The sequence below is a fragment of the Streptomyces sp. NPDC004609 genome (assembly GCF_042873655.1).
Lineage (GTDB): Bacteria > Actinomycetota > Actinomycetes > Streptomycetales > Streptomycetaceae > Streptomyces.
Genome location: NZ_JBIALS010000031.1, coordinates 1 through 57,208 on the forward strand (window position 1 = coordinate 1; position 57,208 = coordinate 57,208).

The 57,208-nt window shown below is 70.1% G+C and carries 45 protein-coding genes and 9 pseudogenes (1 of these 54 cut by a window edge); 27 read left to right on the forward strand and 27 right to left on the reverse strand.

Going from position 1 to position 57,208, the window contains the following annotated elements; genetic code table 11:
• A pseudogene (locus ACFYT4_RS26595) lies at window positions 1-193 on the forward strand (hypothetical protein); the annotation flags it as partial.
• 463 nt (window positions 194-656) lie between these two features.
• Window positions 657-1,217 (forward strand): hypothetical protein, encoded by a 561-nt coding sequence (locus ACFYT4_RS26600; protein WP_389274035.1) that lies wholly within the window; start codon window positions 657-659, stop codon window positions 1,215-1,217.
• Between the two features lie 79 nt (window positions 1,218-1,296).
• Here the strand turns inward: ACFYT4_RS26600 and ACFYT4_RS26605 are convergent, their stop codons facing one another.
• Both ACFYT4_RS26605 and ACFYT4_RS26610 read right to left on the reverse strand, forming a co-directional pair.
• Window positions 1,297-1,905: a Ku protein gene (locus ACFYT4_RS26605; protein WP_389274265.1), complete on the reverse strand. Its 609-nt coding sequence runs from the start codon at window positions 1,903-1,905 to the stop codon at window positions 1,297-1,299.
• A gap of 396 nt (window positions 1,906-2,301) precedes the next feature.
• The gene (locus ACFYT4_RS26610) at window positions 2,302-2,868 is read right to left on the reverse strand and encodes a dihydrofolate reductase family protein (protein ID WP_389274037.1); all 567 of its coding nucleotides are present in this window, start codon (window positions 2,866-2,868) and stop codon (window positions 2,302-2,304) included.
• Window positions 2,869-3,298: 430 nt separating this feature from the next.
• Between ACFYT4_RS26610 and ACFYT4_RS26615 the strand changes: the two are divergent.
• From ACFYT4_RS26615 to ACFYT4_RS26640, 6 genes and pseudogenes are all read left to right on the forward strand, one after another.
• Window positions 3,299-4,618 (forward strand): annotated as a pseudogene (locus ACFYT4_RS26615) (IS701 family transposase).
• Between the two features lie 256 nt (window positions 4,619-4,874).
• Window positions 4,875-6,092 carry a serine hydrolase domain-containing protein gene (locus tag ACFYT4_RS26620; protein ID WP_389274040.1) on the forward strand — a complete coding sequence of 406 codons (1,218 nt, stop codon included), beginning with the start codon at window positions 4,875-4,877 and terminating at the stop codon, window positions 6,090-6,092.
• Window positions 6,093-6,454: 362 nt separating this feature from the next.
• Window positions 6,455-6,724, forward strand: a complete 270-nt coding sequence (locus ACFYT4_RS26625; protein WP_389274043.1) for a winged helix-turn-helix domain-containing protein — start codon at window positions 6,455-6,457, stop codon at window positions 6,722-6,724.
• Window positions 6,721-7,269: a transposase gene (locus ACFYT4_RS26630; RefSeq protein ID WP_389274046.1), complete on the forward strand. Its 549-nt coding sequence runs from the start codon at window positions 6,721-6,723 to the stop codon at window positions 7,267-7,269. Before ACFYT4_RS26625 ends, ACFYT4_RS26630 begins: the two co-directional genes overlap by 4 nt.
• 226 nt (window positions 7,270-7,495) lie before the next feature.
• Complete coding sequence (locus ACFYT4_RS26635) at window positions 7,496-8,323, forward strand: polyphosphate polymerase domain-containing protein (protein WP_389274049.1); 828 nt, start codon at window positions 7,496-7,498, stop codon at window positions 8,321-8,323.
• Window positions 8,320-8,874 (forward strand): annotated as a pseudogene (locus ACFYT4_RS26640) (DUF4956 domain-containing protein); the annotation flags it as partial. The gene ACFYT4_RS26635 and the pseudogene ACFYT4_RS26640, both read left to right, overlap by 4 nt.
• Window positions 8,875-9,103: 229 nt before the next feature.
• Here ACFYT4_RS26640 and ACFYT4_RS26645 read toward each other — a convergent pair.
• The gene (locus tag ACFYT4_RS26645; protein WP_389274052.1) at window positions 9,104-9,667 is read right to left on the reverse strand and encodes a hypothetical protein; all 564 of its coding nucleotides are present in this window, start codon (window positions 9,665-9,667) and stop codon (window positions 9,104-9,106) included.
• A 265-nt stretch (window positions 9,668-9,932) separates the two neighbouring features.
• Between ACFYT4_RS26645 and ACFYT4_RS26650 the strand changes: the two genes are divergently transcribed.
• The 6 genes and pseudogenes from ACFYT4_RS26650 (at window position 9,933) to ACFYT4_RS26675 (ending at window position 15,767) form a co-directional block, all read left to right on the forward strand.
• The gene (locus ACFYT4_RS26650; protein ID WP_389274055.1) at window positions 9,933-10,910 is read left to right on the forward strand and encodes a zinc-binding dehydrogenase; all 978 of its coding nucleotides are present in this window, start codon (window positions 9,933-9,935) and stop codon (window positions 10,908-10,910) included.
• Between the two features lie 405 nt (window positions 10,911-11,315).
• Window positions 11,316-11,480, forward strand: a pseudogene (locus ACFYT4_RS26655) (IS701 family transposase); the annotation flags it as partial.
• A gap of 24 nt (window positions 11,481-11,504) precedes the next feature.
• On the forward strand, window positions 11,505-11,660 hold the full coding sequence (locus ACFYT4_RS26660) for a hypothetical protein (protein WP_389274277.1): 156 nt from the start codon (window positions 11,505-11,507) through the stop codon (window positions 11,658-11,660).
• A 549-nt stretch (window positions 11,661-12,209) separates the two neighbouring features.
• Window positions 12,210-13,049 (forward strand): SDR family oxidoreductase, encoded by an 840-nt coding sequence (locus tag ACFYT4_RS26665; protein WP_389274268.1) that lies wholly within the window; start codon window positions 12,210-12,212, stop codon window positions 13,047-13,049.
• A gap of 6 nt (window positions 13,050-13,055) precedes the next feature.
• A complete protein-coding gene (locus tag ACFYT4_RS26670) occupies window positions 13,056-14,396 on the forward strand; it encodes an NAD(P)/FAD-dependent oxidoreductase (protein ID WP_389274058.1) in 1,341 nt (446 codons plus the stop codon).
• A gap of 160 nt (window positions 14,397-14,556) precedes the next feature.
• Window positions 14,557-15,767, forward strand: a pseudogene (locus ACFYT4_RS26675) (cytochrome ubiquinol oxidase subunit I).
• On the opposite strand, the pseudogene ACFYT4_RS26680 reads toward ACFYT4_RS26675, so the two are convergent.
• Both ACFYT4_RS26680 and ACFYT4_RS26685 read right to left on the reverse strand, forming a co-directional pair.
• Window positions 15,659-16,285, reverse strand: a pseudogene (locus tag ACFYT4_RS26680) (cyclase family protein); the annotation flags it as partial. The pseudogenes ACFYT4_RS26675 and ACFYT4_RS26680 sit on opposite strands and share 109 nt — an antisense overlap.
• A 3-nt stretch (window positions 16,286-16,288) precedes the next feature.
• Window positions 16,289-18,109, reverse strand: a complete 1,821-nt coding sequence (locus tag ACFYT4_RS26685) for a glycoside hydrolase family 15 protein (protein ID WP_389274061.1) — start codon at window positions 18,107-18,109, stop codon at window positions 16,289-16,291.
• 350 nt (window positions 18,110-18,459) lie between these two features.
• Between ACFYT4_RS26685 and ACFYT4_RS26690 the strand changes: the two genes are divergently transcribed.
• From ACFYT4_RS26690 to ACFYT4_RS26705, 4 genes are all read left to right on the forward strand, one after another.
• Complete coding sequence (locus tag ACFYT4_RS26690) at window positions 18,460-19,545, forward strand: DUF389 domain-containing protein (RefSeq protein WP_389274064.1); 1,086 nt, start codon at window positions 18,460-18,462, stop codon at window positions 19,543-19,545.
• Between the two features lie 113 nt (window positions 19,546-19,658).
• Window positions 19,659-20,573, forward strand: coding sequence for an aldose 1-epimerase family protein (locus tag ACFYT4_RS26695; RefSeq protein ID WP_389274067.1), 915 nt, complete (start codon window positions 19,659-19,661; stop codon window positions 20,571-20,573).
• A gap of 212 nt (window positions 20,574-20,785) precedes the next feature.
• Window positions 20,786-21,127, forward strand: coding sequence for a hypothetical protein (locus tag ACFYT4_RS26700; RefSeq protein ID WP_389274069.1), 342 nt, complete (start codon window positions 20,786-20,788; stop codon window positions 21,125-21,127).
• A gap of 52 nt (window positions 21,128-21,179) precedes the next feature.
• Complete coding sequence (locus tag ACFYT4_RS26705) at window positions 21,180-21,557, forward strand: hypothetical protein (RefSeq protein WP_389274072.1); 378 nt, start codon at window positions 21,180-21,182, stop codon at window positions 21,555-21,557.
• A gap of 227 nt (window positions 21,558-21,784) precedes the next feature.
• Here the strand turns inward: ACFYT4_RS26705 and ACFYT4_RS26710 are convergent, their stop codons facing one another.
• From ACFYT4_RS26710 to ACFYT4_RS26725, 4 genes are all read right to left on the reverse strand, one after another.
• The gene (locus ACFYT4_RS26710) at window positions 21,785-22,234 is read right to left on the reverse strand and encodes a hypothetical protein (protein ID WP_389274076.1); all 450 of its coding nucleotides are present in this window, start codon (window positions 22,232-22,234) and stop codon (window positions 21,785-21,787) included.
• Between the two features lie 1,223 nt (window positions 22,235-23,457).
• Entirely contained in the window at window positions 23,458-24,669 is a 1,212-nt protein-coding gene (locus ACFYT4_RS26715; protein ID WP_389274079.1) for a cytochrome P450, read from the reverse strand.
• Between the two features lie 13 nt (window positions 24,670-24,682).
• Window positions 24,683-26,074: an NAD(P)/FAD-dependent oxidoreductase gene (locus tag ACFYT4_RS26720; RefSeq protein WP_389274082.1), complete on the reverse strand. Its 1,392-nt coding sequence runs from the start codon at window positions 26,072-26,074 to the stop codon at window positions 24,683-24,685.
• Window positions 26,071-26,298, reverse strand: coding sequence for a ferredoxin (locus ACFYT4_RS26725; RefSeq protein WP_389274085.1), 228 nt, complete (start codon window positions 26,296-26,298; stop codon window positions 26,071-26,073). The genes ACFYT4_RS26720 and ACFYT4_RS26725 overlap by 4 nt, the downstream gene beginning before the upstream one ends.
• A gap of 630 nt (window positions 26,299-26,928) precedes the next feature.
• On the opposite strand from ACFYT4_RS26725, the gene ACFYT4_RS26730 reads away from it, so the two are divergent.
• The gene (locus tag ACFYT4_RS26730) at window positions 26,929-27,267 is read left to right on the forward strand and encodes a hypothetical protein (RefSeq protein WP_389274089.1); all 339 of its coding nucleotides are present in this window, start codon (window positions 26,929-26,931) and stop codon (window positions 27,265-27,267) included.
• On the opposite strand, the pseudogene ACFYT4_RS26735 reads toward ACFYT4_RS26730, so the two are convergent.
• The 4 genes and pseudogenes from ACFYT4_RS26735 to ACFYT4_RS26750 all read right to left on the reverse strand — a co-directional run.
• Window positions 27,231-27,663, reverse strand: a pseudogene (locus ACFYT4_RS26735) (IS110 family transposase); the annotation flags it as partial. The gene ACFYT4_RS26730 and the pseudogene ACFYT4_RS26735 sit on opposite strands and share 37 nt — an antisense overlap.
• A 362-nt stretch (window positions 27,664-28,025) precedes the next feature.
• Window positions 28,026-28,925 carry a hypothetical protein gene (locus ACFYT4_RS26740; RefSeq protein ID WP_389274093.1) on the reverse strand — a complete coding sequence of 300 codons (900 nt, stop codon included), beginning with the start codon at window positions 28,923-28,925 and terminating at the stop codon, window positions 28,026-28,028.
• 101 nt (window positions 28,926-29,026) lie between these two features.
• On the reverse strand, window positions 29,027-30,139 hold the full coding sequence (locus ACFYT4_RS26745) for a S1 family peptidase (protein ID WP_389274095.1): 1,113 nt from the start codon (window positions 30,137-30,139) through the stop codon (window positions 29,027-29,029).
• Window positions 30,140-30,910: 771 nt separating this feature from the next.
• Entirely contained in the window at window positions 30,911-31,573 is a 663-nt protein-coding gene (locus ACFYT4_RS26750) for a hypothetical protein (RefSeq protein WP_389274098.1), read from the reverse strand.
• A gap of 593 nt (window positions 31,574-32,166) precedes the next feature.
• Here ACFYT4_RS26750 and ACFYT4_RS26755 point away from each other — a divergent pair.
• The 3 genes from ACFYT4_RS26755 (at window position 32,167) to ACFYT4_RS26765 (ending at window position 38,203) form a co-directional block, all read left to right on the forward strand.
• A complete protein-coding gene (locus ACFYT4_RS26755; protein ID WP_389274101.1) occupies window positions 32,167-35,010 on the forward strand; it encodes a BTAD domain-containing putative transcriptional regulator in 2,844 nt (947 codons plus the stop codon).
• 281 nt (window positions 35,011-35,291) lie between these two features.
• Complete coding sequence (locus ACFYT4_RS26760; protein ID WP_389274104.1) at window positions 35,292-37,094, forward strand: BTAD domain-containing putative transcriptional regulator; 1,803 nt, start codon at window positions 35,292-35,294, stop codon at window positions 37,092-37,094.
• Between the two features lie 233 nt (window positions 37,095-37,327).
• A complete protein-coding gene (locus ACFYT4_RS26765) occupies window positions 37,328-38,203 on the forward strand; it encodes a helix-turn-helix domain-containing protein (protein WP_389274107.1) in 876 nt (291 codons plus the stop codon).
• A gap of 147 nt (window positions 38,204-38,350) precedes the next feature.
• Here ACFYT4_RS26765 and ACFYT4_RS26770 read toward each other — a convergent pair whose 3' ends face one another.
• From ACFYT4_RS26770 to ACFYT4_RS26785, 4 genes are all read right to left on the reverse strand, one after another.
• Window positions 38,351-39,088 (reverse strand): YoaK family protein, encoded by a 738-nt coding sequence (locus tag ACFYT4_RS26770; protein WP_389274110.1) that lies wholly within the window; start codon window positions 39,086-39,088, stop codon window positions 38,351-38,353.
• On the reverse strand, window positions 39,069-39,593 hold the full coding sequence (locus tag ACFYT4_RS26775; RefSeq protein WP_389274113.1) for a DoxX family protein: 525 nt from the start codon (window positions 39,591-39,593) through the stop codon (window positions 39,069-39,071). The genes ACFYT4_RS26770 and ACFYT4_RS26775 overlap by 20 nt, the downstream gene beginning before the upstream one ends.
• Window positions 39,594-39,657: 64 nt before the next feature.
• Window positions 39,658-40,320 (reverse strand): hydrolase, encoded by a 663-nt coding sequence (locus ACFYT4_RS26780; protein ID WP_389274116.1) that lies wholly within the window; start codon window positions 40,318-40,320, stop codon window positions 39,658-39,660.
• A gap of 124 nt (window positions 40,321-40,444) precedes the next feature.
• On the reverse strand, window positions 40,445-42,319 hold the full coding sequence (locus ACFYT4_RS26785; protein WP_389274119.1) for an amidohydrolase: 1,875 nt from the start codon (window positions 42,317-42,319) through the stop codon (window positions 40,445-40,447).
• A gap of 368 nt (window positions 42,320-42,687) precedes the next feature.
• Between ACFYT4_RS26785 and ACFYT4_RS26790 the strand changes: the two genes are divergently transcribed.
• Window positions 42,688-43,404, forward strand: coding sequence for an alpha/beta fold hydrolase (locus ACFYT4_RS26790; protein ID WP_389274122.1), 717 nt, complete (start codon window positions 42,688-42,690; stop codon window positions 43,402-43,404).
• 90 nt (window positions 43,405-43,494) lie between these two features.
• Here the strand turns inward: ACFYT4_RS26790 and ACFYT4_RS26795 are convergent, their stop codons facing one another.
• Window positions 43,495-44,685, reverse strand: coding sequence for a low temperature requirement protein A (locus ACFYT4_RS26795; RefSeq protein WP_389274125.1), 1,191 nt, complete (start codon window positions 44,683-44,685; stop codon window positions 43,495-43,497).
• Between the two features lie 187 nt (window positions 44,686-44,872).
• Between ACFYT4_RS26795 and ACFYT4_RS26800 the strand changes: the two are divergent.
• Window positions 44,873-45,103 (forward strand): annotated as a pseudogene (locus ACFYT4_RS26800) (hypothetical protein); the annotation flags it as partial.
• Between the two features lie 11 nt (window positions 45,104-45,114).
• On the opposite strand, the gene ACFYT4_RS26805 reads toward ACFYT4_RS26800, so the two are convergent.
• The 5 genes from ACFYT4_RS26805 to ACFYT4_RS26825 all read right to left on the reverse strand — a co-directional run bounded on the left by ACFYT4_RS26805 (window position 45,115) and on the right by ACFYT4_RS26825 (window position 49,644).
• On the reverse strand, window positions 45,115-45,243 hold the full coding sequence (locus ACFYT4_RS26805) for a hypothetical protein (RefSeq protein ID WP_389274128.1): 129 nt from the start codon (window positions 45,241-45,243) through the stop codon (window positions 45,115-45,117).
• Between the two features lie 58 nt (window positions 45,244-45,301).
• Window positions 45,302-46,594 (reverse strand): metallophosphoesterase, encoded by a 1,293-nt coding sequence (locus ACFYT4_RS26810; protein ID WP_389274131.1) that lies wholly within the window; start codon window positions 46,592-46,594, stop codon window positions 45,302-45,304.
• Window positions 46,595-48,832: an MMPL family transporter gene (locus ACFYT4_RS26815; protein ID WP_389274134.1), complete on the reverse strand. Its 2,238-nt coding sequence runs from the start codon at window positions 48,830-48,832 to the stop codon at window positions 46,595-46,597.
• 210 nt (window positions 48,833-49,042) lie between these two features.
• On the reverse strand, window positions 49,043-49,342 hold the full coding sequence (locus tag ACFYT4_RS26820; protein ID WP_389274137.1) for a hypothetical protein: 300 nt from the start codon (window positions 49,340-49,342) through the stop codon (window positions 49,043-49,045).
• Window positions 49,273-49,644 (reverse strand): hypothetical protein, encoded by a 372-nt coding sequence (locus ACFYT4_RS26825; RefSeq protein WP_389274140.1) that lies wholly within the window; start codon window positions 49,642-49,644, stop codon window positions 49,273-49,275. The genes ACFYT4_RS26820 and ACFYT4_RS26825 overlap by 70 nt, the downstream gene beginning before the upstream one ends.
• 335 nt (window positions 49,645-49,979) lie before the next feature.
• Between ACFYT4_RS26825 and ACFYT4_RS26830 the strand changes: the two genes are divergently transcribed.
• From ACFYT4_RS26830 to ACFYT4_RS26840, 3 genes and pseudogenes are all read left to right on the forward strand, one after another.
• Entirely contained in the window at window positions 49,980-52,865 is a 2,886-nt protein-coding gene (locus tag ACFYT4_RS26830; protein ID WP_389274143.1) for a BTAD domain-containing putative transcriptional regulator, read from the forward strand.
• A gap of 81 nt (window positions 52,866-52,946) precedes the next feature.
• Window positions 52,947-53,156: a hypothetical protein gene (locus ACFYT4_RS26835; RefSeq protein WP_389274279.1), complete on the forward strand. Its 210-nt coding sequence runs from the start codon at window positions 52,947-52,949 to the stop codon at window positions 53,154-53,156.
• A gap of 80 nt (window positions 53,157-53,236) precedes the next feature.
• Window positions 53,237-53,440: pseudogene (locus ACFYT4_RS26840) on the forward strand (hypothetical protein); the annotation flags it as partial.
• A 350-nt stretch (window positions 53,441-53,790) separates the two neighbouring features.
• Here the strand turns inward: ACFYT4_RS26840 and ACFYT4_RS26845 are convergent.
• The 4 genes in view from ACFYT4_RS26845 to ACFYT4_RS26860 are tightly spaced (each overlapping or abutting the next) and all read right to left on the reverse strand, a layout consistent with a single transcriptional unit that may run on beyond the window.
• A complete protein-coding gene (locus tag ACFYT4_RS26845; RefSeq protein WP_389274146.1) occupies window positions 53,791-55,002 on the reverse strand; it encodes an ABC transporter permease in 1,212 nt (403 codons plus the stop codon).
• Window positions 54,999-55,802, reverse strand: a complete 804-nt coding sequence (locus tag ACFYT4_RS26850; protein WP_389274149.1) for an ABC transporter ATP-binding protein — start codon at window positions 55,800-55,802, stop codon at window positions 54,999-55,001. The genes ACFYT4_RS26845 and ACFYT4_RS26850 overlap by 4 nt, the downstream gene beginning before the upstream one ends.
• Window positions 55,799-56,872: a peptidoglycan-binding protein gene (locus ACFYT4_RS26855; protein ID WP_389274151.1), complete on the reverse strand. Its 1,074-nt coding sequence runs from the start codon at window positions 56,870-56,872 to the stop codon at window positions 55,799-55,801. The genes ACFYT4_RS26850 and ACFYT4_RS26855 overlap by 4 nt, the downstream gene beginning before the upstream one ends.
• Window positions 56,869-57,208 carry the 3' portion of a hypothetical protein gene (locus ACFYT4_RS26860; protein WP_389274153.1) on the reverse strand. Its footprint extends 188 nt past the window's final position, so 340 of the gene's 528 nt are visible here — the last part of the coding sequence; the start codon falls outside the window, past its right edge — the gene reads right to left on this strand; it ends in the stop codon at window positions 56,869-56,871. Before ACFYT4_RS26860 ends, ACFYT4_RS26855 begins: the two co-directional genes overlap by 4 nt.

Consider the following 57,208-nt stretch of genomic DNA (forward strand, 5'->3'; position numbering starts at 1 on the left):
CCTGGTCACCGTGCTTCACCTGAGAAAACTCGCGACCATGGACCTCCTGGGCCAGCTCTTCAACACCACCGCCATGACCATCAGCCGCGCAGCGAAAGACGTCCGCCCGCTCCTGGAAGCCCATGGTGTCTACCTCCCCGCCTCAACGGCCCGTTTCCGCGAACCCCAGCCGAGCCTCCAGTCGGTGTGCTGAACGACCATGATCGTTCTCAGCGCCAACGGCTGTACCGATGTTCCCCGAGGCCGGTCGGGTCGTCGGCGTGCGTCGCGCGAGCCGGTCCCGCAGTTGGGCCGCGACGAGCCCCTCATCGCTCCCCGCCTCGGCCAGGAGCCCGAGGAGCACCGCGATCGCGCGCCTCGCCCGCGGTGATCAGCGGGAGCCGCTCCCCGGGGGCGTCGATGAGGTCGGCGAGGGTGTCAGTGAGATGGCTCATGCCCAGGGCGACGCGGGGCCGTCCCGCCGGATCACGCGCGCGGCCGACCGCCGTCGGCATGTGCACGCATGTCCCAAGGCTGTGTACGGATGTTCATGGAGTCCGGTACGGAACCGCTCGCATCCTGATGCCCTGACCCAGCCCTTGCATTCAGGAGGACAGATGCTCGGACGATTACGGACCCGGACCATAATGCGACCGCACACACGTGAACGGACCAACATGAAGCGCGTCCTGGCCGCTTTGGCGGGCGCCTTGATGATGATGCTCGCCCTGGGGGCACCTCAGGTGAGCGCGGCCCCGCAGGGCTTCACCGCACAGGCCAGGGCGGCGGGCCTGACCTCCGCCGAGGCCACCGCCCTCCAGGCCGAGGTCGACCGCTACCTCACGGAACTGGGCGGAACCCAGACCTCGCCCAACACGGTCGACCTGGGCAACCAGGCCACGCTGAGGGTGGCGATCCCCGGCGAGAAACACCCCCGCGACCTGAGCGGCGGCAAAGCCGCCGCCAGCCCGAACTGCCACCCAGGGGGAGCGGACTTCTACTTCTTCTGTGCTTACTCCGGCCAGGATTACACGGGCTCCGAGATCGCCATGGGCGCCTGCGGCCTCTACAACATCCCGGCGGCGTGGGGCTGGGGCTCCTGGGACAACAACCAGACCGACGGCACCGAGGCGATCATGTACAACAGCTCCAGCCACATCATCTTCATTACTCAACCGGCGCACAGCTGGGACTTCTCCGGCGACTGGGGACCGGTGGGCAAGGTCCGCAACTGCTGACCGCCGACACCACGCACCACAGCAAGACCGCTGACCGGTGAACACGGCGGGGACGCATGAACAATCCGTGCGCCCCCGCTCAAGCCGACCTCGGCTTCCGCCCCGACGTCTTCTTCGCGGCGGCCTTCTTGGCCCGCTTCTTCGGCATGTCCTGCACCGTCCCCGGCTCCCCGCCCTGGCTGCGGGCTTCCTTGGCTGCCTGCACGCTGCTCTCCAGCGCGGCCATCAGGTCCACCACCGTTGCCCGACCGCCCGGTTCGCGACCGGCCTCCGGCAGGTCCCGGCCCTCAGCCTTGGCCGCGATGACCTCCTCCAGGGCCTCCCGGTAGCGGTCGGTGTAGCCGGTGGCGTCGTCCTCGGCCAGCGTGTCCATCAGTGCGAGTGCCCGGTCGATCCCGTCCTCGTCGAGGTCCACCTGCTCCGATGCCAGTGTCTCGGAGGGGCGGATCTCGTCCGGCCAGCGCATCGCGTGGAGGACGATCGCGTCCTCCAGGGCCTGCAGCATCCCCAGCAGCGCCCGCCCGTGCCACGCGAACTTGGCGATGGCGGCCTTCTCACTGCGCTCCAGGGCCTTCCACAGCAGGATGTAGGGCTTGGCGGCGACCTGGCCATCCGCGGTGAGGCAGTAGCCGGCCGCGATCCGGATCGGGTCGATCGTCTCGGCGGGGACGAAGGCGACGACCTCGATCGCCTTGCCGTCGGCAGCGGCAGCGCCGCCAGGTCGGAGTCCGCGACCTCCACCAGCTGGTCCCTGGACACCTCGTACCCCTTGCCGATCTCGTCATCCCGCAGCTGCCGGCCGTCGGCTCGCAGATCTTGCGGTAGCGGGTCCGGCCCCCTTCCTCGGTGTGGATCACGCGGAAATTGATGAACCGGCCCTCGGCCGCGGACACCACCTTGATCGGGATGTGACCAGGCCGAAGCTGATGGCGCCGGACCAGATGGGACGGGGCATCACTCACCTCCGGAGAACACGCCCCCGGCGCCGTTGTAGGGTCTCGCGGCTGATGTCGTCATCTCACGGCCGTGTCGTACCGATGTCGTATACGACATCACCGTGAGACCAGCGCGTGGGTGCTGCTGCTCAGCGCCTCGTCTCGTACCTGGTCAGGACCACGCCGCCGGGAAACGTCCGCGTCTCCACCAGGTTCAGGTTCACCCAGCTGTCCAGCGCGGTGAAGAACGGCGTGCCGCTGCCCACCAGGACCGGATGGGCGGCGATCGCGTACTCGTCGATCAGCCCGGCGCGCATGGCCGCCCCGGCGAGCGTTGCGCCGCCGATGTTCATTGCGCCGCCGTCCTCGGCCTTGAGCCGGGTGATCTCGGCGATCGCGTCGCCGGTGACCAGGCGGGTGTTCCAGTCGACCTTGTCGATCGTCGAGGAGAACACCACCTTCGGCGTGTCCCGCCAGTTCCGCGCGAACTCGATCTCCGCCGGGGTGGCGTTGGGCTGCTGGTCGCCGGTCGGCCAGTAGGAGCTCATCGTCTCCCATAGCTTGCGCCCGTACAGCGACAGGCCACTCGCCTGCTCGTAGTCGAGCCACCACTGGAACAGCTCGTGGTTCGGCGGTCCGCTCCAGCCGATGTCGTCGCCGGCCGCGGCGATGTAGCCGTCCAGACTCAGGTTCATGCCGTAGATCAGTTTCCGCATGGCTCAGCCTTCCGTTCGTGGGTGTCCGGCGTATAGACCAGCGCGGCGCGGGAAACTCATCGGTGCGCGATCTGGGCTCGCCGGTAGTCCTCGTGCTCGGGGCTCAGCGTGGTGTACTCGGCCGACACGGGCAAGCCGCCTGATCTCGACCTCGCCCTCGCGAGGAAATGCCACGGATTTGAGACTGATCATGGGTGACAAGGCCGTGAGACAGCCAACAACGCCCAGGTCACGCAAGATCGACATGTCACGAGCGGCGAGACCCTAACCGTGTAGGGGCTCAAAATTCGTTGCACAGTCTCAGGGCCGGTTGCACTCTGACTGCACTTGTGCAGTCGACGTGAGACCCGCTGTTCAGCACCGACACCCATTCGCGTGACAGTGGTCGAGAGACGCACGCCCTTGGCGCCCCAGGCGCCATCGTGGCTTCGTGGGCCGTTCCTCGGCCCGGATCGCGGGCCGGTTCGGCCGGGTTGAGCCGCGGGCGACCGCCCGTGCCTGTCTGCTCGGGCTGCTGTCGAGGGCCGAGCAGAAGAACTGCCGAAGCTGGCCGAGCAGGCCGGTCACGTCCGGCCCGGGCCGATGCAGCGCCTGCTGCGCTACGCACGCTGGGACGCCGATGCCGTCCGCGACGACCTGCGCGCCTACGCCGCCGACCACCTCGGCACCGACAGCGCGGTGCTCATCGTGGACGAGACCGGCTTCCTGAAGAAGGGCCACGCTTCGGCGGGCGTGCAACGGCAGCACACCGGCACCGCGGGACGTATCGAGAACTCCCAGGCCGGCGTGTTCCTCGCCTTGGCTACCAGCCGGGGACGGGCGCTGATCGACCGCTGGCTCTGCCTGCCTGAGCACTCCTGGTGCTCCGATCCCGGACGCAGACACACGGCCGGGATACCCGAGACGGCGCAGTTCGCGGCCAAGCCCCGCCTGGCCCGGGAGATGATCGCCGCCGCGCTGGACGCCGGGGTGGAGGCACCGTGGGTGACCGGCGACGAAGCCTACGGGCAGGACCCGCACCTGCGGACCGCCCTGGAGGCACGCGGCACCGGCTACGTGATGGCCGTCGCCCGCTCCGCCCGGGTGCGCATCAACCACGGCCGCACCCCCGTCCGCGCGGACACCGTCGCAGAACGCCTGCCCGCCACCACCCGGCAGCGGCAGAGCGCAGGCCCCGATGCGAAAGGCCTGCGCCACTACGACGGGGCCCGGGTTCAGATCGGCACCGACGGACCACGCCACCTGCTGGTCCGCCGCAACCGCACCACCGGAGAACCGGCCTGCTACCTCTGCCGGTCACCCACTGCGGTGACTCTTCCGGAACTGGTCCGCGTCGCCGGTGTCCGCTGGAGCGTCGAGGAGTGCTTCCAGGCCGCCGAAGGCCAGGTCAGAATTCGACCACTGCCAGGTCCGCAACTGGACCTCATGGCACCGGCACAACACGCTCGCCATGCCCGCCCCGGCCTTCCCGGCCGCCGTCGCCGCCGGCCAGACCACCAACCGGCCCAACGATCCCTGCCATCCCGCCCGCAGCCTCGATCCGATCCCGTTGACCGTCCCGGAGATCCGCCGTCCACTCGCCCTCGTCTTCGGCCCACCGGCCCAGTCAGCAGCCAGGACGCTGCACTGGTCCCACTGGCGCAGACACCACCAGGCAACAGCCCGACACCGCCACTACCGACGACAAACCTGCTGGACAGATCACAAAACCGTACTGGACTGCCAGGTCAACTTCTCTTGGAACCCCTGACGAGATCATCTTCGAGGGGACCACCGGGCCGCTCGCCGCAACCTTGACCGGCGCCGACCGCACCGATGTCACCCCGGCTGATTCCACTCCTTCAGGCCGTACCGGCCATGCGTGGCCAGTAGGGGACCGCCCCCGGCGCCGCCCGGAGGCAGTGCCGGGCGACCACGGCCACGACAAGGGTGGGTGCTTCTCACCCGGTGCCTGTCGGCAATCGCGGAAACCGCCGGGAAACACATCGCCCTGTTGTATCAGCGTCATGAATCGAGACCAACCTGCGACGACTCGGCGAACTGTCCTTCGGTCGCTGAGCGTTGCCGCCCCTGTCGGCGTTCTCGCGGTCACCGGCAGCGCCCTGGCCGACACCGCCGACCGGGTCCCGGCCGGACGGATACCCGAGGACCTGATTCCCGGCGGCGCGTACGACCGGTTCGTCGCACAGCTGGCCGCGCAGGACCGATTCTCCGGAACCGTGCTGCTGAGCCACCGCGGAAGACCCGTGCTGTCCAGGGCCTACGGGATGGCCGACAAAGAGCGGTCCGTACCGAACCGGACGGACACCATCTTCGCGCTCGCCTCCGCCTCCAAGCCGTTCACCGCCTTGGCCGTCCTCCAACTCGCACAACAAGGAAAGATCGACTGCTACGGGACGCTGGGTGCCTATCTACCCGGCTTCCCGGCCGCGATTGCCGACACCGTCACCGTCCATCACTTGCTCACCCACACCTCCGGCATGGGCGACCTCCTCAACAACAGCGAGTTCCTCGAAAAGGTCGGCACATGGACCGGAGCCGACGAGGTCACCACCGAGCTCGTGAAGATCATCCAGAAGCAACCGCTGGAGTTCGCACCCGGCACGAGCAACCGGTACAGCAACAACGGCTACGACACACTCGGCGCGATCGTGGCCGCAGTCTCCGGGCAGTCGTTCTACGAATACGTACGCCAACACATCTTCGCCCCTGCCGGTATGACACGCAGCGACTTCTACACCAGACCGCAGTGGCTGACGGACGAGCGCATCGCGCACCCCTACACGCTCAACCCGTCCGGACAGCGGATCGACGCGGTCCGCGCCGGAGAAGGCGCGGCGCGCATGTTCATCGGCACCGGCGGCGGCAACGCCTTTTCCACCGGCTCGGACCTGGTCAGGTTCGCGCAGGCGCTACAAGGCGGCCAACTACTCAATCCCGCCTACACCGAACTCTTCATGAACGCGAAGCTGCCCATGCGCCCACGCGGTGCCGCGGTTCCCGGTGTCCGGAGCTTCATGGCCTACGGCGCGACTGCCCCCATAGTCAACAACCACCAGCTCCTCACGCACGGCGGCGGAGCGGCAGGCGAATCGACCAACTGGACCATCTACCGTGATCTGAACTGGTGCGGAGTCATCCTCAGCAACTATGACCAGATCGACCTCACAGCGATCATCGACAAGGAGAGAACACCCCTCTGTGGTCCACGAAAGGGCATCTGATCCAAGGTGGGTGCCGACAAGCGGAGCTACTGAGCTTTCCGCTGAGTTGTCTGGGGTGACACCGTTGGATCCCTGCGGTACGCCGTGGTCATGAGATGTTCGCAGGGAGGTGGTCTCACTCCGCGGGGCCAGGCTGCGCGGGAGCGCGTACGCATACCGGCCGCCGATGGCTATGCCCGGGGCGAGAAGAACACGGTGATCGCAAAAAAGGATTGCGGGTCAGCGCCCGGTCGGTGGAGCGGTGGCGGCGGCCCTGGCGCAAGGGAGGACGACAGCCACTGCGCCCTTCAGGCCCGGCCAAGCGGCCCAAGGCCGACGACCATGACTTCGCCGTACTCGAGCCACCGCTGCTGGAAGGCGCGATGGCTCACGCCTGGGCGGATCAGCGGTGGACGCTCGGGCGTGTGCGGCTGCCGGTCGCAGTCCGACTGGGTGTGTCGCTGTCGATGCACGGTGTGGGGGAGTTGCTCCGGCGGCACGGCTGGTCCTGTCAGCAGCCTGCGCGGCGGGCGGTCGAGCGGGACGACGCTGCGGTGGCCGGCTGGGTGAAGGAGACCTGGCCGCGGGCAAAGCCACCGCGGCGGCGCTCGGGGCATGGCTCATCGTTGAGGACCAAGCCGTCGTCTCGATGACGTCGCACCGCGCACGCACCTGTGCACCAAGAGGCGGCACACCTGTCGTGCGGTTCAACGGTGCCTCCCGAGGCCGCATCTCGATGGCCGCCCTGGCCTGCTTCACGTCCGGCGAACGCAGCAGGCTGATCAACCGTCCCCGTATCCAGGGCCATCACCGGGGCGCACACCAAGGGTTCACCCGGCAGGACTACCGAGACCTTCTTGTCCGGGGTCACCTGCAGCTCGGCGGCCCCATCGTGGTCGTCTGGGGCAATCTCAACGTTCATCGCTGCAGTCGGCTACGGCGGTACGCAGCTGATCACGACTGGCTCACCATCGTCCAGCTGCCCTCCTACGCGCCCGAACTCAACCCGGTCGAAGGTATCTGGTCGTTACTCCGGCGCTCTGCCACCGCCAACATGCTATTCGCCGACCGAGACCGCCTCGTCAGAGCCGTCCGAAGCGGCATGCGCCGCATCCAACGCCGGCCACACCTCATCGACGGATGCCTCGCCGAGACCGGACTGTCAGCCACCCCGACAACTCGACGGAAAGCTCAGTAGCTCCTCTCAACCCGTTCGCGGCATCGAAGACTCCTGGAATCGACCCGTGATTTTCATGGGCTCTTCATGCGTCGTTGGTTGCCTGTGCGAGACCGGTTGGTCCGGAAAGCACGAGCAATGGAGGCACATGGTGTTCCCAGCGAGGTCAGCCGCGGTCGGTGAAGGCCGAGGGGAAACCGTCCGGGCCCCCGCCGGTGAGGCAGGGGTGAGTGAGGATCCGTTGCATGTGGCCAGCCGGTTGCACGCGTTCAACCGGTTCGAGCTGAAGTACCTGGTCCCCGTCGAGCAGGCGGCCGAGATCCGGGACGAACTGGCCGAGCGGATGGACCGGGACCTGCACAGCCCGGTAGGCGGGTACGGCGTGTGGAGCCTGTACTACGACACCCCCCAGCTGCGGTTCTACTGGGAGAAGATCGAGGGACTGAAGTTCCGCCGGAAACTGCGCATCCGCCAGTACGGCGACCCCCACGGCACAACGGAGGACTCGCCAGTCTGCGTGGAGATCAAACAGCGTGTCAACCGGGTCACCCAGAAGCGCCGCATCACCCTGCCCTACGGGGTCGCGCGACGGTGGTGCGACGAGCGGGAGATGGTGGACCACTCGCCGAAGGAGAGCGCTTTTGTCCAGGAGGTCCTCGAACTGGTGGTGCGGCTGAATCTGCGGCCCACCGCGATCACCGGCTACCAGCGCGAGGCCCTGGTCGGACGGGACGCCGACACCGGGCTGCGGGTCACCCTCGACCGGCGGGTCCGGGGCCGGGACCGGGACTTCCACTTCGGCACCCGTACGCCTGACAACCGGTTCACGATCCCGCCGCACCTGTCGGTCATGGAGATCAAGGTCAACGAGCGCACCCCGCACTGGATCACCGACCTGACCGCGCGCCGCAACCTCAACCTCGTACGGATCTCGAAGTACGTGCAGTCCATCGAGGCGTTCGGGCTGGCCCCCCGCTCGGTCTTCCACGTCAACGAGGCGGACTACCCGCCTCCGGCCCCCACTCACGAGAAGCCGGCACAGCACGATACGCCGCCGAAGGTAGGAGCCCAGTGAACTTCGATCTCGATCTACAGGAACTCAGCGGCACGTTCAGCGTTGCCGATGTCGTGGCGGCGATGGCGCTGTCGTTCGTCCTGTCCACGCTGATCGGCTACGTTTACCGGTACACGCACCGCAACATCTCCTACAGCCAGTCCTACGTGCAGACTCTGGTCATCGTCGGCATGATCGTCGCCCTGATCATGCTGGTGGTCGGCTCGAACCTGGCGCGCGCGTTCTCGCTGGTTGGCGCCCTGTCCGTGGTCCGGTTCCGCAACGCGGTCAAGGAAACCCGGGACGTCGGCTTCATCTTCCTGGTCATGGCCATCGGTATGGCGTGCGGCGCCCGCTTCTACACTCTGGCCGCGGTCGGGGCCGTCGTGATCTGCGCCGTCATCCTGGTGATGTCCAAGTTCAACTGGTTCGCGCTCAACGTACAGCGGCAGGTCGTCAAGGTTCAGGTCCCCGCGGGCGACGACTACACCCCGCAGATCCGTGACGTCCTGATCAAATACACCACCGAGTTCGAGCTGGTCAGCACGGAGACGATCCGAGGAGGCGCGCTACCTGACAGTTGCCAGGTGGCCTCACGGGCGTGCCGCATGATGGCGCAGGGCACCGTGCTGGAGTTCCAGCGCGACATGATCTCGGAGAACTCCAAGGAGGGCGTCGCCGCCGCCGAAGCCTCCGGCAAGACGCTCGGGCGTCCGGCCGCGCTGAACGAGGGCGAGCACCGAGCCGGGCCTGGGTGGTCTCGTCCTCGATGACGGCGAGCGGGAGCCACAGGTGGTTCTGCTACTTGCCACGGGTGAGGCCGGGGTACGTCGCGAAGGCGTTGGCGCCGTGCCCGTACAGCAGGCTGGTGTCGCAGGTCATGCTCTGGGAGGCGGCGATCGTCATCGCGTACCCCAGCGACAGGGCACCGGAGGCGACCTGGTCCGGCGTCAGCCACGCGGACAGGAACGCCGCTTCGTCCGGGCGGCGCGTACGGTTGCGCCAGGTGATCTCGATCCGCCCGTCCGGCGCGATCTCGCTGACGACGGCCCGGTACCCGTTCAGCAGGTCCGGCCCGCTGCGGTAGTCGTTGACCCGCACCCGCACGGCGTCGCCGACCGCGAGGGTGAGCCGGTCAGCGCCGGGCAGAGCGTAGGTGTGGCCCGCCCCGAGGCAAACCGCTGTCGTGGCGGCGTAGGGGTCGATCGCCTCGGACTTGCCCTTCATCCGCCGCGTCTTGCGGTCCGACCGGTCGACATCGACAACCGTGACGCCGGCCGCGGTCAGCGCCCTGGCCAGCTCTGCGCCGAAGGCGCCCGTACCTCCACGCCCACCGCGGTGAGTGTGCCGTGCGAGCGCGCCCAACCCAGCAGGTCCCGCCAGCCCGGCTGGCGCTTCCCCTCGCCTACGGCACAAATCAAGGGGACGCGCACACTCCGATTGGCCTGGACCGCATCGTGGATGATCCTGCTGCCCCAGACCCCGGCGGCCTCCATGCCTGCGTTCTGAACGGTCGGTGGTGCCGTCATTGGCGGTACTACGGCCGGTCCATTGCTGCGCTGTTTTGACCTCAACCGCGGTTGAGGTCGGATGATGATGTTCTTCTGCAGATGTACTGGAAGGAATGGCCATGCGCGCTGTCGTGCTCCACCGGTTCGGTCCCCCTGAGAACCTCCGCTTCGAGACCGTGCCCGATCCCGTGCCGGGCAATGGCCAGGTCCGTATCGAGGTAAAGGCGGCGGGCGTTCACCAGATCGAGACGGCGATGCGGCAAGGACTGGCGATCGGCCCGCCGCTGCCCGAACTCCCGGCGGTCTTCGGGGGAGAAGTGGCCGGCGTCGTGGAGTCGGTCGGGCCGGACGTGGACGTGGCCTGGGTGGGCGTCGAGGTGGTCACCGCACACAGCACACCGGGGGGCTACGCCGAGCGGACCGTCGCCGATGTCTCGTCACTGCACCGCATTCCCGCCGGCCTGGACCACGGGGCCGCCGTCGCCATGGTCGTCACCGGCGCCACCGCCGTGGGCCTCCTTGACATCGTCGCCCTCACCCGCGACGACGTGGTCCTGGTCACGTCGGCCGCCGGAGGCGTCGGAGGCCTGGTCCTGCAGTTCGCCCGCCATCTCGGGGCCACGGTCGTCGGCGCGGCCGGCGGACCGGCGAAGACCGCGGCGGTGCGGGAGCTGGGCGCCGACCTGGCCGTCGACTACAACCGCCCCGACTGGCCGGACACCGTCCGCACCGCCCTGGGCGGGCGGCGCGTCACCGCCGTGGTGGACGGAGTCGAGGGCGAGAAGGGACGGGCCGCCTTCGGGCTGCTGGCAGAAGGCGGGCGGTACGTCAGCATCGGGGCGTCGTCGCGCGAGGAGTTCCGGCCCGACGAGGAGGAGCTGAAGGACCGGAAGGTGAGCTTCACCGACGCCCTGGCACTGCTGCTGGAGGGTCAGGACGCGCCCACCGACGAGGCCCGCGCCCTGACCGCGGCCGCCGAAGGGATCATGGTGCCCTCGGTTCAGTCCTTCCTCCTCTCGCAGGCCGCCGCGGCACACGCCGCGCTTGAAACACGGGCGACGACAGGCAAGGTGGTCCTCATCCCGGATACCGATTGACGCTGATGCGGCGTGTCCCCGGAAGCCGGCCCGCGTGCACCCCCTCACCACCGAGCCCGCTTGCCGTCGTCCGCCTCTGCCCTCTATCGGACCACCACCGGAACACCCCACCGCCCTGACGACTACCCCGCAGACGGAAGGCCTTCCGGTGCGGCACAGAGCGCGGCACCCTGGGTACACAATGGCTGAATCATCCCGCGCGGGCTGCGGTTGAGACCAGAGGGCGCCCGGGTTCGATGAGCTCACGATTCCCGGTCCGCCTGCCTGCTCTCGACCGGTGGTCCGGGGCGGAGAGGATCATGATTCCCATGGACCGACACATCGCCCTCGGCCGCTGGTCGTATGATCCGCGGACAGGGACTCACCGAAACACATCCGCTCGCACAGCGCCTCGATGCTCTCCGGGCGCCGTTGATCGTGGATGACACCGGCTTCCCGACGAAGGGGGTTCGGTCGGCCGGGGGGGCAGTACTCCGGAACGGCCGAGCGGACGGAGAACTGCGGACGCTGATAGACCGCCGTTTGTCTCTGCCCACCTCGTGGACGGATGACCGTGAACGGTGCCGCCGGACAGTACTAAAGCGCCCGCAGACGGTGGCTCAGGGGCCGAACCCGGCAGGCATCTCCCGCCACCGGGCGCTGGAGCGGAACCGCCGGATCACCCCCTTCGAACTGCTCCAGCAACCGCTCCGGGTACGGACGAACCCGCCGATCGGCAGGCAGGGCTCGATGAACTACCTTTGCTCGTAGGTGAGTTGCCTGCACCTCACGGTCAATTGTCGTGCCGGATTCCGCCCTCCGAAGGCCATGGAACCAGTATCTGATCACCACATCACACAGGCCCTGGCGCGACCACGACCTTCTTCATCGTGCACGCACCATAGGGCCGATGCCGGCCGGGAGCTGCGAGCCGCGTGGCCGTGCTCATATCGAGTGCTCAGCCGCGGAAATCGCTGACCTGCCCGGGTTCTCGCCACCCGCATCGCGTCCATACCGGCACGCCAGGTTCCCCTCGCTCACCGGGTATCCGGAGAAGCGCAGCCGGATGAACGGCAGAAACGCCGGTGCCCGGGCAAGGTTCGGAGGCAGCTCGTAGCCCGACCGCGTGATCTGCCCGGCCGAAGTAAGGCCGCGGGGCGCGCCGGTCTGGCCCTCTCCCGGCGCCGGGTGCTTTGTTTGGTCTGGGGGCCGGGCATGTGGCGGCTCCTGTGTCTGTTCCGGCGGCCGCCCCGGCCTTCCTCATGCGCGTCGCCCGTTCTCGGCGTGCGTTCTGTCCGAAACGCCGAAGGAGAGATCGTGGTGGCTGAAAGCGTCAACGAGAACCGCGGGGCGATCTCCGCGCAGCTTCTCAGGGGCCAGAAGGCGCTGGTGACCGGTGCCAACTCGGGCATCGGCCTGGCGACCGCCGTTGCCCTGGGCCGGGCGGGAGCGGACGTCGTGGTGAACTACGTCGTCGGTGCGGACGAGGCCGAGAAGGTCGTGGCGCAGATCGAGGGCTTCGGGGTCCGCGCCTACGCCCACGAGGCCGACGTGTCCGACGAGGACCAGGTGGTCGCGATGGTCGCGCGGATGGTCCAGGAGTTCGGCACCATCGACATCATGGTGGCCAACGCTGGCCTCCAGCGGGACGCGCCGGTGACGGAGATGACGCGCGCTCAGTGGCAGAAGGTGCTCGACGTCAACCTGACCGGCCAGTTCCTCTGTGCTCGGGAGGCCGCCAAGGAGTTCGTGCGGCGCGGCGTGGTGGAGGAGGTGTCCCGGTCTGCCGGGAAGATCATCTGTATGAGCTCGGTTCACCAGATCGTCCCGTGGTCGGGGCACGTGAACTACGCGTCCTCCAAGGGTGGTGTGGGCATGCTGATGCAGACCCTTGCCCAGGAGCTGGCCCCCCAGCGGATCAGGGTCAACGCGGTCGCCCCGGGCGCCATCCGTACACCGATCAACCGCGATGCCTGGTCCACCCCCGAGGCCGAGGCCGAACTGCTGCGGCTGATCCCGTACCGCCGCGTGGGCGATCCGGACGACATCGCCAACGCCGTCGTCGCCATGGCGTCCGACCTGCTCGACTACGTCGTCGGCACCACGCTCTTCGTCGACGGCGGAATGACGCTCTTCCCCGGCTTCGCCACCGGAGGCTGACCTCCGATGCAGGATCACGTCACGCCCCGCCGGGTGGTGATCCTTGGCGGGGGGTTCGCCGGGCTGTTCGCCGCCCGCGCCCTGCGCCGGTCGCCGGTCGCCGTGACCGTGGTCGACCGTCGTGCCCACCACCTCTTCCAGCCACTGCTCTACCAATGTGCCTCCGGGATCCTGTCCGAGGGCCAGATCGCCCAGCCGCTCCGCGCGGTCCTGCGGCGCCACCACAACGTGAGCTGCCTGCTCGCCGAGGCCACCGACGTGGATGTCGAAGCCAGGCTGGTCCACGCCCGACGGCCCGACGGCGGGGCTGTCGCAGTGCCCTACGACGATCTGATCGTCGCCGTCGGCATGCGCCAGTCCTACTTCGGGCAAGACGAGTTCGCCGCGCACGCCCCGGGTATGAAGACTCTCAACGACGCGCTGGACATCCGCCGACGGATCTACCGGGCGTTCGAGATGGCCGAAACGGCCGCGGACGACAGGGAGCGGCAGCAGTGGCTCACCTTCGCGCTGGTCGGCGGCGGGCCGACCGGCGTCGAACTCGCAGGACAGATCCGGGAGATCGCCGGCCACACGCTCGACCGGGAGTTCCACACGATCGACTCCGCCCGGGCCCGGGTGCTGCTCTTCGAAGGGTCCGACGAGGTGCTGGGCGCGTTCGGCCCCCGGCTGGCCCAGCGTGCGGCCCGGACCCTGCAGCACCTCGGCGTGGAGCTCCACCTGGGCACGATGGTCACCGATATCGACGCGCAGGGCCTGACGGTACGAGACCACGACGGCAAAACGACCCGGTTCGACGCACGCACCGTGCTGTGGACGGCGGGCGTCGAGGCCCCGCCGATCGCCACCGCGCTGGCCCGGGCAACCGGCGCCCAACAGGACCGTGCCGGACGCATCGCCGTCGAACCCGACCTCACCGTCCCCGGCCACCCGGAGATCCGCGTCACGGGCGACGTGATGAGCCTGAACCGGCTGCCGGGCCTGGCAGAGGTCGCCATGCAGTCGGGCGCCTACGCCGGCCGGCTCGTGCGCCACGCCGTGGAGGGCAGGAGGAAGCAGCCGAAGCCCTTCACGTACCTGGACCTCGGCAGCGCCGCCTACATCGCCCGTGGCCGGGCCGTCGTCAAGGCCGGGCCGCTGCATCTGTCGGGCTTCACCGGCTGGCTCGCCTGGCTCTTCATCCACCTGGCCTTCCTCACCGGTTTCCGCAGCAGACTGGGCGCGGTGCTCAGCTGGTCGATCTCCTTCGCCACCAGCTCGCGACGCGAGCGCGCCTTCACCACGCCCGACACCGGCGCTCCGGCCGCAGGGCCGCCCGAGCCGAAGGCGCCCCCGCCGCATCCCTGACAACGGGCCTCGGCCGCCCCCTCCACACCCGTCCCTCCTCGCTCCGCCGACTCACGCGGGGCAGACCTCCGAGGCGCGCATGTTCACCACAGCGGCCCTTCTGGCGGACCCGCCGCCCCAACTCCTGTCGGCCCGCGAACTGATGGCCTTCACCCTGGGCATGCACATCCTGCTGGTCCCGTTCGGCGTGGCGCTGCCGTTCATCACGCTGCTGATGCACCACCGGGCGTTGCGCCGCAACGACGCCGTCGCCTTTGAGCTCGCGCGGCGCTGGTCGGCGGTGATGGCCGTTCAGTTCGCCATCGGCGTTGTCACCGGCACCGTGCTGTCCTTCGAGCTCGGCCTGCTGTGGCCCGGCATGATGGGCCGCTGGGGCGATGTCTTCGGCCTCGGGTTCGGCATCGAGGCCTGGGCGTTCTTCCTGGAGGCCGTCCTGATCGCGATCTACCTCTACGGCTGGCGTCGGCTCAAGCCCTGGACGCACTTCTGGCTGGCCGTGCCGCTGCCGCCGGCCGCCCTGATGGGGCGTTCGGCATCATCGCGGCCAACTCCTGGATGAACACCCCGCAGGGTTTCCGCCTCGACGCGCAGGGCAACCCCGTCGACGTCAACGTACGGCAGGCGATCTTCACACCGATGTTCGGCCCGGAGTACTGGCACTTCGTGGTCGCGATGTTCATGACCGCCGGCTATGTGGTCGCGGGCGTATACGCGGTCGGCTGGCTGCGCGGTCGCCGGGACCGCTACCACCGGCTCGGCTTCACGCTGCCGTTCACCGTTGCCGCGATCCTCACACCGGTCCAGTTCATGCTCGGCGACTCCGCCGCCCGGGCCGTCTTCCACAAGCAACCGATCAAGTTCGCCGCCATGGAGATGGTCTGGAAGACGGACACTCACGTGCCCGAGTACATGTTCGGCCGGCTGAACAGTGACGGAACGATCTCCGGCGGACTCAGGATCCCCCAGCTGGACTCGATCCTCGCCGGATTCAAGCCCAGCACTCAGGTGACCGGGCTGACCACGGTGCCGGCCTCCGACCGTCCCACCGCCGTCCAGGCCACCATCGCCCACTGGGCCTTCGACATCATGGTCACCATCGGCAGCCTGCTGATCCTGCTCGCGCTCTGGTACGCCTGGTCCTGGCTGCGACACCGGGATCTCCCGCGCAGCCGCTGGTTCTTCCGCTGCGCCGCGGTCGCGGGAGCCGCGTGCCTGGTCACCGTGGAGTGCGGCTGGATCACCACGGAGGTCGGCCGCCAACCCTCGTCACGGCGTCGGCGGTGGCCGACCCTGACGAACAGGAGGTCGCCCTCGCCCACGCGGACGTGCTGGGCGGTCTCAGCAGAGCTGAGGTCGTCGGCGGTCACGTGATCACCCGGTTCGAGCCATGGCACGCCGCGCAGCCTCGGGATGTCCAGCAGTACGCCGCGTCCGACGATCCCGTCGCGGGCCGCCTCGATGGAGAGCGCCGTGGCGCCGCCCGCCGTGACGCTGTTCGCGGCCACGCCGCCGTGCAGCGTGCCGTCGTAGATCACGTGGCACAGGGCGTCGATGTGGCTGTCGGCGTCGCCGTGTACGTTCATCGCGAAGCTGTCCATCGCGAAGTGGAGCCCACCGGAGGTGTCTTCCTCCGGCTGCCCGCTCATCCGGTGCTTCGCAGGCTCCGGATTGTCCGGGCCGGGCAGCGTTTCCACCGGCGCGGCCAGCGTGACCGTCCGGCCGGTCCGCACCTCGCGGGTGGCGGTCCGCACCCGGGCGGGAGTGAGCGCGTCCAGCGCACCCCGGTCACCCGCGGCCCAGGCGGCGCGCGAGCGCAGGCGCCGGTACAGCACGTCGAACTCGGCCGCGGTCAGCCGTGGCGTTCCTGCCGGGCGGGCACGCGTGACCATGGGTCAGCGCCCGTTCTCCGCGTCGAGCGCCTCGTCGAGGGTGGTGGCAGCCATGATGAGCGACAGGTGGGTGAACGCCTGGGGGAAGTTGCCCAGTTGCTCCCCGCTGGGACCGATCTCCTCGGCGAAGAGCCCGACGTGGTTGGCGTAGGTCTGCATCTTCTCGAAGGTGTAGCGGGCCTGGAGCAGCCGCCCCGCCCGGGCCAGCGCGTCGACGTAGAGGAAGGTGCACAGACTGAAGGTGCCCTCCGAGCCGCGCAGCCCGTCCGGCGACGCGGCAGGGTCGTAGCGGTAGACGAGGCTGTCGGAGACGAGCCTGCGGTCCATCGCGTCGAGCGTGGAGAGCCAGGCCGGGTCCTTCGGGGCGATGAATTCGACCCTGGGCATGAGCAGCAGGGAGGCGTCCAGGACGTCGCCGCCGTAGTGCTGGACGAACGCGCCCTCCTTCTCGCTCCAGCCCCGCTCCATGACCTGCTTGAGGATGGAGTCCCTGGCGTTGCGCCACTTGTCCAGGTCGGCGGGCCTGCGGAAGTGCTCGACCAGGCTCAGCCCATGGTCGAAGGCGACCCAGGACATCACCCGGCTGTAGGTGAAGTCCTGGCGGCCGCCGCGGGTCTCCCAGATGCCCTCGTCCGGCCGGTCCCAGGCCTCGGCGAACCAGTCCAGCGTCCTGGTCAGCGCCTTCCATCCCCGGTAGGTGGTCTGCTGTGCGATCTCGCGGCCCTGGGACAGCGCGTAGAGGGCCTCGCCGTAGATGTCGAGCTGGAGCTGGTCGGCGGCGCCGTTGCCGATGCGGACAGGGGAGGAGCCGCGGTAGCCCTCGAAGTGTGCGAGTGTCTCCTCGGGCAGGTCGGGGTTGCCGTCGACCCGGTACATCGTCTGGAGCGGCTCGTCTTCCGTGCCCTCGCGCTCCAGCAGCCTGTCGACCAGCCAGTGGATGAAGGCGGTGGCCTCATCGACGAAGCCGAGGTCCAGCATGGCGCGTACGGACAGCGCGCTGTCGCGTACCCAGGTGAAGCGGTAGTCCCAGTTGCGCTCTCCGCCGACCTGCTCGGGCAGGCCCATGGTGGCCGCCGCGATCAGGGCGCCGGTGGGGGCGTAGGTGAGGAGCTTGAGGGTGATGACCGAGCGGTGCACCAGCTCGGGCCAGCGGCCCCGGTAGCGGGACTGGTGCAGCCAGGTCTGCCAGAAGAGGCCGGTGTTCTCGACCTGCGCGGTGAGCCCGTCGACTCTCAGGGGTGCGGGTGCCTCGCCGCCGGAGGCGCAGACGGTGAACACGGCGCCGCCGTACTCGCCGGTGCTCAGCGTCACCCTGCCGCCTGCGTCCTGGCCGTCCCGCTCCAGCGGGAAGGAGGCTTGCAGGTGCGCGTCCATCCCCGGGGCCCGGAACAGGCCGCTGTTCTCGACGAGGTCCAGCCGGTGCTCGGCCCGGCCGTAGTCGAAGCGCGGCCGGCACTCGAGCGTGAAGTCGACGGTTCCCCGCACGCAACGCACCACGCGGACCAGAGTGTGACGGTCGGTGGCGACGCGGGTCTGGTCCGGAGGCATGAAGTCGACCACCTCCCCCACGCCGTCGGGCGACAGGAACCGGGTCACCAGAATGGCCGTGTCGGGGTAGTAGAGCTGCTTGCACGCCAGGTCGGGGTGCTCGGGGGCGAGCCGCATGTACCCGCCGCGGTCATGGTCGAGCAGGGCGGCGAAGATGCTCGGCGAGTCGAACCGGGGAGCGGCGAACCAGTCGACGACTCCCTGCGACGAGACGAGCGCGGCGGTCTGCAGGTCACCCACCAGGCCGTGCTCGGCGATGGGAGGGTAGCGGTCCATTGGCTGCTCCGAAGTCTCGGAAAGAGCCCTCTGGCCCACTATCCGCCACTCGGGTGGCCCTTGCCACGGCAGAGCGATCGGTGGCCGACCTCCCACGGACCCGGCGGCGACGGTCCGTGGACCGCCACCCTTGCGGCGCAATGGCGACCGGCCGCAAGTCCGGAATGTGCGGTCCCGCTCGCTTCGGCCGCCTGGCCGAGGTCCCGGCTGAAGCGACCCTTCTCGGCTTGCCGACCGCCTTGCATCCGGGCGTTACTGACGGGGATCGACCGGTCACGGATGGTTCCGGGCCCGGTGTTCCGGCACCGCGGCGCCTGGTCGGGTCCGCCGTCGAGGGCCGGAGGTTGTGCATGGAGATGATCCACGTCCGGCTGGTGAGTCCCCCGGATCTCACTCCCCGGGCGGTCGGGCTGCTGACCGACGGCCGCTATGTCTTCAACATGGTCGTGCTTCCCGAACTGGCGCACAACCCCGACGGCGACGCGATCGAGTGCGACATCCTCACGGGTGCGGCCAATACCGTGCTGCGCGGCCTGCGAGAGCTGGAACTCGACCGCCGCGGATCCATCGTCATCGAGCCGGTCGAGATGGCCTTCTCCGGTATCGCGGCCGAGGCGGAGCAGCAGCAACTCGGGGCGCTCGCCCACGTGCCCGTCTGGGAGGAGGTCGAGGCGCACATTCGCGCCGAAGGCACCTACTCGCCGAGCTTCTACGTCTATCTGGTCATCGCGGGCGTCATCGCGGGCGTCATCGCGGCGGTGGGAATCCTCACCAACTCCCAGATCCTGATCGTCGCGGCGATGGTCGTCGGACCGGAGTACGGAGCCATCACCAGCATCGCGCTCGGCATCGACCGCGGCAACGGCACCAGAATCCGGCAGGGACTGTCCGCCCTGACCTCGGGATTCCTGCTGGCCGTCGTGGTGACCTTCCTGTTCTCGTGGGCGATCCGGGGCCTCGGCCTGCAACCCGAGGCATTCGACCTGGGCATCAGACCGGTGTCCTCACTGATCGACGCCCCCAATGTCTTCTCCGTCGTCGTCGCGGTGCTGGCGGGCATCGTCGGCATCGTGTCGCTGACCCAGGCCAGGACGAGCGCGCTGCTCGGCGTTTTCATCTCGGTCACCACCATCCCGGGCGCTGCCGACATCGGAGTCTCCTGCGCGTTCTCCAACTGGAGTGAGGCCCGCGGATCCCTGGCCCAACTCCTGCTCAACATCGTGCTGCTGATCGTGGTGGGCGTGCTGACGCTCAGATTCCAACGGGCTGTCTGGCGGCGCATCGGCCGACGCACCGGGCACTCAGGCGCCAGATGGCCCCACCGCCCCGTCCGGGAACACCGCAAGCGCCCGTGCACCGCCGCGCCCGCCGCCGGCTGTGGCTCCAGTGGGCGAACGTGCCGGGCGATTCCGCACACAGGAACGTGTCACGCTTGACCAGGCCTGTGCGGGGCCGCACGCTCCCGACGAGGAGGCCGGGGATCGCAGGCCACCACTACGGCCACGCCCACGTGCGAGGACGTCGGCCGGGCGGACCGAGGAGGCCACGCGTGCAGGAGAGCCGTACCGGACGGCAACTGATCCTCCGTCATGGCACGCAGCGTGCCGTCATCGTCGAGCTGGGCGCGGCGCTCCGGTCGTACGCGGTCGGTGAACGCACAGTGGTGGACGGATTCGCCGAACAGGACCGGATCACCGGCGGGCGCGGCCAGATCCTCGTGCCGTGGCCCAACCGGATCCGAGACGGCCGGTACCGCTGGAACGGAGAGGACCTGCAACTGCCGCTCACCGAGCCGGCCGGCGGCAACGCCATCCACGGGCTGCTCCGATGGGTCGCATGGCGGGTCGTGGAGGCGAACGACAGCCGGGCCGTCCTGGAGGTTCCGCTGTGGCCGCAGCCGGGTTACCCGTTCCACCTCCACGTCCGCGCCGAGTACACCCTGGGCGAGGGCGGGCTCGACGTCGCCGTCACCGCCCGCAATCTCGACGTGAGCGCCGCACCCTACGGCTTCGGCCAGCATCCCTACATCACCGCGGGCACCGCGGTCGTCGACCAGGCGGTGCTGACCGTCCCCGCACGGACGTGGCTGCGCACCGACGAGCGCGGCCTGCCGGTGGCCGCCGAGCCGGTGGCCGGGACGGCGTACCACTTGCGTACGCCACAGGCTGTCGGAACCCTCCAACTGGACACCCCCTTCGGTGACCGCGACGCGGACGGGCGGGCCGTGGTGCGCCTGGCACACCCGTCGGGTGCGTTCGGCACGGATGTGTGGCTCGGTGAGGGCGTCGACTACGTACAGCTTTACACCGGCGACACCCTTCCGCCGGAGGAACGCCGCCGCGCGATCGCCATCGAACCGATGACCTGCCCGCCGGACGCCTTCCGCAGCGGCACCGGACTCGTCAGCCTCGACCCCGGCGAGCGGCACGCCGTCCGCTGGGGGATCACGCCGTGGGGGGAGTGACGGCGCCCTCGTGGTCCTCGACCTGATTCTCGTCGGGCCGGGGAAGACGTCGCGATGTGGACCTCCGCGGGCTTCGCCGCACCGGTGCGGCCCTGAGGCCCGGTAGCCGTAGTCGCGACGCGGCACTCCGCCGAGGTCTCATCCGGCCCATCGCGCATCCGGCCGGCAAGAGCACCGACTCGTCCCACCATCACGCAGCGAAAGGGCCACCCGTGACGACGAACCAGGTGCTCACCGGCGTGAGCCTGATCCTGGTCCTCGCCGTCGGATCGCAGATCCTGGCGAGCCGCCTGCGTATCCCCGCCCTCATCGTCCTGCTGCCGGTCGGCTTCGCCGCCGGCGCGCTGATCGACGACGTCAACCCCGAGCGGCTGCTGGGGGCGGCGTTCTCACCGCTGGTGTCGCTGGCCGTCGCCGTGATCCTCTACGACGCGGGCCTCGGGCTGGACCTCGCGAGGCTGAAGGGGCACACCCGCCGGGTGGCGGCCGCGACGATGCCGCGCGGCGGCGCGCGAACGCATCCGACAGGCCGGAATCGACCTTGCGCCCGGTGAGCTGCTGGCCGCCGCCACCGGTGGTGCCGCCGGACTGGAGGGCATCACGGCGGTGTACCTCCTCACCGCCGAGGACGACTTCAACGCCCTGGCGGTGGTGCTTCTGCGCGGCAGTGTGGAGGGTACGGTCGGCCGCCTCAACGCACCGCCCGAGAGCCATGGCGTGGTGGCGCCGTTCCTCGGCGGCGAGGGCCTGTTCGGCGCGGATCTGACCTGGGCGGCTTTCTCCCGCAGGTACGAGGACGGGGCGGCCGTCCTTTCGCAGCCTGCCGGCGATGCGCTGCCGCCCGGCTGCGATCTGCTGTTCCTGGTACGGCCGGACGGGCGCCTTGAGCCGGTCACGGAAGGCAGCGGGCCGGTGCCCCGGCCGGGGGACACGGTCGTCCTGCTCGCCCCGGGCGGGCGGGGTGCCGAGAGTCCGCCGGAATAGGCCGCCGGCCGCCGACAGGACCTTCACGCTCCTGGGTCCGTATTCGGGCCTCGCCTGTGGACCCGGCTGGGGTGGGAACGGGGCCTCGGTGTGCCCGCCGCTCCCGACAACCGCGAGTTCCAGGGGAAGCACCCGCGTTCCGTAACCCGCCGGACGCCCGTCAGAGCTGGGCCGGGGGTTACCGGTGCGCCTCCGCGCACCCGGCTCCGGGACGTGACCGGGCAGGGTCAGACCCGCTCGCCGGGAACGTGGCGAGGCACAGCGAGCAGCCCGTAGATGACGAGCACGGACAGGGCCATGGTCGCCAGGGACCAGAGAGGGAAGGTGGAGAGGAAGATCAGCTGGCCGACCAGGCAGGCGCCGGCCAGCACGATGCCGGTGATCCGCGCGAATCTCGACCCCATGAATACGCCCAGGCCGGCCAGGATCTGCGCGATACCGACAAGGATCCACACCCAGCCCCAGGCGTCATAGTTGAAGATGAGCAGCCGGTTGCCGTGATCGGCGGTCGTGGTGTAGTAGCCGTTGTCCAGCAAGGCGACGAAGCCATTGATGATGTCGAACAGTCCGCTCAGGATCAGGAGGACCCCGGCGAAGGCCGCCCAGTGCGACCGCTCCAGCGGCGGCCGGTCGGGCGGTGACGCATCTCCGCCCGAAGCAAGAGACTCTGGTTGCATAACCCCACCACACCCGGCGGTGCGAGACGCCGCAACAAGTGGTGCGCTGCTGGGGTGAGAAGGGGCCCAAGCGATCCGTGCCCATGACACGGGGTCCTCCGAAGCCCGCAAGCCGGACCAGCGCGACGGTGTGCCGGCGCACGTCAGCACTTCCTGGGGACAGCCAGGGCTCCGGGAAACGCTGCATGGGTGAACGCGGTCTCGACCTCAGGTCTGCGGGGGAGGGCGGGCAGCGAGCGGCGTGAACAGCGGCGGATCGAGGTCTCGGAGCTGCCGGACGCTTTCGCCGTGGGCGAGCTCGAAGGCGAGGCCCTACAAGAGCGCGGCAGGGGTGTGCGAAGAGGTCTTCTGCGGCCAGCCGCCGTCGGCAAGGGGCCGAGTGGCCTCGGCGGTGCCAGCTCTGCGAACTGGGAGACATCCCCGCCCCCGACGTGGAGATCACTGTCCCGCGCCGCCGGACGACGACCGAGACCTCCGTACGCCTGCGCACTGCCCCTGTGGGGACCACGGAGACCACGGTGGTTGACGGTCTGCCCGTCACCACCACCAGCCGCACGGTTGTCGACCTGCTCCAGGCCAAAGCCGACGGCGGTCACATCGGCGGCGTCATTGCCGAAGCCGAACGCCGTGACCTGAGCAATCTGGATGAGCTCGCCGGACGGGTACAGCCCACGCCCGTAAATACGGCCTCAAAACCATGCCACCGGACGCGACCTGATCGACCACCTTGTCGCGCAGGCTGGCGAAAGCCCGCGCCGCCAGGAAGCCGACCGAGCAAACTAGGGAGGGTTCGACGCAGCCTTCCACGGGATGGCCGAACGGCACGTTGCCTCGCTTCTGGGCGCTACTGGACAGGATCGCCGCGCACCGCCGCGCCGCCGGGCCGAGTCCCATCGTGAAGGACTTCCTCCGGGATCTCGCCGGGCCGAGTCCCGCCGTGATGGAAGCGATTCGGAAGATCACTCAGAGGAAACGGCTCTGTCGCAGATTCGGTGGTAACGGAGAGTCATGGACAGAGTGCCTGATTGAGCCGTGCGGACGTCCACCCGGAACTCCCGCCCTACTTGGTGGCGGTCCCAGAACCCAGGTGTCGTATGGCAGCCTGAGCTGGGCGAATCACTGCATGTAACGATCGTCACCGTTCGTTACCACCGAATGTGAGACAGGGCCGTTAAATTGACACACCCATGAGCGAGGCTTGGCCTCCTCGCTCGGCTGTCGCGTCAGCCGTCGCCCTGCTCGATGTGCAGATGGATCGGGCCGCGAAGAACGGGGCTGCGCCGGTACGGCGGTGGGTCGGCGACCAGCCGGGGTCGGTCGAGGCGGCGTACCAGCTCGTTCAGCGCGATCTGGGTTTCCCGCCGGGCCAGTGGGGCGCCGAAGCACAGGTGGATGCCGCTGCCGAAGCCGAGGTGCTTGTTGTCTCGCCGATCGGGGTCGAAGCGGTCGGGATCCTGGAAGCGGTTCGGATCGCGGCTGCCCGAGGCCAGCATGAGCATGATCCGCGAGCCCTTGGGGATGACCGTGTCCGCGACGGTGATGTCGCTGTAGGACGCCCGCCACGGAATGATCTGCACGGGAGGCTCGTAGCGCAGCAGTTCTTCGACCAGCGGGACGACGAGGCCCGGTTCGTCGCGCAGTCGCTGCAGCACCTGGGGGTGGCGCAGCAGGGTCAGCATGCCGTTGGTGATGAGGTTGACCGTGGTCTCGTGGCCGGCGATCAGCAGAAGGTTGGCGGTGGCGACGATTTCGTCGTCGGTCATCCGCCCGTCCGGCCCGTCATCGTTGGCCAGCCGTGACAGCAGGTCGTCACCCGGTCGGCCGTGGCGTTGCTCCACCAGCCCGCCGAGGTACTCGCGCAAGTCCGTGGTGGCCTGCTGGCCGTTCGTCAGCTTCTCCTTCGGGTCGGTCTTGGGGTTGTAGTCGATCGAGTCGATGATGGCGTTCACCCACTGGTGGAACCCCGGTTCGTCCTCGCGTGGCACGCCGAGCAGGTGGCAGATCACGGTGACGGGGAAGGGGTAGGCGAAGTCGTCGACGATGTCGATCCGCTCTTTGCCCGCGAAGTCGTCGATGAGACTGCCGACGGTGGCGGTCAGGTCGGGTTCCAGGCCGACCACCAGCCCCGGGGTGTGCGGCGGGCCGAAGTGGCGCATTGCCATGCGCCGCAGGCGGTCGTGCTCGGGCGGGTCGAGGTTGATGAACGACGGCGTGGCGGATCTCTCGAATCCCGCCACCGTATGCGACAGATTGCGGATGTCGGAGCTCAGGTGCGGGTTGTGCAGGATGTCCGTGAGCTCGCGGTAGGTGCTGATGACGTAGCTGCCGTCCTCCTGCAGTGCCACCGGCGTCTCGCGCAGCTCGGCGTACAGCGGGTACGGGTCGGCCCGGGTGGAGTAGTCGAGGATCCGGAGCAGCGTGTTGGTCGTGGTCATCTCGCTCTCCCTCCTATCGGTGCCGCTGCACGGACGTCACGCGCCGCTCACTCGGGTCGTGGCCGGTGACGACCACGGTGGCGCCCTGGGCGAGCAGGATGGGGCCGGGGAAGTCGACGGGCACCGGCTTCATGTCGACGGGCCGGTCGGGCGTGGGGCAGGGCGGCGGGAAGGGGGCGGCCGTGTCGATCAGCTGCCGGTAGTGGTCCAGCCACTTGGCGTTGTTGAAGCTCACGGCCGCGGTGACGCGGCCCCGGTAGCCGTATGCGGCGACGAAGCGACGATCGGCCACCGATCCCTGGACGACGACCACCTCGTCGGCGAAGGTCGGCACGCCGACGGACTTGATGTTGACGCCGAACTGGATCGACCAGAACAGCGGGATGGACAGGTGCGGCCAGCGGTCCGCCTGTCCACTGACCATGTTGTGCGCCGCGACCTCGGCCTGCTCCACGGCGTTGGCCCAGTGCTCCAGCGAGATGAGCCGGTACTCGTAGATCGGGTTCGGGCAGCGTGCCACGTCTCCGGCGACGAAGACGTCGTCGGTGATCAGGCCGTTGAGGTCGAGGGCGCGGCACCCCGTGTCGCAGGCGATTCCCCAGACACCCGCTGCCAGGCCCGAGTCCCGCAGCCACTCGGTGTTGCGGATGCCCCCGAGTGCCACCACCGCCACATCGGCGTCGATCGTGGTGCCGTCGTCGAAGTGAGCACGGCGGAAGTGCCCCTGCGCGTCGCCCTCCAGCCGGGTGACCTTGACACCGCAGCGCAGGTCGACGCCGTGAGCCCGCTGCATGTCCGCCGCGATCTCACCGACCATGGCACCGAGCGCCCCGACCAGCGGAGCCGGCGCGAGCTCGGCGACGGTCACGGGGATGTCCCGCTCTCGGCAGACGGAGGCGATCTCGGAGCCGGTGAATCCCGCTCCGATGATCAGTACGCGGGAGGGCCCGGCGGCAAGGGCTCGCTGCAGGCCCTCGGCGTGCTCGCGCGTACGTACGACGAACACTCCGTCCAGGGCCGCCTCGCTCTCGACGAACCAAGGCCGGGCCCGCACGCCGGTGGCGATCAGCACCCGGTCGAAGGGAACCTCGCGTCCGTCGGCGAGCCGCACGTGGTCGGTCGCCAGGTCGAGCCCGCTGGCGGGCACGCCCAGCAGCCACTCCGCATCGACGTCACGACGCCGCGGCAGCTTGGTGCCGTCGGCGGGCACCCACCCGGTCAGTACCTGCTTGGACAGGGGAGGCCGGTCGTAGGGCTCGCCCAACTCGTCACCGATCATGGTCAAGGATCCGGTGAAACCCTCGTCGCGCAGTGCCTCCGCGGCCCGCAGTCCCGCCAGTGACGCCCCGACGACCACGATGCGGCCATCGCGCTTGAACGCACGCAGGTTGTCAGCGCTGGTCATGACGTCGACGTCTCCGGTAGTACGTCCCGTCTCTCCAGTTGGTCGACCAGAATCGCTTGGACCGGGCAGGCCGCCGCGGCGCGCAGCACCTGGTCGCGCCGGGCGTCGTCGGGATTCGGGTCGTACATCAGTGCTTCCTCGCCGTGCATCCGGAATGCGTCCGGAGCCAGGAACGCGCACTGCGCATAACCCTCACATCGGGAAAGGTCCACGAGAATTCTCATCCCGACCTCCACAGGGACTGCAAGCTGCGGACCCTGAAGCCGGTGCCACTCCGGCACGCAAAGCGCGGGACAGGCTTCGAGAGAAGGGATTCGGCCGTTGCCCACCCTTGGAAAATGCGTGGGGGGTACACCGCGCTCGTCGGGTCTCAACAGAAAGAACTGAACATCGCGAATAGGGCGATCGGCGTCTGTAAAACCGCCCAGAGAACCTGACCTTGTTGTCAAAAGCTTATCCCGCACGCACATCACCCGCACCCGGGGAAACCGGGCATCCGTGAGCGCCGTTCACTCGCGCGCCGCGTGCCCATGTGGCAAGGACCGCGCGCTGTGGTTGATTCTTTACGCATGGGCCGCTGCAGGTGGCACCGGTACCGCCAGCAGTGCGGGCGGCCTGGCCCGCTTCTCCGCCGCTGTCTCCACCTGGGTCCAGGCCCACACCACACACCTCGCCGTCCTCACAGTGATTGCTGTTGTCGCCGTGACCGCCCTGACACTGGGCCACCGCCCGCGCTCCTGGACCACCAGGCAGCCCACGGCCGAAGCCCGGCACGACGACGTACCCGGCCGGGGGAATCCCGCGGCCACTGCTGCTGACGCCGCCCGCGCAGGACCGCCCCCAGGAAGCACGTGATGAGCACCGCGCCCACCCTCCCCGACCGGCCGCCCGTCCTGGCCCGCCGGATCGCGGGCCGAATACTCGCGGCCACCCTCACCGTGCTGGGCACCGTGACCGCACTGCTCGGCGCCGGACTATCCCTGATCGGCCTGCACTGCGGGGGCGCACAGGTCGCCGCAGGCGCGGGCACCCCGTGGGCCTGGCTCTTCCTCACGGCCGGAGCCGTCCTGCTCGCCGCCACCTGCCTCACCAACCGCCGACACGGAGCTCGCTGCTGCCCGGCCCGCTCCGGACGGCCAGGGAGGTCGGGCCATGCCCCCCGGATCCTGGACACCGTAGACCCGGGATCTTGAGTCAGTTCGGCGGTGACCGCGTCGGTCAGTTCCAGCGAGTGCAGGGTGCGGGGGCGTCCGCGATCACCGCGACGTCCTTCGCGTCGGTCTTCGCCTCGCCCGGGCAGAGATCGGCGATCCTGCGCATCGCCAGTCCGGGCAGGTAGGCGACCTCGCGGCCCGCGTCCCTCGCGACGGTCAGCTGCAGGGCACCGATCGAGGCGGGCTGGTCCACGATCAGCAGGACCGTTCCGAACGTCGCGGTCAGCTTGTCGAACACGGCCCGCAGTCTGGGTTCGCTGTTGGGCAGGGGCTTGTCGAAGACCTTCTTGCCGGCCGGGGTCAGCCGTGACCGTGATGAGCGGTTCTACCGACGTCCGGGCCGGGGAACACGCCCACGTCGCCGGTGTCGAACATTGTGCTGTCAACTCCTCTGGTGCGACCGGCCTTGGTATCGGTGTCGTACACGCGCACCCACGTTATGCAGACCTGTCGTCCGCGAGCTGCCCGGCGTTGCGCCGGGCAGGATGGTTGCCGGACCTCTTATCAGCGTCTCCGACGGCACCTCCCGGGCCCGGCGACACCCCCCAGGTCAACCCTTCGACAGAGGGGACACAGTCATACCGGGCCCGGAGGCCGGCGGCCCTCTTGCAGGACCGCGAAGAACATAACGGGGGGGGTGAGATGTGCTGGTCGACTCAGGCGACCGGTGGACCGCTGGAGTCGACCAGCGTGTGGGTAAAGGCAGTGCACAGCGGAGCTGTGTCAAGGCGCGCGGCTCAGCTCCAGCTCGGCGAGGGCCCGTGGGGTGGCTTGTAGGGAACTGGGCGGCCGGTGTGTCCATCGAGTAGAACACGGTTGCCCACGGGTCGGTCCAGCTTCACCGTCACCTGCTGCAGTTTCCCCTGCTTGGTGCAGTTGCCACCGTCCTTCCGGTTCTTGACGGAGGGCGACAGCACCACGCTGCCTTGTGTTTCCAGCGCATGCACCACGGGGCCGTCGTCACAGACACCGTGTAGGGCGGCCACGATGACCGATCGCCCGTCCCCGGACATCCGGACCAGTTGCTCGAGCGGATGTCCGGGGACGTCGAGGGCCTGCCTGATCGGAGGCTGAGGGAGTTTCGAGGGGATGACGGCGGCCTGCTTGAGGGGAGAGCTGTAGCCCTTCAGGTTGAACAGCCAGGCTGGGACCACCGCCGGTCCGCGGCTGGTGGCCACGATCATCTCACCCAGCTTCGCCCCGGTCACAATGAGGTGTGGCTTGCCGCCGACGCGAGCGACGGCGAGGGCCTTGTACGACTCGTCCGCCCCCACCAGAGGCCGTGTGAGCGATCCATTTCCGGTCCAGTTCACCCGGCCTTCCTTCGGCCAGGTGGCGGGCAACTTGCCTTCTAGGACGAAGCTGTGGCCCTGGAAGGCAAGTTGCTCAGCCTTGCTCCGCAGGCCGCCCTGCGGCAGTTGGATCACGTCGCCCATGGGGTGGAAGCCGACACGCCATTCGGCAGCCGCAGCTGATCCGTCCCAGGCTGCGGCGACCTGGCGGGCCCGCTGTGCCTGTACCTCCGTGCCGCCGCCGGCCTCCTGCTGGCTGCCGCAACCCGAGCCGACCCCCAGGCCGACGGCGGACAAGGCAACCCCAGCTAACAGGCCGGCGGGGCGTGAGCCTCTGATGCGCATATGACACCTCCTGGACGAATGGTGTGGGGGCTGTCCAGTACTTGTGACGGGGCTGGTCCAGGCCAGGTTCCACCGATTGCGGCAACTGGAAGGGGGAGCTGTCAGTAGACGTGAAGGCCACGTTGATTCAGCACTGTCTGCACCATCGTAAAGTAGTTCCGGTAGGTGCCGCTGGAGGAGGAGTTACACACCGTCTCGTCGGTTCCTCCGGAGAGGAGGCCCAGAGCCGTCCTTCCGTTGAGTGCAGGCCCACCGCTGTCGCCGCTCAGAGCACAGACGGACGATTCGAACATGCCGTATAGAGTCTTCCCACCTATGTTGACGGTCGTGTTGTTCCTGGTGATGTGGCCCGTCGTATCCTTACTGAAGGCTCCGACTCTGTCGATTTCTTCTCGTTCCATCGGATAGCGGGAGTTATCAATCTGACGGTAATCGCCACTGCCGTATCGGACCATCCCAAGTGGGTTGATACTGGGGCCGTTTGCCCTCACGGTGGCCCAGTCGCAAGCGCGAGTGACACCGTCACAAAAGCCTTCAGTGCCCGTTCCGAAGTTGTATGCGGTCTGGGTTCCGATTCTGTCCCTGTTGTAGGCGACGTACCAAATGTTGCCGGTACGCTCCTCACAGTGACCGGCAGTGAGCATATAGATCGCCCCCGACGAGTTCTTGGTGTTGAATCCAGCAGAGCAATACCAGCGGCCGGATTCTATCTTTTCGGCGCCACGGAGGTCGGTGGCCTTGAACCTCAGCTTGCTCCTGATCCGGTCGATGCGTATCGCACCCGGATGAGCCGCCGCAACCTTTTTGATCCTGGCCTGACTGGCGGCGGGCACCCCGTCGAAGATCGTGACGCCCACCTGGTTGGCCTGGGCCTCGATACCCCACGCCGTATTGGGGATGTTCCCCAATCGGTCAAGCTTGTGGTGAACGGACGAAAGCTCAGTTGCACTGCGGGCCACCAGTTTCGGGACCCCGCCCGCGTCGCGGATGGTCTGCGCGGCCGCTTGGTCAGTGACAGTGACTACTAAACGTCCGTCCTTGTAGTACACGCCACCGGTCCGGTCATTGCCGAGCTGCTGTGCCAGCGCGGCCGCCCGGGTCGGGTCAGTGAGCGGCTTCGGGGTCTCCTCGGCGGATGCTGGGAGAGTTGCGGCAATCACGGCCAGGAGGGCGACGGAGAGCGTCGGCGCGAGTCTGTTCCGGTCATGCTTCATTGTGTGATCTCCACGAAGAGGAAGTTGCTGGTGCCTGAATTGGTCATGGTGACCGCTCGAAGTTTCGCGGCCAGACAGAGGATTCGAGAAATGGGCGATCTCGAGACGGATCTGATTCCAGGCGATGTCGTGCAGGGACAGGCTGCACAGACCAGCGGTCCGCGCAGCCCGGATTTGGTTCTCAGCCCGGTCCCGTCGGCGGTGCTGCAGTTCAAGTCCCCCCAGCGCCGCCGCAATCCCCCGATAAGCCCCGTGTTCCCAGGATCTGTGGCAGCACAAGACGCTACGACCCGACACCCGCCCCTGGCGACCGGTTCCCCGTGAACTGACCTGTTCCAAGAGGAAACTGACGAAAAAACATGCACGCCCGAATTATCACCAGGTGTTTTACCGGAAACGAGGGCAGGCGCGCCGCTTCCTGAACCAGCCCGGCATCGCTCGAAAACGTCAAGGCCGAAAGCCCTCAAGAAGCGGCGCTCTCCCGGGACCCCGAGGGCTTCTTCGTAGGCCTTGAGTCCTCCACGCGCAACGAAGCTCCGATGATCAAGGGGACCTACCAAGTCGCCTGATCACCGGAGCTTCGATGTGCCGCCAGTCTGCCACCGTCTGCCTGATCAAGCGGCCCTCGTGTCAGCAGCGCGAACTGCCGGACACGGCTGTTCGGTTGGACGCTCTGCCCGACCCGTCGGCCGACGCGGACGGCGTCACACCCCCCACCTCGGTCCTGCTGACCGCCGCCTGGGCGGTCCTGGCCAGCGCCGTTGTCGGCGGTCAGACCATGGGGATCAGGACCCCGGGTAGATCACCGGCCTGAACGGCTTCCTGATCGACGGACAGGCCGCAGTAGTTACCGACGGCTGTGAACACCGCTACGGGCAGCCGGGGCCCGTGCTCCTCGTAGTACGCCACCACGGCGGCCTCCTCCACCTCTCCGATGGACGGGAACACCGCGCCAGCCTCATGGAGCGCCGCGTCCAGGGCCGAGTCCTCCCCGGTGTCCTGCCCGAACTCGGCCTCCCGGGCGCGCTCGTCACCCGGCACATGGATAATCCGCCGCGGCGGGCTCCACGGGTTCATCGTCAGGCAGACGATCTCTTCGCCGGGTGCGGGCCACATCGACCGCACCGATCGGTAGCCGGTGGCCCACGTCGCCATGCCCCAGTCCTCCAGCACGTACACCCACTCGCCGCACGTCCCGTACATCGCGCGATTCACATCAGGCGACAGGCCGTCCGGGCGCCGCCCCGGCACGACGAGGTCCTTGCAGGGCGTGCGGAGGGCGAGCTCGTCGAGGTCGGCGCCCAGCGCGATGAGGAACTCGTCCCCGTCGACGCCACGGGCACAGGTCAGCGATATCCCTCCGAGCATGCCGGGTAAAGGCACTGAAGTGTCCGTGGTGCTGTGTGCGCCCATCCAGGCGATTCCATCACTCATACAGGTTCCTCCGAATTCGGGTCACTTCGTGGCCGCAAAGGGCCCACGAGATCTCCTCAGTCTCTCGCGGGACCCTTCTGGTCCGCTGTCTCGGGTCAAGCGGGGACGCGCAGACGCTCCTGGGCCCAAAGCACTGGCCCAGCGAGCGCGTGGCCCGCCTCGACGCGTTCCGCCGGCTGCACCGTTGCAACCCCCCGACGCCGTCACTCTCCCCTCGGACACCGCAGCCCCATCGCCTACGAAACAGCGCCCCGAGCAACATCAACTACGCTGACACCAGCCGCATAACCGTGTCCAGGATTCGGGGTCAAGCCCCTTCCTCCGTGCGGCTTTTTTGGCCTTCCGTGTATGGAAAAACCGATAGAGGAATGGAGGCTCCCGCCTTCGGTGCCGTCTGTCACTCGACTGGCCGGAATTCCCAGGAGAATCCCAGAGGGCTCCCACTGCTACGGCAGCGCGCGCTGAAGGGCTCCTCGACGGCGGGCGCCCGTTCCGGCGGTCGCGGTGGGCAATACTGAGTCACGACAGGGACGACGGTACGGTTGAGCGTCCTGACAGGGGCGTCCCAAGAGGAGTCTGAGCGGGTGGAACCGGTGAGGTTTGCAGTCCTCGGGTCGGTCCGGGCCTGGCGGGCGGGAGCCGAACTGAATCTCGGACGCCCCCAGGAGCGGGCGTTGCTGGCCCTGCTGCTGATCCGGGCGGGACAGCCCGTCGCAATGAGCGACCTCGTCGCCGTACTCTGGGGGGAACAGCCGCCGCACAGCGCCGTCAACGTGATCCGCCGCCACGTCGGCTCGCTGCGCCGGCTGCTGGAGCCCGGCCTCCCGGTCCGTGCCGCCGGTCGCTGGCTGGTCCGGGCTTCCGGCGGCTACCGGTTGGTAACGGACGCGGAGTCGCTGGACCTGCTGGCGTTCCGGCAACTGAGCGAGGAGGCCCGGCAGGCGGTCGCCGAGAACGCACCCGCGCGGGCACTGGACCTCTTCACCGAGGCCCTTGGCCTGTGGCGCGGACCGGTCGCCGACGGACTCGCACCCGAGACCCGGGCGCTACTGCCAGTGGACACTCTGGACCACGAACACCTCCTGGCTGTACGCGAAGCCGCGGACGCGGCAGTCGCAGCCGGCCGGCCCGGCGCCGTCCTTGCGGAACTGCGCAACGCCGCGGCGGACCACCCGCTGGACGAGCCGGTCCAGGCCCGGCTGATGCTCGCGCTGGCGGCCACCGGCCGACGTACGGAGGCGCTGAGCACGTACGAGGCGGTCCGCGAGCGGCTCGCCACCGAGCTGGGGATCGACCCCGGACCCGAACTCCTCGACGTGCACCGGACCGTGCTCATCGACGCCTCTCCCACCGCGGCCCCGTCGAGGCCACATGTGCAGGCGCTGCCGACCCCCGCCCAACTGCCCCACGACCTGCCCACGTTCACCGGGCGGCGGACCGAGCTGGACCGAGCGCTCGCCCTGTTCCCCGACGGCCCCGGCACACCCAGCACGGTCACGATCGCAGCGATCAGCGGCATGGCGGGCGTCGGCAAGAGCACCTTCGCCGTGCACCTGGCCCACCGGATAGCCGACCGCTTCCCCGACGGGCAGCTCTACGCGAACCTGCGTGGATACGACCCTTCCGGGGCGACCGTGCAGTCGGTGGACGCCGTCCGCGGCTTCCTGGACGCACTCGGCGTACCGCCCGAACACATCCCGCGTTGCCCGGACGCCCAGGCCGGGCTCTACCGCAGTGTCCTTGCCGGTCGGCGCGTCCTCGTCGTGCTGGACAACGCCCGCGACACGGAGCACGTACGCCCGCTGCTGCCCGGCACCTCCGGCTGCCTCGCCCTCGTCACCAGCCGCAACGAACTGTCCGGGCTCGTGGCCGCGCACGGCGCCCACACGCTGACGCTGCGCCCCTTCGACGGCGAGGAGTCGCGGGAACTGCTCGCCCATCGCCTCGGTGCCGACCGCGTCACCGCCGAACCCCGCGCGGTGAGCGAGATCACCCAGCGCTGTGCGGGTCTGCCGCTCGCGCTGGCCTGCCTCGCCGCCCGCGCCGCGGCCCGCCCCCACTTCCCGCTGTCCGTCGTCGCCACCGAACTACGCGAAGCACACGGCAGTCTCGACGCCTTCACCATGCCCGACGTCTCCGTCGACGTCAGCACCGTCTTCTCGTGGTCCTCCGGTGCCCTGTGCGCCGACTCAGCCCGCCTCTTCCGGCTCCTCGCACTCCACCCGGGACCGGACCTCACCGCGCCCGCAGCAGCCGTTCTCGCCGGCATCCCGGTGCGGCGGAGCAGACTGCTGCTCGCTGAACTGGTCGGCGCCCATCTGGTTACCGAGCACGCGCCCGGACGCTACGCATTCCACGACCTGCTCCGTGCCCACGCGACCGAACTCCTGCGCACCCGGCACGCCGAGACCGAACGCCGGGAGGCCGCACACCGGCTGTACCGGTACTACGAGGCCACGGCTCACGCAGCCCGTGCACTGCTGGCGCCCGCCGCGGACCCCGTACCCGACCCCCCGAGCGCGACGGCCGCCGGGGCGGTGTCCGACGACCGGGGCGCGCTGGCCTGGCTCACCGCCGAATACGCCGTGCTGCTCGCCGTCGTCGCCGCAGCCGCCGCGTCCGGCCACGACCGGCTGGCATGCGGGTTGATCTGGTCCCTGGAGCCGTTCTTCGACCGCCGGGGCCACTGGCACGACGGGCTGGCCGCCCACCGCACCGCGCTCGACCTGGCGCGGCGCCTGGACGACCCGCGGACCACCGCCCGCGCTCTGCGCGGACTCGCTCGCGCCGAGGGCCGGGTCGGTTTGCACGAGCAGTCCCGGCCGCGTCTGGCTGCTGCCCTGGACCTGACCGTCGAACTGAAGGACGACATCGGCCGGGCCCACACCCACCGCAGCCTCGGCTGGGAGAGCGACCAGCAGGGCGATACCGCCGGCGCGCTGCGCCACAACCGACAGGCGCTCGACCTGTTCACCGCCGCCGGGCACCGGCCGGGTCAGGCTTCCGTCCTGAACTCCGTCGGCTGGTACCACGCCCAGCTCGGGGAGTACCGCGAGGCACTCCGCCACTGCTACCGGGCGCTGACCACGCTCCAGGAACTCGGGGACCGCTACGGAGAGGCCGCCACCTGGGACAGCATCGCCTATGCCCACCACCACCTGGGGCGCCATCCACAAGCCATCGTCGGCTACCGGAACGCACTGCTCCTCTACCGTGAACTCGGTGTTCCGTACCTGGAGGCCGAGACCTTGAACCGCATGGGCGACACCCATCTCGCGACCGGCGGCATCGAGGCGGCCCGCGACTCCTGGGGGGAGGCGCTCACCCTCTTCACCGAATTGGGGCACCCCTTGGCCGAGCAGGTCAGCGCGCGGCTGGACGCACAGCGGTGCGAACGAGCCGACGGCAACCTGACCGCCAGAGGCAGCACCGCCTGACCGGTTCACCCCGGTACGGCAACGGGCCCGGCGACCCCTTGCCCTGGTCGCGTCACGGGCAGGTGTCACGTCCGGCACCGTCCGTAACCCGGCTCTCCGCCAGGGCACGTGGACCCTCGCGACGGTGCCCGTTCCGGCATCAGGCGGGTACGCCGTGGCTCAGGGCCTTGCCTGCCTGCGTACAGGTCCTGACCCGTCGGCGCACGCCCCGCCCGTTCCCGCGACCGCGCCCTACCCTTTCGGACAAGGGGCGGGTCAGGCCCGCCCGGACCGGGACGGGGATGGCGACGGTGGTGCGGTTCGAGGTGCTGGGACCCTTGCGCGTATGGTGCGGGGAAAGTGAACTCGACCTCGGGTTCCCCCAGCAGCGCGCCCTGCTCGCGCTGCTCCTGGTGCGGGTCGGCCGCCCCGTACCGTTCGGGGAGATCGTCGACGCGCTGTGGTCCGGCTGGCCCCCGGCGAGCGCGGCCAACGCAGTACGCCGGTACGTCGGCTCCCTGCGCCGGCAGCTGGAGCCGGAACTTCCGCCGCGCACCCCCGGTCGGCGCGTGCTGCGGCGCGGCGGCGGCTACCTGCTGGACGCCCAGAGCGCCGAGGTCGATCTGCTGCGGTTCCGGGAACTGGTCCGACGGGGCACCCGGCTCGCCGCCGCCGGACGGCTCGACTCCGCGGTGCGGGAGTTCGCCGACGGACTCAGCCAGTGGCGCGGGCCGGTCGCCCAAGATCTACGCGAAGTGGTCCGCGCCCACCCCCGGTTCACGGTGGTGGAACGCGAACTCGCCCGCGCCACGGCCACCGCGGCCGATCTCGCTCTGCGCCACGGCGCCAGTGCGCAGATCCTGCCGAGTCTGAGGAAGGTTGTCGTCCTCGCCCCCCTGAACGAGTCGCTGCACGCCCGGCTGGTCCTCAGCCTTGCCGCGGTCGGCGCGCAGAGTGAGGCGCTCGCCGCCTACGAGACCGTGCGCCGCCGGCTCGCCGCCGAACTGGGCGCCGTGCCCGGGGCGGAGCTGAGCGCGGCCCACACCCGTGTGCTGCGCCGGCAGGTGCGGCGGACGCGCCCCTCCGTGACGACCTACCCCGTTCCCGCCCAAACGCCGCCCGACCTGGCCGTGTTCACCGGCCGTGCGGCGGAACTCGCCGCCCTTGACGCCGCTGCCGCCGACGCCGAAGGCGCGGCCGGCGTCGCGGCGGCCGTCGTCATCGGCGGACTTCCGGGAGTGGGCAAGAGCACCCTCGCCGTCCACTGGGCCCACCAGGCCGCCGCCCGCTTCCCGGACGGGCAGCTCTACGTCGAACTCGGGGGATTCGACCCGGTCCGCCACCCGCTCGATCCTCCAGAGGCCCTGCGGGGCATGCTCGTGTCGCTCGGCGTTCCCGCCGGCGGGCTGCCGGACACCGAGGACGCGCTGGTCGATCTCTGCCGGAAGCTGATGGCCGGACGCCGCGCACTCGTCGTCCTCGACGACGCCGCAGGATCCGATCAGGTACGTCGACTGCTGCCCGCCACGCCGGGCTGCCTCGTCCTGGTCACCAGCAGACACGCCCTGTCGGCCCTGGTGTCCTGCGGCGCCCGCCGGCTGCGGCTGCATGTCCCGCCCGCCCGAGAGGCGGAGCACGTACTGGCGCGGCGGATCGGACCGGCGCGCGTGGCCGCCGAACCCGCGGCGGTCCGCGAGATCGTGGCCCGCTGCGGAAACCTTCCGCTGGCGCTGGCCACCCTCGCCGCCCGCGCTGTGGCCCGTCCCCACTTCCCGCTCGCCGCGCTCGCCGGGGAACTCCGGGCAGGCGGTGGCCTCGACGCGTTCCCGGCCGGCGTCCGCACCGCGTTCCAGTGCTCCTACCAGCCGCTGCCGACCGAGCACGCAGGGCTCTTCCGGCTGCTGTCCCGACACCCCGGACCCCGGATCACGCCGGCTTCGGCAGCGGCGCTCACAGGACTGCCCCTCATCGAGGTCCGCGCCCGTCTGGGCGCGCTCAGCAGCGTCCACCTCCTGACCGAGGAGGAGCCCGCCCACTACACCCTCCACCCGCTGCTGCGGTCGTTCGCCGCCGAGCTGGCCGAGGCGCACGGCGCCGACCGGTGACGTTCGGCGTCACTTTTCTTGCACACCCGTCTGTCTACGCTCCAGGCGGAGTGGGCCAGACCCCGACGGAACTGCCCGGCGCGCTCGCACCGGGGGCGAACCCGTAGGCCACAAGGTGTCCCGCTCCAGATCCCAGTTCCGACAGGTCCCGGAGGCGACGGCAGCCGATGCACCCCACCACCGCTCTCCGGTCCGACGAGCCGGCCCCGTTCCGGCCGGAGGGGACGCGCCGCGTGCCCCCGGGCCTGCACGTGGTCATCTCCGAAGCCGCACCGAACGCCCTGCCGCGCACCGCCCGACCTGTCGGGGACATAGCTGCGCACCTCGCCAGGCGCCCGGTACGGCTCGTCGCGCGGGACAGCGGTGAGTACCTCTTCGCCGGCGTGTACGGCGGCGTCGCGCCGTGCCTGCAACTCCCCGCGGAGATCGTCCTCGCCCCCGGCGACATCTGCTTCTACGACGCACACCAGCCGACGTCGCTCGACTTCCCCGAGGTGTTCCACGCCAAGGTGTTCCTCGTGCCGCTCACCTCGCTCGGGCTGTCGGAATCGGTCCTGCACGGGCTCAACCGGTCGCCCGTGGCCCGTGGCTCGCGCCTCGGCGCCCTGCTGTCGCCCTTCCTCTCCTGCCTCGCCGACTCCGCGGCCCACTCCGAGCCCGCCGTCAGCGAGGCACTCGTACGCGACGGAGTGAACCTGCTGGCCACGGCCGCCGCCGAGCAGCTTCACGGCGCGGCGCCGCATTCCTGCGGCGCCGAACTGTCGCTGATGTCCCGGATTCTCGACCACATCGAGCTGCATCTGACCGACGCCGACCTCTCGCCCGAGATGATCGCCGATGCCAACTACATCTCCCTCCGCTACCTGCACAAGTTGTTCCGGGAGCAGGGCCTGACCGTCGGCCGCTGGATCCAGCGCCGCCGTCTGGAGGAGTGCCGCCGCGAACTGCTGCGGCGCGGCGGATCGCAACGGACGATCGCCGCCGTGGCGGGCCGCTGGGGATTCGTCAGCGCTCCCCACTTCAGCCGGGTGTTCCGGGCCGCGTACGGGATGTCGCCCCGTGAGTGGCGGGAGACCTCCGGCCGGGGCGCGGAGGGGGCGGGCGGCTGAACCCCGCCAACGGATGCCGATACGCGGACGGGGGGGGGGGGGGGGGGGGGGGGGGGGCCCCCCCCCCCCCCCCCCGCGCGGCGCCGCCGGGGGCGCGCGCCCCCCCCCCCCCCCCCCCCCCCCCCCCGTCCGTGCCGGAGAGGCGGGTCAGGAGGGCGGACGCGTCCACGCGGTGCCACCGGCCGACAGCCGGTACGCGGCCACTGACGTGACGGCGACGAGCAGCAGGACCAGCCCCAACAGCAGGACGAACAGGTCGTACTCGATGAGGGCGGCTCCCACCAGGGCGCCGAGGAACATGGCCAGCACGGACATGATCCGGCGCCCGGGACGGGGCGCCTTGCCACCGGCGGCGGTGGAGTCGGCGGCGAGCCCGGTCAGCGTCAGCGTCAGCACGGTCGTGGTGAGGTCCGGGACGCCGAGGCGCCGGGCGACCGCGTTCTGGGCGCCCATCGCCACGCCCAGGAACACGATCAGGGTGTACCGGACCGTGGTGGTGACCTCGCCGCCCGTGCTCGCGGCGACGACCACGGTGACGGCGATCAGGGCCGCTTGGACCGCGGTGGCCACGGCCAGCAGCCGCCCGCGGTTCTCGGCGAACCGCGTGCCCAGGCGGCCTCCGGCGAGCGCCCCCGTCAGGAACGCCGCCAGTGACACCACCGACGCGAGCGCGGACAGTCCGTCGGCACCGGTGAGGGCGAAGCCGAGGAAGACCACGTTGCCGGTCATGTTCGCCACGAACACCTTCCCCAGCGCCAGATAGCTCACCGCGTCCACCAGCCCCGTGACCAGGGTCAGGGTCAGCATCAGCGGAGGCAGCGGCCCGTGGCGGTCCTCCCGAGGCGGGACCAGCGTCCGGTAGGCGTCAGTCAGCAGGGCGCGCATGGCGGACACCTTCCGCAGTGGCCGACGAGCGGTGCAGCGCGGCGCGGGTGAGCAGTCCGCTCAGCGGCCCCACCGCGATCGCGACAACGGCGATCCACACCGGCCAGGGCGTCACACCCACCACGTGGTCCACGGACCAGCGGCCCGGCCCGGTCAGGGCCAGCGAGGCCGATACGACGACGAGGACCAGGGGGTACTCGTATCCGTCGTGCTGTACCCACAGGCCCTTGGACCATTTGACGGTGCCCGCGACCGTCATCACGCCCATGGCGGCCATCGCCGCCAGCGGGGTGAGCAGCCCGGCGGACAGGGACAGGCCGGCGCCGATCTGGCTGCCTCCCGCGGCGACGGCGGTCAGCCGGCCGCCTCGGAACCCGTCGCGGCGGAACTCCTCCGTACCGCCCGCCAATCCGTCGCCGCCCAGCAGGTGACTCACTTTCTGCACCCCGTGGCCGGCGATGAGCAGCCCCACCGCCAGCCGGAGGAGCAGCAGTCCAGCGTCCATCGTTCTTCCGCCGTTCCTGACTCGCAGTTGCTCGGGGTTGCAAGGGGTTGCTCGAACCGGCGCGTCAGCCAACGGCGTGCTCGCCGATGACGGCCTGAGCGTAGACGATGCCGATGCCGTAGGCACCGCCGTGCTCCTTGACCAACTCCGTCACGGCCTTGTACGTCTCCGCCCGCGCCCAGTCGCGCTGGAGCTCCAGCAGCACCTGCACCCAGGTGACCGGCACGGCACCGGCGGCCAGCATCCGCTGCAGCGCGTGCTCGTGGGCCTCCGGGCTGACACCGCCCGACGCGTCGGCGACGACATAGACCTCGTAGCCCTGGGAGAGCGCCGAGAGGACGGGCCCGACCACGCAGACCTCGGTCCACAGACCGGCGATGACCAGCTTGGTGCGGCCGGTCGCCTTGACCGCCTCGACGAAGGCCTCGTCCTCCCAGGCGTTCATCGAGGTGCGGTCGACGATCCTGTTGGTCGGGTCGATCGAGGCGAGCTGCGGCAGGAGCGGGCCGGAGAAGGACTCGGCGGCCACCGTGCTCAACACGGTCGGCACACCGAAGACCCGGGCGGCCTTGGCGAGGCCCACCGTCGCGTTGATGATCGCGGTGCGGTCACCGCTGCCCGTGGCGAAGAACATCTGGGGCTGGTGGTCCACCAGGAGCACCGCACAGTTGCCGGGGGTCAGCAGGTCCGGGCCGGGAGCCGCGGTGACCTGGGTGATGTCGACCATGAGGGTCAGCCTTTCCGTTGGTTGATCCGGTGCGGACCGCTGTCCGGGCCGCGGTGACACCGTCCGGTGGACGGGGGCTTGTGGGGGGTTTCCCAGCGAGGAGCGGCTGGTGACCCGGCCGGGCTCAGAGGGCGAAGCAGGGGTCGAAGAACGCGCCCGCCGGGTGCGGGGTGAGCCCGCGGCCCGTGCGCCACAGCCGGTGCTGCTCGGACTCCGAGACGGCTTCGCCGATCAGCTGCGCCTGCCGCACACCGGGTACCTGGGCCGGCCTGCCGGACTGGTAGCCGCCGTAGTGCGCCACGGGGCTCCAGCCGGGGCTGATCGCGGGTAGCTCCTCGTCCAGGCCCTCGTACTCGGCGGCGGCGTACACGATCCGGCCGCCGGTGACCGTCAGCAGCGACTCGATGTGCTCGATGTCCGGCTCGGCGACCGCGAAGTAGTCCTCCGACAGCACCGCGAGATCCGCGTAACAGCCGGGGCGCAGCACGCCCTTGACGTCCTCCTCGCCGGTGAGCGCGGCGCCCGCGCGCGTGAACATCTCCAGTGCTGTGGTCCGGTCCACGCGGTTCGACGGCGGACGCAGGGCGAGACCGCCCAGGGTGCGACCGCTGACCAGCCAGTGCAGGGCCACCCACGGGTTGTACGTGGAGACCCGGGTGGCGTCCGTGCCCGCGGCCACGGTCAGTCCGCGCCGGAGCATCTCGCGCAGCGGCGGGGCGTCCGCGGCCGCGCCGGGGCCGTAGCGGCGCAGGAACGCCTCGCCCTGGAAGGACAGCCGGTTCTGCACGGACACAGCGCCGCCCAGGGCGGCGATCCGGTCCAGGCTGTCCGGCGAGACGGTCTCGGCGTGGTCGAACAGCCAGCGGTTTCCGGCCGGGAACACTCCTTCGACGGCGAGCTTCTCGAACACCGCGAGGTCGCGGCTGATGGTCTCGTCGTACGTCGCGTGGAGCCTGAAGCCCCAGCCGTGCTCCATGAGCAGTCGCACCGCCTTCTCGAACTCGGCCTCGTAACCGGTGAGCTCGGGGCGGGGCTGGGCGAAGTTCTCGAAGTCGGCCGCCGCCCAGGTGAGGTTCTCGCCCGCGCCGTTGAGCCGCAGCCAGGCGTCCCCGTCCCCGGGGCGGGTCATCTCGGTCCAGCGCCGCAGATCCTCCAGCTCCTGACCCGCGGTCTGCGGGAAGAGGTGGTAGGCGATCCGCAGCGACAACCCGCCCTCGGCGGCGAGTTCGACGACGGTGGAGTAGTTGTCGGGGAAGTTCTGGAACCCGCCCGCGGCGTCGATCGCGGAGGTGAGCCCGAACCGGTTGAGTTCACGCAGGAAGTGCCGGGTCGAGGTCTTGCGGTCCTCGCCCTGAAGCACCGGTGCCTTGGCGAGCGTCGAGTACAGGATGAGCGCGCTGGGCGCGGCCAGCAACATGCCCGTCGGCTCTCCGTCCCGGCCGCGCACGATCTGGCCGCCTCGGGGGGCGGGTGTGTCCCTGCCGAAGCCGGCGGCCTTCAGGGCGGCCCGGTTGAGCACGGCCGATTGGTAGAGGTGCAGTACGAACACCGGAGTGTCCGGGGCCGCGGCGTTCAGCTCGGCCACGGTCGGCAGCCGACGCTCGGCGAACTGCTCGGCCGACCATCCGCCGACCACGCGCACCCACTGCCCCTTCGGTGTCCGCGCGGCCTGTTCGCGCAGCATGGCGAGCCCCTGCCGCAGTGAGCGCACACCGTCCCAGCGCAGCTCCAGTACGTAGTTCAGGCCGCCTCGGATCACGTGCAGATGCGCGTCGTTGAGGCCGGGGACCATCCGGCGGCCGAGGGCATCGACGACTCTGGTCCGCGGGCCGATGTGCGAGGCCACGTCCTTGTCGTCACCGACGACCGTGATCACGCCGTCCCTGACGGCGAGCGCCTCCGCCTGCGGGCGTCGAGGGTCGCCGGTGTGGATGGCCGCATTGCGGACGATGAGGTCGGCGGTACCGGTTGCTCGGGGGACGTACCCGCCGACGGGCATGGGCGACACTTTGCGCAACCCCTTTCGGGAACGGGACGACTGGAGTCCGAGGCCACGTGCGCGGTACTGCTCCTCGGAACCGGGGGTAGCTGCCGACGGCACAGCGTCTGTCGGCCCGGCCGACGTTAGGCCGGGCGGGCCCCGGTGCTTTTCCTGCGCGTGCACTGGCGCCGTCCCCACAGTGCACTGGCGGGAGCAACCGCGTCCGGGGCGTTCCGTGCGCCGGGGGAGCAGTACGGGTTCACTGACGGGCAACGCGCCGGGCCTCCACGGATTTAGCGTGCGGACGTGGCACCGGTGCTCCGCGCCCCTTCGCCCCCGCCCCGCCGGAACGCCCGGCGTGACGTCCGACGCTAGGAGATCCACCCATGAGCAGCACACCCACGGTCGTCCTCGTGCACGGCGCGTTCGCCGACGCCGCGAGCTGGTCCGGTGTCATCGCCGAACTCCAGCAGCGCGGCATCCCCGTCGCGGCCCCGGCCAATCCGCTGCGCGGACTGGCCTCCGACGCCGCCTACCTCGCTTCTTTCGTCGAGCGGATCGACGGTCCCGTCGTCCTGGTCGGCCACTCCTACGGCGGCGCGCTGATCACCGTCGCCGGCGTCGCCGAGAACGTCGTCGCACTGGTCTACGTAGCGGCGTACGTCCTGGAGGAGGGCGAGAGCCTCGGCGAACTCCAGGGCCGCTTCCCCGCGACCCCGCTGGTCGACAACCTCCAGCAGTCCACCTACCCGGTCGAGGGCGGCGATCCCGCCGTCGAGGTCACCATCACGGCCGACGCCTTCCCGCAGGTGTTCGCGGCAGATGTGCCCGAGGCCGCCGCCCGGGTGCTCGCCGTGGCCCAGCGTCCGCTGGCCGTCGGCGCCTTCACCGAGCGGGCCGCCGCCGCGGCGTGGCGGACCAGGCCCTCCTGGGCACTGATAGCCGGCGCAGACCGCGGGCTCCACCCCGAAGTGCAGCGCTTCGGCGCCCTGCGCGCCGGGGCGACGGCGGTGGAGTGCGACAACGCTTCGCACGCCGTCGCACTCTCCCAGCCGAAGACGGTGGTCGACCTGATCGCCGAGGCCGTGAGGGCGACCGGCTGAGGCGCCGGAGCCGCCATCCGGCCGCGACGCGCGAGGTCCTGGACCTCGCCCCCGCGGCCGGGTGTCCGGCCAGGCGGCCGGAGGGTCACCTCATCGAGCCGCCGGCGATCCGGCTCCCGCTCTGTCCGTCACCTCGATCACGACGACGAGCGCTGCCGACAGCAGCCCCGCCGCGAGCGCCGGCTGCGGCAGGAACGCGGCGGCCGGAAGCACCGCTGCCACCGCCGGGAACCCCAACTCGCCCACCGAACCCCGGCGGTGAGGTCGCACGTGCACGGCCCACACCGTCACCAGGAAGACGGCCAGCGGCACGGTGACCGCGGCGCCGGCGGCCGGAGCGGGCGCCGGGCCGTGCCCGGTGAGCAGTTGCGCGTACGCGGCCAGTCCGGCCCCCTCTGCCGCCGCCGCGGCGAAGACCAGATAGTGGCCGTACGCCCAGGTGAACCTGCGGCGGTTGACCCGGTGCGTCGTCGCGAGCAGATTGCGCGCCGGGCGCGCGAAGTACAGCCACCACATGCCGAACACCGTCAGCAGCCCTCCTGCCGCCAGCGAGTAGAGCGCCCCGGAGTCGTGCTCCTGGCCGAACGCCTCCCGTATGGCGGTCGTGGCCGCCACGACCGATTCGCCGAGCACGATCAGCAGGAACAGCCCGTAGCGCTCGGCGATGTGGCCGGGATGCCAGGGCGTCACCCCCGCGGACTGCGCCCACGTCGGCACAGCCGTCTCCGCCACGATCATCACGATCACACCCACCGGCCACACCCTTTCGGGCAGGAACAGCAGACCCACCCAGCCGGCCTGGCAGACCGTCACACCGAGAGCGAAACGCAGTGCGGTCCGTCGGCGTTCCGCGTCCGACCGCGCCACGCGCAGCCACAGCGCCGTCAGCGTGGTGCGCAGCAGGAGGTACCCCAGGGTGATCAGGAGGAGGTCACCCTCCGCGAAGGCCCGCGAGACACCGGCCGCGAGCACGAGGGATCCCGCGATCTGGAACAGTACCGCCAGCCGGTACGGCACGTTGTCCGGGTCGTAGGCGGAGGCCAGCCAGGTGAAGTTCATCCACGCCCACCAGATGGTGAAGAACACCACCGCGTAGCGCAGCACACCCGTGGTGTGGTGCCCTTCGGCCACCGCCTCGCCCAGACCGTGGGACGCCTGCGCCACGGCGATGACGAAGCACAGGTCGAAGAGGAGCTCCAGCGAGGTCGCTGCCCGGTGCGGCTCGTCCGGGTCCCGGCCCGTCATGGTCGGGCGCGCGGCGCGCAGCCCCCTCTTGGTCATGGATCTCCTCGTGTCGGAGGGCCGACCGCCGGTCCCGCGGACCGGGGACAACAGAACGGTGGACGCGCCCGTCTCCACCCTGGAGCTCCGCCGAACGGCCCGATGCCCCTCCGCGCACGGGCAGTTGTCCGGGAACGAACAACACTTGTCCGGTCGCCGCAGCACCGCAATGTGCTCTTGGATGTCCATGGGCGGGCGTCTGCGGGCTTTCTCCACAGCGAATCAGACGGCGATCGGCCCGGAGCGTCTGAAGAACGTCGGGGATTCCTCGCTCCGGGAAGACGAGATTCTGCGTGATCTCCGCCAGGCGCCTGCGGAGCTGCCCGGTGGGGAGGCCATGCAGGCAATGCCTGAGCAAGGGCGGCTTCTCGCATTTCTGATCGCGACGGCTGGCACCACGGATGTGCTGGAGGTCGGCACCTTCACCGGCTACAGCACCCGCTTCGGAGCCGGCGGGAACGGCTGCCCTGCCGACGGCTGCCGTACTTCCGCCGCGGCCTCGGCCGCGTATCCCTCGGCCTCCATGAGCGCCGCCTCGATCCCGGCCGCGCTCATCACGTCGGCACGGCGGCACACACCGACCCGCGCCCGGACGGTCTCCTCCCCTGTACCGCCGTCAGGCGCGCAGTTCGATCACCGTGATCTCCGGCTCGGTACCGACCCGTACCGGCGGGCCGAAGAATCCGGCGCCGTTGGTGACGTACAGCTGGGTGTTGTCGACCTTCCCGAGGCCGGAGACGACGGGGTTGGCGAGCTTGGTCAGTTCCGTGAGCGGGAACATCTGCCCGCCGTGGGTGTGACCCGACAGCTGGAGGTCGACCCCGTGCCGGGCGGCCTCCTCGATCATCACCGGCTGGTGTGCCATGAGGATGACCGGGCGATTGGTGTCCCGCCCGCCGAGCGCCCGTTCGTAGTCCGGCCCGCGCCCGTGCTCGGCGGCGGACAGGTCCTCGACCCCGGCCAGGTCGAGCACGGCGCCGTGGTGGCGGATCTCCCTCCGCTCGTTGAGGAGCGTGGTGACCCCGAGGTCGTGCAGCTCATCGACCCATGCCTCGGCGCCGTCGAACATGTACTCGTGGTTGCCCGTCACGAAGAACGCGCCGTGTGTCGATTCCAGATGACGCAACGGGCGGGCGGCAGGAGCCAGTTCGGAGGGTGTTCCGTCCGCCAGGTCGCCGACGACCGTCACGACGTCGGCCTCCAGCCCGTTGATCATCCGGACGATGCGCTCGGTGTGGGCGCGTCCCAGCAGCGGACCGAGGTGCAGGTCGCTGACGACCGCGATCCGCAGCCCGGAGAGCGGCTGTGCCAGCCCGGCGATACGGATGGGCACCCGCTTGACCACCGGGTCGCCGAGCGCCGTCCGCATGCCGAACCCGGTGGTGGTGACGGCGATCCCGCCCGCGGTGAGTGCGGCCGCGCGGCTCAGGAACAGACGCCGGTCCGGACGCGCCGGCCCGGTGTCCCGGGCGCCGCCCGCCCCTCCGGGTGTCGAACCGGCGCCCGGAAGGGCTTCCTCCGCGTCGCGGGGGACGGTCGCCGCCACAACCCTCGCGGGCTCCGGAACCGCCGGCGTGGGCGCCGTGCCGTTCCGTCGCCGTGCGATCGCCCGGATCCCGAGGACCGCACGCGGAATCTCCATCACCAGCAGAGCCAGCATCAGGTACAGCAGCACACCCAGCCAGACGTACCCCGCCCAGGCCAGCGCCCGTCCCGTGTCCGGGCCGAGCGCCGGGACGAGGATGCGCGGGGCGGCCGCGAGCGCCGCCGAGGCGACGATCGCGACGTTGCCCACCCGCCGGGCGGTACCGCCCGGCGGGGTGGTGTCGCGCACCAGCCTGACCCACAGCCAGCGGTGGATCAGCACCGAGGCCACGACGATGAGCAGGTTCACCAGGGGCGCGAGCATCTACTTCGCCTCGATCCGGTCCTGGCGGGGCGTCTGGACGGCGGGCGCTTCACTGATTCCGTACCGGGCGTGCAGACGGCGCAGCGGGGCCGGTGCCCACCAGTTGGCCTTCCCCGCCAGCCCCATGAAGGCAGGGACGAGGAGGGTACGGATCAGCAGGGCGTCGACCAGGACGGCCAGCGCCATGCCGATGCCCAACTGCTTCAGGAAGACCACGCCGCCGGTGCTGTAGGTCGCGAAGGTGAGGGCGAGGATCGCGGCGGCCGACGTGACGAGCGGGGCGCTGCGCTGGATGCCTTCGGCGACCGCGCTCGTGTTGTCCCCGGTCCGGTCGTACGCCTCCTTGATCCTGGCCATGATGAATACCTCGTAGTCCATGGACAGCCCGTAGGCGATGCAGAACATCAGGATGGGGATGCTCGGCTCCATGCGGCCGCTCGCGGTGAAGCCGAGGAGACCGGAGAGGTTGCCGTCCTGGAAGACCCAGACGAGCACGCCGAACATCACGCTGAGGCTGAGGATGTTGGCGATCGTGGCCTTCAGCGGAATGAGCAGGCTGCCCGTCATCAGGAAGAGGATGACGAAGGTGACCAGCAGGATCAGGGCGACGACGAACGGCAGGCGGTCGAGGAGCTCCCCGCGGAAGTCCGTCATCGCGGCGGGGAATCCGCCCACCCGCACCTCGGTGTACGGGGCGTCCACCGCGCGTACCCGCTCGACGAACTGCGCCATGTCGCCGGCCAGCGCCTCCTGGTCGGGGACGACCGTCAGACGGGTGTGCTCACCGGCCTCGAAGCGGCCGGGGTCGGACGTCGCGCCCGCCCGGTCGCCGTCGCGGTACGTGCCGCTCCCGGTGTCCACCTGGAAGACGCCGGGAAGCTGCGACAGCCGCTCCGCGTAGTCCGAGACGGGTGTGTTCGCCGCCGCCTCGCCGGTGGTGACGATCTGCAGCGCGTCGGTCTCCTCGGCTGCGAAGCCGGTACGGATCTCCTCCTGCACGATGCGGCTGGAGGCGCTCGCGGGAAGCACGCGCTCGTCGGGCAGGCCGAACTGTGCGCCGAGGAAGGGAGCGCCCATGGCGAGCAGGGCGATCAGTACGGGAAGGCCGTAGAGGAGCGGCCTGCGCATGACCTTCAGGGTGCCTCGGTACCAGCGGCCGGTCTCCACGGCGGGCTCGGTCCGGCCTGGCCGCAGGGTGCGCCGGCCGACGGCGGCCAGTGCGGCGGGCAGCAGGACGACCGCGCCGAACGCCGCGGACCCGACCACCGCGATCCCGGCCCACGCGAAGGACTGGAGGAACGGGAAGGGGAAGAGGAACAGCGCCGCCAGCGAGGCGGCGACCGTGAAGCCACTGAACAGGACGGTGCGACCGGCGCTGGCGACGGTACGGACGACCGCCGCGTGCCGGTCCGCGTCGGTACCGCCCGCAGTGGCGGCCATCTCCTCACGGAAGCGGGAGATGATGAACAGGCTGTAGTCCAGGCCGAGTCCCAGGCCGAGGACGAGTGCCAGGTTGGCGGCGAAGGTGGAGACCTCGGTGAACGCGGTGACACCGCGGAGCAGGGCGAGCGTGGCCAGCACCGAGAAGAAGCCGATGCCGAGCGTCAGCCCTGCGGCGGACCAGCGGCGGTAGACCCACAGGAGCAGCAGGAGCACGGCGGGGATGACGACGGCCTCCGCGCGGAGGAAGTCCCTCCGGGTCTCCTCGCCGACCTGCCGGAAGACCTCGTCCTGGCCGCCGGGGCGCACGGTGAGGAGCTCGGTGTCCTGGGTGAAATCAGGGGTGATGGCGGCCAGTTCGGTCCGTACCTCGGTGGCCGACCCCTGGAGCCAGGCCACCACGAGTGCCTGCGAGCGGTCCTCGCTGACCAGGGCGCTGTTCTCGCCGCGTGACCAGTAGGAGCCGACCGTGTCGACGCCCTCGCGTCCGGCCAGGTCCTCGGTCAGCTTCCGGCCCTCGGCGACCACCTCGGGGTCGTCGACCGTCCCGCCGTCCTTGGCGGTGACCAGGAGGACGTAGTTCGGGGAGCCGTCCTTGAACTCCTCGTGCAGGATCCGTTCTGCGGTGGCCGACTCGGAGCCCGGTGCTTCGAAGCGGGACAGCGACAGGGTGGCCTGGGCCCCCGCGCCGAATGCTGCGGCGAGCAGGAAGAGGACCGCACCCGCGATCAGGACGGTGCGCCGCCGGGCCGCGGCGAAGGCGCCGAGCCGGTGGAGCGTGGACGGTGTGGCTGACATGGGATGAACTCCCTGGATATCGGGGTGGGAGGAAGGCAGGAGGGCTCCGTACAGTCGACGATGACCGTCCCCGCTGACCACTCGCTGGAAGATTCGCTGAAGCCCGGCCGGGCCCTGCCGGGCCGGGCGTGCAGCGGAGGCTGTCAGGAGGTGAAGAGGGTGGGGGCAGCGGGCGGGGAAGCCCTCGGCGCGCGCGGTGCTTCCCGAGCGTCAGCGGCGGTCGAGCCACTCGGCGAGGGTGTCGTGGACCAGGGGGGCCTGGCGGGCCATGCCCATGCAGTGACCGGCCTTCGGGATGTCGATCAGCTTCGCATCCCCGCTCCGGTAGGTGCCCTTGCGGAGCTGCTGGACGACCAGGTGGGTGATGTCGGCCTGCCCGCCGATGCAGGCGGCGAGGCCGTCCAGGGTGTCACTGCTGTCGTCACCGATGCGGTCGATGGTCAGCGAGGCGTGGCCTCGCGCGGCCAGTTCCTCCGCGTGGAGGTAGCCGTCGGCCTCAGCCGCCAGCACCACTCGCCCGCGGCGATGCCGTGCTGGTAGAGGGTGACGGCCTTGTCGGCGCCCTTGCCCTCCAGCCGACGGGTGGGAGCGGTGAGGTGCCCGCGGACGGTGTACGTGCGACCGTCGTCCGGGCAGGAGGCCTTGGTCCGGTTGACGTTGCGGACGGTGAAACTGACGGGGATGTCCGAGATGCCCTTGTCGAGCTTCCATGTCTTCTGCTGCGGGTTCTTCTTCTGCTGCACGGCGTTCACGCGGTCCGTGCGGCCCGCGGCCGTGCCCGGCGATTCCGCGACGGCGTTCGTCCAGTACACGGGGGTGACGGCCGGCAGCGCCGCCGCCGCACCGAGCAGGACGGTTCGCAGCCGGCCAGCCGGCCCCGGGCCATCCGGGCCGTCCGTGGCTGGCTGACGCCCTGGGCCACGCTGCAACACTGCTGGCGAGCATGGACGACCAAGCACCCGCCCACCGAATTACCAGCCCTGATCAACACCGTCGGCACAGGCAGACCACTCAACATCTACATCCCGGTCCAACAAACCACCGCTCATCACCAAGAGATTCGCCCGGTCAGAGGCATTCGCCTTCGACCGGTCGGAGGATTACGCTCTCTTTACTGTTACCGGTGGGGAAAATGATTGACTCATATGTGCGTTTCGAAGTGATGGGTTCGTTGAGAGCGTTGGTCGGCAACCGATCACTGCCGCTCGGACCGCCCCGCCAGCGCGCGGTGCTGGTCGCCCTGCTGCTCGGCGGCCCGCGTCCCGTTCCTGCCGACCGGATCATCGCGATGGTCTGGGGTGACGACGCGCCGGCCCACGCCCTCAATCTCGTCCAGAAGTACGTCTCGGGACTGCGGCGCTGCCTGCCCGCCTCCCTGCCCCTCACCCATTCCGAGGCCGGCTACGTGCTCGGTATGCCCGGCGGGTTCGCCTGCGATCTCCTGGAGTTCGAGGAGCTGTTCGCCGCCTCCCGTGCCCTGAGCGAGTCGGGCCGGCCCGCGGACGCCGCCGAGACCCTGGCCAGGGCGACCGCCCTGGTCCGCGGCCCGCTCGCCGAGGGAACCGAGAGCCGCGGTATCGAACTGGAGCGCGTTCGATTCCAGGAGCGCCGGCTTTCCGCCCAGGAGGAGCTGTACGCCCTGGAGGTCTCGCTGGGGCAGGGGGAACGCCACCTGCCCGAACTGGTGCGCCTCATCAACGAGCACCCGCTCCGAGAACGCCTGCACGCCCTGCTGATGCGGACGCTCGCCGACAGCGGCCGACAGGTGGAGGCTCTCAACGCCTACGCGCTGATCCGCGATCGGCTGGTCGAGGAGTACGGCGTCGAGCCGGGCGCCGAGCTCAGGGACGCGCACCAGTTCGTCCTGAACGCGGCGCTTCCGACGGAGCAGCCACCGGAAGAGCCCCCCACACCACACCAACTACCGAATGCCGTGAGGGACTTCACAGGGCGCACGGCGGAGATCGCACGGATCACGGACCGGCTGCGCTCCGGAAGGATGCCTGTCGTCTGTGTGGAGGGCACCGCGGGGATCGGCAAGACCGCGCTGGCCGTGCACTGCGCCCACCAGGTCGCCGACGACTTCCCCGACGGCCAGCTCTTCATCGACCTGAGGGGCTTCGACCGTCTCGGCGCGGCTGATCCGTCCGAGATCCTCGGCTCGTTCCTGCGTGCGATGGGGGTGGCGGCCCAGCACGTCCCCACAGACGCCCTTGAGCGCGGCACGCTCTTCCGCTCGGTCCTCGCCACCCGCCGCATGCTCATCGTTCTGGACAACGCGGCCGACGCCCACCACGTACGGCACCTGCTTCCCGGCGCGCCGGGCTGCGCCGTCCTCGTCACCAGCCGCCGCGCCCTGGTCAGCCTGGCGGTGCACGAGGACGCGCAACGCATCGTGCTGCCCGTGTTGAGTCCCGACGAGTCGGCGGAGTTGCTGAGAAGCGCGCTGGGCGGCCCGCGGCCCACGGGGAAGAAGCCGGATCCCGCAGTAGCCGAGATCTCCCGGCTCTGCGGCCATCTCCCGCTGGCTCTGCGGGTGGTGGCGGCCGGATCCGCGGTCACACCGCACTTCGACCTCAGGTCCGTGGCCAGGGAACTCGCCGCGGCCGGACCACTGGCCGGAGCCTCCGTGGCGGACGACGAGCGGGCGTCCGTGGCTGCCTCGCTCGACCTGTCCTACCAGCGGCTCGACGACCGGGGCCGACGGGCCCTGCGCCTGATCGGCCTTCTCCCGGGCCCCGATCTGACCCATGCGGCCGCAGCCACCCTGACCGGCACGGACGAGGCCGCCGTCCGCCCCGCCCTCAACGCTCTCACCGCCGCGAACCTCCTGGTCCAGCACGCCCCCGGCCGCTTCCGCTTCCCGCACGACCTGCTCCGTGAGTACGCCTGGAATCGGGCCGGTGACGAGGAGCCGGCCACGTCCCGGCAGGACGCGCTGAACCGCCTCATGGGCTGGTACACCCAGGTCGCGACCGTCCTCGACGGGCGTGTCGGCCGGATCCACGTGGTGGGACAGGAGTCCCGTGCCACCGAGCACGCGCCGATCTCCGCGGAGGACGCGGAGGCCGAACTGCGCAACCTCACCGCCGCGGTGGAGCACACCGCCGAGCACGGCCCGTACGCCGCCGCCTGGACGCTCGCGGGCATGCTGCGTGAGACCTGCAAGCGCCGGTCGCGGGTTCCCGAGTGGCTCGCCGTCGCACGGGCCGGGCTGCGGGCCGCGCAACGGGGCGCGAATCCGCGCGCGGAGACCGAGCTCTCCCTCAGCCTCGTCGACGCCTCCCTCACCGCCGGTCTCCTCGATGCCGCTGAGCAGCACGTCCAGCGAGCCCTCCAGCTCAGCGAGCTCCACGACTGGCCGGATCTGCTGGCCGCCTCCCGTGAGCAGCTGGGGCGTGCCCGCTGGACCACCGGCGCACTGGACGAGGCGCGCCGGCACCTGACGGAGTCCATCCGGCTCTACTCGGCGGGACCCGATCACCTGCGGACCGCCCTCGCATACGGCGCGCTCGCCCGGGTCGAGCTGGACTCCGGGGCTCCCGACGCCGCCCACCGCCTCTACTTCCGCTGCCTGCGGTTGAGCCGCTCGCAGTCCAACCGCGGGGTCGAGGCGATGACCCTCGTCGAGCTGGGCCTGGTCCACGAGGCGCTCGGCCACCCGCACACCGCCGCGCTCTCCCTCGAAGCCGGCCTCGCTCTCAGCAGGGACAACCGAGGGCTCCAGCGCCCCGAAGCGCTCTCCCAGTCCTATCTGGGTGCCCTGAAGGCGAAGGCGGGCGACCACGAGGCCGCACGCTCCCTGTGCCTGGCCGGCATCAAGGTCGCGGAGGAGCTCGGCGACCTCTGGGCCCAGGCGGAGTGCCGCAACGCGGCAGGACGCGCGATGTCCGCACTCGGCTGCCCCCACGGGGCCGCGGAGCACCACCGCGAGGCCCTGCGCATCGCACGCGGTCTCCACTTCCACCGGGCCGAACAGCACGCCCTGGCGGGCCTTCGCACCACCGTCTTCGAACCCTGCTTGCTCGGGTGACGGCTCCGCACACACGATGAGAAAAGCCGCTCGACGATCGGCTTGTCGTCAGGCTCCTCCTTGCGCGCGTAGAGGAGGGTGATGCCGAGGAAGCTGCAGACGTCCTCGAAGTGCTGGCTCAGATACGGGCTGCTCTCATCGACGATGATCGTCCTCGGGCGGATCACTGGACGGGCCGCGGTGGCCTCGGTGAACCGGGGGCCCGCCTCGCGCAGCTTGACGAAGGGCAGCGCCGAGGCATTGGCCGCAGTCAGCGGATCCCAGCCCGGCAGAGTCGGCATGGGCGCATAGGCCTGGGCGAGCGTGAGAACGAGATCGAACGTCCGTGTCGCCCGGCTGCCGACCCGCTGACCGGGCTTTCCCTCGCCAGTGCCGATGGACCCTCACCACTCGACGTCCTGCCCTACGACGACGCGGGCAAGACGGTGCCCGGGTCGTTCCGGCTCGGAGTGTCACCCGGGATGGTCAAGCACGAAGGCACACAGACGGCAGGCCACGCTCCTTGCATGCCGGTAAGAATCGGCCGACTCTGCCTCCGGCAGCTCGTTCTCGAAGACTTTGTAGACCGGCCCTGACCGAGGACCCCGCGGCGCTATTCGGCGCTGCGACGGCGTCCGCGGGACCTCGGGGCCCGGGGGCGTTCCCGGGCGCCTCTCGCGGCGGGCCGAACAGGGCGTCCGCGGGCAGAAACCCTGCATCGGCAACGGCAGCCGCAGAGAGAACTCCTTGTACTGGGGGTGTGCTTGCAGTGGAACAGGGCGCCCTTCCGGCTTCACTGCCGAAGGACACTTGTGAAACTCCGGAAGATCCCCGGTTTCGCGAACCGGGGATCGGGCCGTGTGCCTGCCGGACGTGGGTGACAGTCACTGTCACGGTCTCGGCCGTCCGACAGGCTGGGCGACGGTCGCGGCCCGCCGCCTCCTCCTCACGCGGCGTGCAGCGCCAGCGTCGGCGACAGGCGGGACGCCCGTACCGCCGGATAGAGGCCCGCGACCGTGCCGATCACCAGTGTCGCGCCGAACCCGCCGCCGATCGCCCAGAGCGGAACCACCCACGGCAGCCCGCTGCTCGTCGCGTGAACGCCCGTTGCCGCCGACCCTAGGACGATGCCCGCCACGCCACCGAGGCCGGACAGCAGCAAGGACTCGGTGACGAACTGGCCCCGGATCTGCCCCCGGGTCGCGCCGATGGAGCGGCGCAGTCCGATCTCGTGCCGTCGTTCGAGCACTGAGATGATCATGGTGTTGGCCACCCCGACACCGCCCACCAGCAATGCCACTCCACCGAGGCCGAGCAGCAGATTGCTGAACGCGCCCTCGGTCGCCGCCTTCGCCTGGAGGCCGGACGACGGGTCCGTGACGTCGACGTTGCGCGGGGTCTGCGGGTCCACCGTACGGGCGATGAGGCTGTGGACCTTGCCGACCTCCGCGTCCGCCGAGCGTTCGTACAGCGTCGTCGGGTGGCCGTCGAAGCCGAGCCTGCTGCTGCCGATGTCCCACCCGACCAGTGCCGAGCGCGCGATCTCGGGTGCGAGCGGCAGGTCGTCGAGGATGCCGAGGACGGTGAAGTACTGGCCGTCGATGTACACCCGCTGGCCCGGCCGGGAGATGCCGAGGCGGTCCGCCGCGACGTCGCCCAGAACGACCGCCGGGTACGCGCCGGTGGCCTTGTTGAGCCATGTCCCGGTGCGGAGTCTCCCGCGCAGGGTGGTCAGCAGGTCCTCGGTGGCGGCCTGAACCGTGATCCCGCCGGTGATGTCCTCGGAGATCTTCTCCGAGCGGCGTACGGAATGCTCCAACAGGCCGGTGCCACCCACGTGCTCGACACCGTCGATCCTGGCCACCTTGCCGACCGCGTCCTTGGCCATCGGAATCTTCTTCCCGGTCAGCAGGTCGTCGCCAGGGGTGACCACCAGCATGTTGGTGCCCAGCCTGTCGAGCTCCTGGAGAACCTTCTCCCTGCTGGATGCCGAAATGCCGACCACCGAGATCATCGTGGCGATCCCGATGGCGATCCCGAGGGCGGACAGCACCACCCGCAGGGGCCGGCTGCGCATCCCGGCCGCCCCGGTGTGCAGGATGTCGCGCGGGGTCAGCCGGGCCGCCTTGAGCGTCGGCCGCTGCCGGTGCGTGCTCATGGGGCGTCACCCCGTTTCTGCGCACGTACGTGTCCTTGCGCCGCGCTTGCCTGCGCCGCGCTGTCCTGGGCGATCTGCCCGTCCCGGATCCGCACCTGCCTCGGCAGCATCCCGGCGATCTCCGTGTCGTGGGTGATGACGGCGATGGTCGCGCCCTCCTCGTTGAGGTCGTGGATCAGTTGCATGACCGCCTTGCCGGACGCTGTGTCCAGCGCGCCGGTCGGTTCGTCCGCGAGCAGCAGGTCGGGTTCCCCGACGACCGCGCGGGCGATGGCGACGCGTTGCTTCTGGCCGCCGGAGAGCTCGTGCGGCCGGTGCTTCATCCGGTCCCCGAGGCCGACCCGCTCCAGAGCACGGGCGGCCCGCTTGTGCCGTTCGGCGCGGGGCAGCCCGGAGTAGAGGAGCCCCTCGGCCACGTTGTCCCGGGCGCTGATGCCCGGCACCAGGTGGAACGCCTGGAAGACGAAGCCGATGTGCTGGGCGCGCAGTGCGGAGAGTTCGCGGTCGGACAGCCGGCCGACGTCGTGTCCGGCGATGGCGACCGAGCCGGCCGTGGGCCGGTCGAGGGTGCCGACGATGTGCAGGAGGGTGGATTTTCCGGAGCCCGAGGGGCCGGCGATCGCCAGCAGTTCCCCCGCGTCGATCGTCAGGTCCACCCCGCGCAGTGCGGCGACCCCGCCCGGGTACTCCTTGGTCACCCCGGCCAGCTCGACCACAGGGGCCGGGGTCCGGTCCGGGACGGAAGCCTGTGCCACCGGGCCGGAATCGGCCGCGCGCGGGTACGGGGAGGCGCCGCTCATGGCTTGGGCACCCCGACTTTCATGCCCGCGCGCAGTCCGTCGCCCGTCACCTCGACCTGTCCCTGGGCGAAGAGACCGAGCTTCACCTTGATCTCGCGCGTCTTGCCGCCCTCGACGACCTGGACGCCGAAGGAACCGTCCTCCAGTGCGAGCAGCGCGCCGACCGGAACACTGAGCACATTCTTTCGCGTCTCACCCTGGAACTCGACGGTGGCCGGGGACTTGTCGAAGCCCTTGACCTCGGCCGGGTCGTCGAAGGTGACGATGATGCCGATACGCGGTGTTCTGTCGTTCGGGTCCGAGCCCGGCTTCGCCACGGAGGCGACGGAGGTGACGGTGCCCTTGGCGACGGTGCCGTCGGGCAGCTCCACCTCGACCTTGCCACCGGTCCTGGCCAGCGACGCCTCGGAGACCTTGGCCTCCAGATGGACGACACGATCGGAACCGGTCGTGGTCAGGATCTTCTGGCCGGGCGCTGTCTGGTCGCCCACCGCCGCGTCGGCGCTCTGGATTCGTACGGGCCCTGCGGCGAAGGCGATCTGCTCCGGACCGATCCGACCGGTCTGCTTCAGGTCGTGCGCCTTCTGCCACCGCTTGACCGCGTCGGCGGTGCCGGAGGTGTACTTCTCGTCGATGGCGAGCCCGGTCCCGTATCCGAGGTCGCGGAGGTTCTCCTCCAACTGCTGTACGTCGGTGCCCTTGGAGCCGGTTTTCAGCGCACGGTACATCGGCTCGGTCCCGTACATCAGCCGGACGTCCTGGCCGTTGACCGCGTACAGCCTGCCGTCGCGTTGGATCCTGGAGCCACCGGGTGTGATCCAGGTCAGCGTGCCGGCCGTGCCCGCGTTGATCTTGTGCTGCCCGGAGTAGCCGAGGGTGCCGTCGATGCCGGTGCTGTTGCTCAGGTCGCCCTTGATCACGGAGGCGGTGGCGGGCGGGAGGCCGGCCCGGTCCTCCCGGCCCCCAGGGCCCTCTTCGGATTGCGGTTCGCCGAGGGCGGCGACGGCGAATCCGCCGCCCGCGACAGCCGTGATCAGCACGACGGTGACCGCCATGGTGCGGCGCCTCACGCGGCGCACTCGTTCAGGGCCGTCATGAACTTGTCGGGGTCGGCGCCCTGGGGGATCCGGAAGGCCTCGGTGGTGCCGCCCTGGGCGGGCTTGGGGTCCGGCATGGTGAAGCCCTTGCCGCGCAGACACTGGATGATCTTGAGCTGCTGGTCCGACTGCTGCTGGTCCGAAGCACCGTCGCCGCTGCCGCCCTGCGGCGAGGTCCCGCAGGCCTCCAACGCCTTCTGCCACTTCTCCGGCGAGGTGCCCTCCGGCGCGGAGAGCGTCTGTGCGCGCGGGTCCGTGCCCGGCGGGAGGTCGGCGATCTTGATGCCCTTGTCCCGAAGGCACTTGCGC

Coding starts and splice junctions, on each gene's coding strand:
- ACFYT4_RS26670 (WP_389274058.1), top strand. CDS start 13,056: ATGCAGGATCACGTCACGCCCCGCCGGGTGGTGATCCTTGGCGGGGGG.
- ACFYT4_RS26745 (WP_389274095.1), bottom strand. CDS start 30,139: ATGAAGCATGACCGGAACAGACTCGCGCCGACGCTCTCCGTCGCCCTC.
- ACFYT4_RS26620 (WP_389274040.1), top strand. CDS start 4,875: ATGAATCGAGACCAACCTGCGACGACTCGGCGAACTGTCCTTCGGTCG.
- ACFYT4_RS26815 (WP_389274134.1), bottom strand. CDS start 48,832: ATGTCAGCCACACCGTCCACGCTCCACCGGCTCGGCGCCTTCGCCGCG.
- ACFYT4_RS26750 (WP_389274098.1), bottom strand. CDS start 31,573: ATGAGTGATGGAATCGCCTGGATGGGCGCACACAGCACCACGGACACT.
- ACFYT4_RS26630 (WP_389274046.1), top strand. CDS start 6,721: ATGACGTCGCACCGCGCACGCACCTGTGCACCAAGAGGCGGCACACCT.
- ACFYT4_RS26625 (WP_389274043.1), top strand. CDS start 6,455: ATGGCTCACGCCTGGGCGGATCAGCGGTGGACGCTCGGGCGTGTGCGG.
- ACFYT4_RS26835 (WP_389274279.1), top strand. CDS start 52,947: ATGCCGAGGAAGCTGCAGACGTCCTCGAAGTGCTGGCTCAGATACGGG.
- ACFYT4_RS26725 (WP_389274085.1), bottom strand. CDS start 26,298: ATGAGAATTCTCGTGGACCTTTCCCGATGTGAGGGTTATGCGCAGTGC.
- ACFYT4_RS26730 (WP_389274089.1), top strand. CDS start 26,929: ATGAGCACCGCGCCCACCCTCCCCGACCGGCCGCCCGTCCTGGCCCGC.
- ACFYT4_RS26760 (WP_389274104.1), top strand. CDS start 35,292: ATGGCGACGGTGGTGCGGTTCGAGGTGCTGGGACCCTTGCGCGTATGG.
- ACFYT4_RS26770 (WP_389274110.1), bottom strand. CDS start 39,088: ATGCGCGCCCTGCTGACTGACGCCTACCGGACGCTGGTCCCGCCTCGG.
- ACFYT4_RS26715 (WP_389274079.1), bottom strand. CDS start 24,669: ATGACCACGACCAACACGCTGCTCCGGATCCTCGACTACTCCACCCGG.
- ACFYT4_RS26650 (WP_389274055.1), top strand. CDS start 9,933: ATGCGCGCTGTCGTGCTCCACCGGTTCGGTCCCCCTGAGAACCTCCGC.
- ACFYT4_RS26710 (WP_389274076.1), bottom strand. CDS start 22,234: ATGCAACCAGAGTCTCTTGCTTCGGGCGGAGATGCGTCACCGCCCGAC.
- ACFYT4_RS26775 (WP_389274113.1), bottom strand. CDS start 39,593: ATGGACGCTGGACTGCTGCTCCTCCGGCTGGCGGTGGGGCTGCTCATC.
- ACFYT4_RS26600 (WP_389274035.1), top strand. CDS start 657: ATGAAGCGCGTCCTGGCCGCTTTGGCGGGCGCCTTGATGATGATGCTC.
- ACFYT4_RS26780 (WP_389274116.1), bottom strand. CDS start 40,320: ATGGTCGACATCACCCAGGTCACCGCGGCTCCCGGCCCGGACCTGCTG.
- ACFYT4_RS26720 (WP_389274082.1), bottom strand. CDS start 26,074: ATGACCAGCGCTGACAACCTGCGTGCGTTCAAGCGCGATGGCCGCATC.
- ACFYT4_RS26685 (WP_389274061.1), bottom strand. CDS start 18,109: ATGGACCGCTACCCTCCCATCGCCGAGCACGGCCTGGTGGGTGACCTG.
- ACFYT4_RS26845 (WP_389274146.1), bottom strand. CDS start 55,002: ATGAGCACGCACCGGCAGCGGCCGACGCTCAAGGCGGCCCGGCTGACC.
- ACFYT4_RS26790 (WP_389274122.1), top strand. CDS start 42,688: ATGAGCAGCACACCCACGGTCGTCCTCGTGCACGGCGCGTTCGCCGAC.
- ACFYT4_RS26740 (WP_389274093.1), bottom strand. CDS start 28,925: ATGCGCATCAGAGGCTCACGCCCCGCCGGCCTGTTAGCTGGGGTTGCC.
- ACFYT4_RS26785 (WP_389274119.1), bottom strand. CDS start 42,319: ATGCCCGTCGGCGGGTACGTCCCCCGAGCAACCGGTACCGCCGACCTC.
- ACFYT4_RS26795 (WP_389274125.1), bottom strand. CDS start 44,685: ATGACCAAGAGGGGGCTGCGCGCCGCGCGCCCGACCATGACGGGCCGG.
- ACFYT4_RS26690 (WP_389274064.1), top strand. CDS start 18,460: ATGGAGATGATCCACGTCCGGCTGGTGAGTCCCCCGGATCTCACTCCC.
- ACFYT4_RS26610 (WP_389274037.1), bottom strand. CDS start 2,868: ATGCGGAAACTGATCTACGGCATGAACCTGAGTCTGGACGGCTACATC.
- ACFYT4_RS26810 (WP_389274131.1), bottom strand. CDS start 46,594: ATGCTCGCGCCCCTGGTGAACCTGCTCATCGTCGTGGCCTCGGTGCTG.
- ACFYT4_RS26850 (WP_389274149.1), bottom strand. CDS start 55,802: ATGAGCGGCGCCTCCCCGTACCCGCGCGCGGCCGATTCCGGCCCGGTG.